The organism is Streptomyces diversicolor, assembly GCF_057537855.1.
Window position 1 is genome coordinate 1 of sequence record NZ_BAAJXA010000052.1, and the last position, 57497, is coordinate 57497.

The following is a 57497-nucleotide window of genomic DNA, read 5'->3' on the forward strand; positions in this document are numbered from 1 at the left end:
CTGAGCCCCGCCGCGGGCCGGCCGGTGCCCGCGGACCACTCCCCCAACCCCCGTGCGACACAGTGGTCGTGCGGGCGGGCCGGCACCCCCTCGCACCCAAGGGCACCCACCGTGACAGCACATCCTCCCGCCGCCGGGCGCGGCGGGCGCGAACGCTCGCGCCGAGTCGTCGCGCCGCTCGCCGCAGTCTCCGTCCTGGTCGTCGCGGCGGCGTTGACCGGCTGCGGACAGCAGCGCGACGCCCGCGTCTACACCGTGATGAACTCCTCGACCGACGAGTCGTACCACCGCTGGGACGCCGAGGCCATGGGCCGCTGCGGCAAGCAGCTGGGCGTCACCATCGAGCAGCAGAGCGTTCCGGCCGCGCAGGTGATGACGAAGGCGCTGCGCATGGCCTCCTCCAAGTCCCTGCCGGACATCGTGCAGTTCGACGCCTCCGAGATGCCGACCTTCGCCGAGGCCGGCGGTCTGGTCGACCTCAGAACGCTCGGGCTGAGCACCCGGGACATCCCGGAGGGCATCGTCAACTTCGGCTCCTACAAGGGCACGTACTACGGCGCGGCCCGGTCCGTGAACACCCTCGCGCTCTTCTACAACAAGGACGTCCTCGACGAGGCCGGGCTGCCGGTCCCCACCACCTGGGCCGAGCTGCGGGCGACCGCGCAGAAGCTCACCCAGGGCAAGCGCTACGGCGTGGCGCTCAGCGCGGGCGGCGCCGAGGACGGCGTCTTCCAGTTCACCCCGTTCATGTGGTCCAACGGCGGTGACGAGACCCGGCTGGACAGCCCGCAGGTGGTGGCCGCCCTCGACTACTGGAAGAGCCTGCTGAAGGACGGCTCGCTGTCGAAGTCGACGGTCAGCTGGACGCAGGCGGACGTCAACGACCAGTTCATGGCGGGCAACGCGGCCATGATGATCAACGGGCCGTGGCAGGTCGAGACCCTCAACACCAAGAAGTCCCTGCACTGGGGCATCGCCCAGATCCCGGTGCCCAAGGCCGGTGACGCGTCGGTCGGCCCGCTCGGCGGCGCCGTGCTCACCGTGCCCAACACCGGGGACCGGCAGCGGGAGCGGACGGCCGCCCGGATCGTCGCGTGTCTGTCCGGCGAGAAGGAGCAGCTGACGTACGCGCTCAACAGCTGGATGGTCCCGGCCAACGAGAAGGCGGCCGCCGTCTGGCGCAAGCGGGTGCCCGAACTGGACGCCCTCGCCGACCAGGTCGCCGCCGCACGGTCCCGTACGGCCAAACTCGGCGCCGGCTGGTCGAGCGTCTCGCTCGCCCTGCAGAGCGCCTTCCAGTCCGCCCTGACCGGCCAGTCAAGCCAGGCCGCCCTCACGCGGGCCCAGCAGCGGGCCACGAGCGGGAACTGAGGTACGCGCACATGACCACGTCCACCGTCACCGCTCCGGCCGCCGCCCGGGCCTCCCGCGCGGCCACCGCACCGAACCCGGCCCGGCAGCGGCGCCGGCGCCGGCTCGCCCAGTGGGGGTTCGTCGCCCCCGCGGTCGTCTTCATGCTCCTGTTCTTCGGCTACCCGCTCGTCCGGAACGTCGTGATGAGCTTCCAGCACTACACACCGAAGACGTTCTTCACCGGCGACGCCCCCTTCAACGGCGCCGACAACTGGTCCCATGTGTTCCAGGACGCCCTGTTCGGCAAGGCGCTGTGGCACACCCTTGTCTTCACCGCGGGCTCGCTGCTCGGACAGTTCTGCATCGGTCTCGCGCTCGCCGTGTTCTTCAACCGCCGCTTCCCGCTGAACGGGGTGCTGCGCTCGCTGATCCTGCTGCCCTGGCTGGTGCCGATGGTGGTGTCGGGCATCGTGTGGCGGCGCATCCTCGACCAGGACACCGGGGTGCTCAACTCCTTCCTCGACACCCTGGGCCTGGGCGGCCACACCCCCTGGCTGACCAGCCCGGGCATGGCGCTGCTGTCGGTGATCCTGGTCAACATCTGGATCGGCATCCCGTTCAACATGGTCATCCTGTACGGCGGTCTGCAGGAGATCCCCAGGGAGCTGTACGAGGCGGCCGCCCTGGACGGCGCCTCGGCCTGGCGTACGTTCCGCTCCATCACCCTGCCGATGCTGCGACCGGTGATCACGGTGGTCCTCGTGCTCGGCTTCATGTCGACCGTGAAGATCCTGGACCTGATCCTGGCGCTGACCGACGGCGGCCCCGCCGACGCCACCCAGACCCTGGGCACGCTCACCTACCAGAACTCGTTCGTCCAGCTGGACTTCGGGGCGGGCGCGGTCGTCGGCAACATACTCATCCTGATCTCCGCCGTGTTCGCGGTGTTCTATCTGCGGGCCAACCGCACCGAGGGGAAGTGATCCACGATGGCCGCTGACACTCCGGTCGCCGCCACGCCGCGGGGCCCCAGGCGGCGCCTGGGCTCCACCGTGGCGGGCGTGCTCATCCTGTGCGTGATGCTCTTCCCGCTGTACTGGATGCTGAACACCGCGCTCCAGCCCGAGTCCGGCCTGCTCCAGGTCGACCCGGTGCCGGGCAGCCTGGACCTGTCCGGCTTCTCCAAGGCCCTGACCGACCAGGGCGGGCACCTGCTGACCTCGCTGGTGGTCTCGCTCGGCGCCGTCGTCATCTGTCTGGCCGTCGCGGCACCGGCGGCGTACGGGCTGGCCCGGTTCGGCCTGCGCGGCTCGCGCACCATCGTGTTCGGCACGCTGATCACCCAGATGGTGCCGGGCATCGTCATCGCCAACGCGCTGTACAACTCGTACGTCGACCTGGGCCTGGTCAACTCCTACTTCGGCCTGATGCTCGCGGACGCCTCGCTGGGCATCCCCTTCTCGATCGTGCTGATGCGCTCCTTCATGGTGTCGATCCCGGGCGAGGTCATCGAGGCCGCCCAGGTCGACGGCGCGGGCCCGGTGCGCACCTTCGTGCGGGTCGTGCTGCCGATGAGCCGCAACTCCCTGATCACGTCGGGGCTGTTCGCGTTCCTGTTCTCCTGGAGCGACTTCATGTTCGCGCTCACCCTGAACACCACCGACGACGTCAAACCGGTGACGCTGGGCATCTACCAGTACATCGGCGCCCACGTCGGGGACTGGGGCTCGGTGATGGCCGCGTCCGTGCTGTCCGCGATCCCGGCGGCGATCCTGCTCGTCCTCGCCCAGAAGTACATCGCCGCCGGCATCACCGGCGGTTCCGTCAAGTGACCACCGTCCGCATCGAGATGGGCTTTCCCGTATGACTGACTTCCCCGCCTTCCCGCCCGGCTTCGTGTTCGGCGCCGCGACCGCCTCGTACCAGATCGAGGGCGCGGCCCGGGAGGACGGCCGCGGCCCGTCGATCTGGGACACCTACAGCCACACCCCCGGCCTGGTGGCGGACGGCGACACCGGAGACGTGGCCTGCGACCACTACCACCGCTATCCGCAGGACGTCGCCCTGCTGCGCGACCTGGGCGTCGGCTCGTACCGCTTCTCGATCGCCTGGCCGCGCATCGTGCCCGACGGCAGCGGCCCGGTGAACCCCAAGGGCCTGGACTTCTACTCCCGGCTTGTCGACGAACTGCTGGCGGCGGGCATCGAACCGGCCGCCACCCTCTACCACTGGGATCTGCCGCAGGCGCTGGAGGACCAGGCTGGCTGGCGGGTGCGCGCGACGGCGGAGCGGTTCGCCGAGTACACGGCCGCCGTCGCCGCGCACCTGGGCGACCGGGTGCCGCGCTGGATCACCCTCAACGAGCCGTGGTGCAGCGCGTTCCTCGGCTACTCCATCGGCCGGCACGCCCCCGGCGCCCGCGAGGGCCGCGGCGCCCTGGCCGCCGCCCACCATCTGCTGGTCGGCCACGGCCTGGCCGTGCGGGAGCTGCGGGCGGCGGGGGTGCGCGAGGTGGGCATCACCCTCAACCTCGACCGCAATCTGCCGGCCTCCGGCTCCGCCGCGGACCTGGCGGCGGTCGTCCGGGCCGACACCCAGCACAACCTCGTCTGGACCGAGCCGCTGCTGGTCGGCCGCTACCCGGACACGGAGGAGGACACCTGGGGCGAGCTGATCACCGGTCAGGACTTCAGGCAAGACGGCGACCTCGAACTGATCTCGCAGCCGCTGGACTTCCTCGGCGTCAACTACTACCGGCCCATCGTGGTCGCCGACGCCCCGCTGCGGCAGGCCGATCCCGCCGAGCGCACCGCAACGGACAACCGCTACGCGGAGGTGCGCCTGCCGGGCGTGCGGCACACGGCGATGGACTGGCCGGTCGCCCCGGACACCTTCACGGACCTGCTGGTGTCGTTGAAGCAGCGGTACGGCCGGGCGCTGCCGCCGATCCACATCACGGAGAACGGCTCCGCCGAGGACGACACGGTGGGCGCCGACGGCGGTGTGCACGACGGCGACCGGGTCGCCTATCTGCGCGACCATCTGTCCGCGCTGCGGGCGGCCATGGACGCCGGCGTCGACGTGCGCGGCTACTACGTGTGGTCCCTGCTCGACAACTTCGAGTGGGCCTTCGGCTACGCCAAGCGCTTCGGCATCGTCCGGGTCGACTACGACACCCAGCGGCGCACCCCGAAGGACAGTTACCACTGGTATCGGGCGATGATCGCCGCCCAGCCGGGCCGGAGCTGACGGCGCGGGGCCGCCGACCGGACCCGGCGGCCCCCTCCGCTCCCCCGCGGCCGGCCGCTTCCCGGTAGTCCCGCTGATCGGCTCAGTCCACGTCGCGCTCGGCGTACGCCACCGGATCGGCCAGCACCTCGCGTACGATCACGCCGGCCGCGCCGCGCGCCGCGTCGCCCAGCGGGGACGACGCCCGCAGCCGGGTACGGTCCTTGTGCCACAGGCCCGACACCACCCGGCGGGCGAGTTCCGCCTCCACGGACGACGCGAGCCAGTTCATCAGCTCCCGGTAGATGCCGCCGAGCATCACCGCGTCCGGGTCGAACAGGTTGACCGCGCCCGACACCACGACACCGAGCTGCCGTCCGGCCCGTTCGATCGCGGACAGCACGGCCGGATCCGCCCGCCCGGCCCGCCGCCGCAGCTCGGCCACGCCCAGCAGGCCCGCGTCGGTGCCGATGCCCGCGGCCTTCAGCAGCGCGGCCTGCCCGGCGTACTGCTCCAGGCAGCCCCGGGCCCCGCAGCGGCACAGCGGACCGTCCGGGTCGACCACCATGTGCCCGATCTCCCCGGCGAAGCCGTGCGCGCCGCGCAGCAGTTCGCCGCCGAGCACCAGCGCGCCGCCGATGCCGATCTCCCCGGTCAGATACAGGAAGCTGCGCACGCCCTCGGTGCCGGCGCCGTACCACAGCTCGGCGAGCGCGGCGGCGTTCGCCTCGTTGTCGGAGCTGACCGGCAGCGGGCGGTGGGCGGGCCGCAGCGCGAGCAGCGCCTGGGCGAACAGCCCCTCGATCGCGACCCGCGTCCAGCCCAGGTTGGGTGCCTGGCGCACGGTGCCGCCGGTCACCAGGCCCGGCACGGCGACATGCGCGCCGGCCGGGACGAGACCCTGCTCGGCGGCCGACCCGAGGGCCCGCGCGGCCAGCTGGGCGGCGCGGGCCAGCACCTCGGACGGCTCGACGAGGCGGTTGTCGACGTGTTCCACGAGCCGGACGCGGTCCGTGCCGGCGAGATCGACGACGCACACCGCGATGTAGTCGACGTTGATCTCCGCGCCAAGGCCCGCGGGGCCGGTCCTGGCCACCTTGAGCACGGTGCCGGGGCGCCCCACCTGGCCGCTGCTCGTCTTGCCCCACTCGGTGACGAAGCCGTACTCCAGCAGCTGCTCGACGAGCGAGGACACGGCGGCCCTGGTCAGGCCGACGCGCGTCGCGATCCCGGCCCGTGTCGCCTCGCCCGCGTCGTGCACGGCCCGCAGCACCAGGCTGAGGTTGTGCCGTCTGACCGTCGCCTTGTCGGCCTTCGGTCCCAGGGGGGTCAGATTGTTGTTCATCGTGCTGTCGAGCGTAGCGATGCCGCAGGTGAAGCCGCCCTCGCCCCGACGCGCCAAGCGCTCCGCTGGAAATGCCGCGCTATGCCGTCGATCGTCCACGGCGCCGTTGCGGCCGGTCGTGCCCGCGCGGCGGAGCCGCATATCGATACAGCCCCGCGCCCCTTCGGGGCGCTGTCGCACCGCAGCGGACTTCACCGGACCTGCTCAGGCGCCCGGCGGCCGGTCCGCGCGGCGGCGGCCGGCCGCTCTGTGCGCCCGCGCGCGGCGCGGTCACCGACCTAGCGTTTGTTTGGTCGGCGGCGCTAGGGTGGCGCCATGCCGCTCCAGTTGGACATGACGGACCGGGTCGTCCTGGTCACCGGAGGCACCAGGGGCGTCGGCGCCGGGATCGCGGCGGTGTTCCTGAGGGCGGGGGCCCGCGTCGAGATCTGCGGCCGCACCACGCCGCGGGTGCGCCCCGGGGCCGGCGGCGGGGCGGCCCGCTTCAGCCGGGTCGACGTCCGCGACCCGGACGCCGTGGCCCGCTGGGTGGCGGACGCCGCCGCGCGGCACGGCCGGATCGACGTCGCGGTGAACAACGCGGGCGGCGCGCCCTTCGCCGACTTCGCCACCGCCTCGCCCCGCTTCCACCGCGGGGTCACCGACCTCAACTTCCTCGCCCCGGTCTTCGTGTGCCGGGAGGTCTTCCCGGTCATGGACGGCCAGGACGACGGCGGCGTCGTCGTGAACATCACCTCCATCGGCGCCCGGCGGCCCAGTCCGGGAACGGCCGTCTACGGGGCGGCCAAGGCGGCCCTGGAGAGCCTGACCGCGAGCCTGGCCGTGGAGTGGGCGCCGCGGGTGCGGGTCAACGCGGTCAGCTGCGGTCTCGTGGCCACACCGGGGGCGGCCGGCCACTACGGCGACGCCGAGCAGACCGCCCGGGTGGCGGCCACGATCCCGCGCGGGGTCTTCGCCCGGCCCGAGGACATCGGAGCGGCCTGTGTGATGCTCGCCTCGCCGCTCGCCGCGCACATCACGGGTGCCGTCCTCAACGTCGACGGCGGCGGCGAGTGGCCTGCCTTCCTGCGGCACACACCCAACGCCGGGGCACGGGCCGCACGCACGCACGAGGGGTGAACGCGGGCCGGTGCGCGGTGGCCGGTGTGCCGGCGCGGCCGGCCGGAGCCGGTCAGGGCCCGCGGTGGCCCGTGCCCCCTGCGCGGGCGGGCCGGAGCCGGTCCGGGCCCGCGGTGGCCCCGGGGCCCTGTGGCACGATGGAGCGCACACTGGCCGGCCGGGGCCGAACCCGGCGGGAGGGACGACGACATGGCGGTACGGCGCCCGGCGCGCACGGCGGCCCGCAACGGCACGCGGGCGGGCAGCGGCGGTTCGGACCGCCGGGCGGAGCTGCTGCAGATCGCGGCCGGCCTGTTCGCCGGCCGCGGCTACGCACAGACCACCGTCCGGGACATCGCCGACGAGGCGGGCATCCTGTCGGGCAGTCTCTACCACCACTTCAGTTCCAAGGAGGAGATGCTGCACGAGATCCTGCACGACTTCCTCGGGCGGCTGCTGGAGCGCTTCACCGCGATCGAGCGGGAGGCGCAGGACCCCCGGCAGGTGCTGGACCAGCTCGTCCAGCACTCGTTCACGGTCATCCACGAGACACCGCAGGCCGTCGCCCTCTACCAGAACGAGTCGGGCGCGCTGAGCGGCCAGCCCGGATTCGAGTACGTCGACCAGATGGGCCGGAAGATCGAGAAGATCTGGCTGCGCGCCCTGACCGCCGGTCAGCGGTCGGGGGTGTTCCGCGCCGACGTCGACGCGAGCCTGACCTACCGGTTCATCCGGGACACCGTGTGGTGCGCCGTGCGCTGGTACCGGCCGCGCGGCAGGTTCCGGCACGAGGCCGTCGCCGAGCAGTACCTCCGCGTCCTGTACGGCGGGCTCACCGCCCCGTGACGCCGGGCCCGGCGTCCGGCACCTCCCGGTCGCGCAGCCCCTCCGGGTCGATCACCTCGCGGATGAGCCGCAGTTCCGCGGCGTCCGGCAGCCGGGTCTCGGTGGCACCGGCCGCGGCCAGGTCGAAGCCCGTGTGCCGGCGGACCTCCGCGACCGTGACGCCGGGGTGCACCGAGCGGATGCGCAGCCGTCCGTCGTCGCCGTAGTCGAGCACCGCCAGGTCGGTGATCACCACGCCGAGGTCGTGGAACCGGAGCCCGCCGACCGCCCTGGCGCGGTCGTTGCCCACCCCGCACACCACGTCGACCTTCTCCACGAACACCTTGGGCGAGTGCCGGGCCACCCAGTAGTCGGTGCGGTGGTTGACCGTGTTGCCGGGGGCGCCGCGCACCCCGATGAGCTGCCGGGTGGGGTGCCGCCAGTCACCGATGAGGGCGATGTTCTGGTTGCCGTACGCGTCGAGTTGCGCAGCGCCCATCATGCTGTGCCGCCGGCCGGCGGCGACGATGTCGAAGACGCGGCCGAACGGCACCCAGCCCTCGATGACACCGCCGTGCGCCGCGGTCCGGCCGAGCGGCGGCGGTTCGCTCATGCAGTACGCCTCGCCGTCGGTGAGGACCAGGTCCTGATTGGTCGTCAGCCGCGCGAGCCGCGCCCCGATGCCGGGCAGGACGCCGACCGCGTGGGCCAGCACCTCCCCGGCGTCCCGCCAGGCGTCGGCGCAGGCCGCGGCACACACCTCGGCCCGGGTGACCCCGGTCATCGCCGCCCCCTCGCCGTGCCGTCCGGTCCGCCGCGCTCGGCGTGGAAGCCGGCCACGGCCTTGTGGTAGTCCGCCTCGTCCCCGTCGAGGAACGTCCGCCTGAACAGCCGCCAAGTGGCGGGGTCCCGGGCGGCCGTGGCGTAGTACGCCTGGAACGCCTCGTCCCGCGGGTGGTCGGGCTCGCAGGAGGTGAAGTGGGCGCCGCCCGGCGTCTCGATCACCGCGGTCACGAAGATGCGGCTGATCAGCAGGGACTGCGCGGGACCCGCGGCCGGCAGCTCCCGCGGCGGCACGACCCGCTCGGCGCTCACATAGCAGCGGTCCGCGGCCATCGCGAAGAGGTCGTCGAAGTACGGGTCCGGGCCGAGGTACTGGGCGTTGCCCGCCGCGTCGGCCCGGTTGACGTGCACGAGGGCCGCGTCGAGCGGGAGCGCCTTCATCGCGACGTACTCCTCGCCGGTGTACGGGGAGGCGATCGTCACCAGGTCCGGGTTCATGGCCGGCACATCGGAGCCGAGTCCGGCACGGGTGGGCAGGAACGACAGCCGCCACGCGGCGGCCCGCAGGCCGGTGACGAGCATCCCCTCGTCGTACTCCGCTGTCTCGACGGCGCCCCGCTCCCGCACCGCCCGGAAGTGCGGGTCGAGCGCGATGCTGTCGAGCGAGACGAAGCCGTGGATGAGCCTGCGCACCTTGCCCGCGGCGCACAGCAGGCCGACGTCGGGGCCGCCGAACGAGACCACGGTCAGGTCGCGTACGTCGCTGCGCAGGAGCGCGCGCACCAGCGCCATGGGCTTGCGCCGGGACCCCCAGCCGCCGATCCCGACGGTCATGCCCGACTCGATCGTCGCCGCGAAGTCGTCCAGGGACATCGACTTGTCACCCATGACGTCCTCCTCTCGCACGGTACCGCGCCGGGATCCGGGGAGCCGGGCGCGCTACAACCTAGCGCTTGCTTGGCCATGTCACCAGACCCAACCGCCCTTGCGGCGCGGCAACTTCGGCCGACAGCACCGGCGGCAGAGGCATTGACCAAACAAATGCTTGGTGGGGTACGGTGGCCAGCGTGGACCCGAACTGGAGCGGAGGCGGGCCGTCCGTGCCGGACTATGTGCCCGGGCACGGCCTGCTCACGGGCAAGACCGTGGTGGTCACCGCCGCGGCGGGCGCGGGCATCGGATCCGCGATGGTGCGCCGCTGTCTGGAGGAGGACGCGGGCGCCGTCGTGCTGGGCGACGTGCACGAGCGCCGGCTCGCCGCGGCGCTGAGCACGCTGGGCGAGGAGTTCGGCAAGGACCGGGTGGCCGCGGTGGTCTGCGACGTCACCGACGAGCGCCAGGTCGGCAGTCTGCTGGACGCGGCGGACGCGTTCGGCGGGGTCGACGTCATGGTCAACAACGCCGGGCTGGGGGGCACCGCGAGCGTCCTCGACCTGAGCGACGCCGAGTGGTCACGGGTCCTGGACATCACCCTCACCGGCACCTTCCGGTGCGTCCGCGCGGCCGGCCACCGGATGGTCCGCGCCGGCCGGCGCGGTGTCATCGTCAACAACGCCTCGGTGGTGGGCTGGCGGGCCCAGGAGGGGCAGGCGCACTACGCGGCGGCCAAGGCCGGGGTGATGGCCCTCACCCGCTGCGCCGCGCTGGACCTGGCCGGGCACGGGATCCGGGTCAACGCGGTGTCCCCGAGCCTGGCCCTGCATCCGTTCCTGGCGAAGGTCACGACCGAGGAACTGCTCGACACGCTCACGGGCCGGGAGGCGTTCGGCCGGCCCGCCGAGCCCTGGGAGGTGGCCAACGTCATGGTGTTCCTGGCCAGCGACTACTCCTCGTACATGACCGGCGAGGTCGTGTCGGTCAGCAGCCGGCACCCCTGAACCGGCACACACGCACAAGGCACACACACTGGTACGCACCAACCGGCGCGCACGAGCGGCACACCCGAACCGGCACGTCCGAGAAGGAGGCAACCGTGGCCGACGCCTATGTGGTCGACGCCGTCCGCACTCCCGTGGGACGCCGCGGCGGTGCCCTCGCCGGGCTGCACTCGGCGGACCTCGCGGCCCATGTCATCGGCGCGCTGCTGCGCCGCACGGGCGTCGACCCCGGTGCCGTCGACGACGTGATCCTGGGCTGCTGCGACACCGTCGGTTCCCAGGCCGGCGACATCGCCCGTACGGCGTGGCTGGTGGCCGGGCTGCCCGAGCACGTCCCGGGTGTGACGGTCGACCGGCAGTGCGGCTCCGGCCAGCAGGCGGTGCACTTCGCGGCGCAGGCGGTGATGTCGCTGACCGCCGACCTGATCGTGGCGGGCGGAGTGCAGAACATGTCCGCCATCCCGATATCCGCCGCCATGACGCTGGGCCGGCGCTACGGCTTCAGCACCCCGTTCGCCGAGTCGCCCGGCTGGCGCGCCCGCTACGGCGACCAGGAGGTCTCGCAGTTCCGTGCCGCCGAGCTGATCGCCGCACGATGGCGGCTGAGCCGCGAGGACATGGAGCACTACGCCTGGCGCAGCCACCGGCGGGCGGTGCGCGCGATCGACACCGGCCGGTTCAAGGCCGAGATCGAGCCGGTCGGCGACTTCGACACCGACGCATGCCCGCGGCGCGACACCTCACCGGAGCTGATGGCCGCGCTGCCCCCGCTCGTCGAGGGCGGCCGGATCACCGCGGCGCTCGCCTCCCCGGTCTGCGACGCCGCCTCGGTCCTGCTCATCGCCTCCGAACGGGCCCTCGCCGAGCACGGGTTGACCCCACGGGCCCGGATACGGCACCTCTCGGTCCGCGGCGACGACCCGGTCCTGATGCTCACCGGCCCCATCCCGGCGACCCGGCACGCCCTGCGCAGGGCGGGGATGTCCATCGACGACATCGACCTGTTCGAGGTGAACGAGGCATTCGCCCCGGTCGTCGCGGCCTGGATCGCCGAGACCGGCGCCGACCCGGACAAGGTGAACGTCAACGGCGGCGGCATCGCCCTCGGCCACCCCATCGGCGCCACCGGCGCCCGGCTCATGACCACACTGCTGGGCGAACTGGAGCGCAGCGGCGGGCGCTACGGCCTGCAGACCATGTGTGAGGGCGGCGGCCAGGCCAACGTGACCATCCTCGAACGGCTGTGACGACAGGTGACAAGGAGCCCGGTATGACCGCCGCCGTCCATCCCGCCCTGCACACCGCGCTGTGCGACCTCGTCGGCGTCCGCCACCCCATCGTGCAGACCGGCATGGGACATGTCTCCGGTCCGGAGCTGACGGCCGCCACGGCGGCGGCGGGCGGCCTCGGCATCCTGGCCGGTGCGACGCTCACCCTGGAGGAGACCCGCGCCGCCGTGCGCGCCGTGCGCGAGCGCACCGACGCCCCGTTCGGCGTCAACCTCCGCGGTGACGCGCCCGACGTCCTCGAACGCGGCGAACTCCTCGTGCGCGAGGGCGTCAGGGTCGCCTCGTTCGCCCTCGCTCCCGACGAACGCGTCATCCACCGGCTCAAGGAGGCGGGGCTGGTGGTCATCCCGACGGTCGGCGCCCGCCGGCACGCCGAGAAGGTGCAGGCGTGGGGCGTGGACGCGGTGGTCGTCCAGGGCCACGAAGGAGGCGGCCACACCGGGGCGGTGCCCACGTCGATCCTGCTCCCGCAAGTGGTGGACGCCGTCGACATCCCGGTGATCGCCGCCGGCGGCTTCCGGGACGGCCGGGGCCTGGTCGCCGCGCTCGCCCAGGGCGCCGTCGGCATCGCGATGGGCACCCGCTTCCTGCTGACCAGCGACAGCACCGTCCCGGACACGGTGAAGGCCGAGTATCTGCGCCGCGGGGTCACCGACACCGTGGTCACCTCGGTGCTGGACGGCGTCCCGCAGCGCGTGCTGCGCACCGAACCGGTGGAGCGGCTGCTCGACGAGCGGGCGGTGTCCCGGCTGGCGCGGTCCGTGCGGCACGCCGTCGCCTTCCGCCGGATGTCCGGGCTGACCTGGACCGCCCTGGTGCGCGAGGGCCTGGCGATGCGGCGCCGCCACCACGACCTCGGCTGGTCGCAGGTCCTGATGGCGGCGAACACGCCCATGATGCTGCGCGCGAGCATGGTCGACGGACGGGCCGACGTCGGCACCCTCGCCTCGGGACAGGTCGTGGGCGTCATCGAGGACCTGCCGAGCTGTGCGGAGCTGATCGAAGGGATCGTCACCGAGGCGGACGCCGTCCTCACCCGGCTCACCGCCGCCCCGGCACGCCGGTGACCGGGCCCACCGGGCCGGCCCGGCCGACCGCCGTCACACCGGGAGGACGCATGGGTACGGACATCGTCAGGGCCGCCGTCGACGGCCGCGGCATCGCCGAGCTGGTCGTCGACCGGCCGCCGGTCAACGCCCTGCCGACGGCGGGCTGGTACCGGCTGGCCCGGGAGCTGGACCGGCTCGGCGACGACCCTGGGGTGCGGGTCGTGGTGCTGCGCGCCGAGGGCCGCGGCTTCAACGCCGGGGTCGACATCAGACAACTCCAGGCCGACCCGGGCGAGAGCGCGCTGATCGGGGTGAACCGGGGCTGCTTCGCCGCGTTCGCCGCGGTCTACGACTGCGCGGTCCCGGTCGTCGCGGCGGTACACGGCTTCTGCCTGGGCGGCGGCATCGGCCTGGTGGGCAACGCGGACGTCGTGGTGGCTGCGCAGGACGCCTACTTCGGGCTGCCCGAGGTGGACCGGGGAGCGCTCGGCGCCGCCACCCATCTGTCCCGGCTGGTGCCGGCGCACCGGGCCAGGGCCATGATGTACACCTGCGCCACCGCGACGGCCGCCGAACTGCACGCGTTCGGTTCGGTGCTGGACGTCGTACCGAAGACGCGGCTGCGGGAGCGGGCGCTTGAGGTCGCGGCCGAGATCGCCGCCAAGGACCCGGTGGTGATCCGCGCCGCCAAGGAGGCCCTGAACGGCATCGACCTGTGGGACGTCCGGCGCAGCTACCGCTATGAGCAGGGTTTCACCTTCGAGTTGGGGCTCAGCGGCGCCGCACGCCGGGTCCGGGACACCTTCGGCCGCGGCCGGGACGGGGAGGCGTGAGCATGGACCTGACCTGGAGTGCCGAGGAGGAGGCGTTCCGCGCCGAGGCGCGCGCCTGGCTCGCCGCTCACGTGCCGCGCGAGCCGCTGCCCTCCGGTGACACCCGCGAGGGGTTCGCCGCCCATCTGGAGTGGGAACGCGCGCTGTTCGAGGCCCGCTGGGCGGTGGTGTCCTGGCCCGCGCGGTACGGCGGCCGGGATGCCTCGGTGTGGCAGTGGCTGATCTTCGAGGAGGAGTACTACCGGGCCGGGGCGCCCTCCCGGGTCACCCAGAACGGCATCTTCCTGCTCGCCCCGGCCCTGTTCGAGTTCGGCACGCCCGAGCAGCGGCGGCGGATCCTGCCGCGGATGGCCGCCGCCCGTGACCTGTGGGCGCAGGGGTGGTCGGAGCCGGACGCCGGCAGCGATCTGGCCGGGCTGCGCAGCCGGGCGGTCCGCGACGCCGCGGCGGGCGGGTGGCGGCTCACGGGCCAGAAGACATGGACCACCCGAGGGGCGTTCTGCACCCATCTGTTCGGTCTGTTCCGCACCGATCCCCGGGCCGAGCGGCATCGTGGGCTGACCTACTTCCTCGTCCCTTTGGACGCGCCCGGTGTCACCGTACGGGGCTTCGAACGCCTCGACGGCGACGAGGGTTTCGCCGAGGTGTTCCTGGACGGCGTCTTCGTCCCCGACGCCGATGTGCTCGGCGGTGTCGGGCAGGGCTGGTCGGTCGCCATGGCCACCACCGGTGCGGAGCGCGGGCTGACGCTGCGCTCCCCCGGCCGCTATCTCGACGCGGCCCGGCGGCTGCTGGAGCTGGCCAGGGCCCGGCCCGGCGGCCCGGGCCCGCACCGGGACCGGGTGGCGCAGTCCTGGATGGAGGCGGAGGCGTACCGGCTGTTCACCCTGGAGCAGGTCACCTCGGCCGTCGAGGGGCGGCAGGCGGGCGCGGAGTCGAGCCTGAACAAGCTGTACTGGTCGGAACTGGACATCCGGCTGCACGAGACGGCCATGGACCTGCTGGGTCCCGAGGCCGAGGCGGACGGCCCCTGGAGCCGGGGCTTCCTGTTCTCGCTGGCCGGTCCGATCTACGCCGGGACCAACGAGATCCAGCGCACCATCGTCGCCGAGCGGCTGCTCGGACTGCCCAGGAGGTGACCGGAGCCGATGCGCTTCGCCGTGGCGGAACGGGACGCGGTACTGGCCGGGGCGGTCGGCGAGGTCCTGGCCAAGCGGTGCGGGCCCGAGCTGATCAGGGCCGGCTGGCCCGGTGGCCGCGTCGCACAGGTGGACGCCCTGTGGCGGACCCTCGCGGGGGTCGGCATGCCGGCCGCTCTGGTCCCCGAGCCGGCGGGCGGTCTCGGCCTCGACGAGAACGCGCTCGCGCCGCTGATGGAAACGCTCGGCCGGGCCGGGCCGCCGGTGCCCGCGGCCGAGACCGTGGCCGTCGGCGCCCCGCTGCTCGCCGCGGCCGACGCGCCGCAGCTCGCCGCCGTGCTGGCCGGATCGTCCCTGGTCGCCGTGGCCCGTCAGGAGGGCGCCCCGGTGCCGTTCGCCGCCCGCGCCGCGCTGGTCGTGGTGCCCGTGGGCGACGGGCTGCGGCTGTACGAGCGCGGCGAGGTGCGCGCCGAGCCGGTCGCCTCGGTGGACGGCTCGCGTGCGTCGGCCCGGGTGTCGGTGCCGGCCGGCGGCGGTCTGCTGCTGGCCGAGGGGCCGAAGGCGCGGGCCGCCGCGTTCCGGCGCGGGGCGCTGGCCACCTCCGCGCTGCTGGTCGGGCTCGGTGCGCGGATGCTCGAACTGACCGTGGCCCATGTCCGCGAGCGCCGTCAGTTCGGGGTGCCGGTGGGCTCGTTCCAGGCGGTCAAGCACGCGCTGGCGGACGTGGAGGTCGCGCTGCGCTTCGCCCGTCCCGCGGTGCTCGCGGCCGGCTGGGCGCAGGCGGCCGGCGACGCCGAGGCCGCGGTGCGCACCTCGATGGCCAAGGTCCTCGCCTCGGACGCGGCACGGCTCGCGGCCCGTACGGCGCTCCAGTGCCACGGGGCCATCGGCTACACCACGCAGTACCCGCTCCATCTGTACGCGAAGCGTGCCTGGGCGCTGGCCGCCGACTGGGGCGGCCCTGCGTACCACCGCGAACTCGTCGCCTGCCGACTGGAGTTGACCGCGCCGGGCGGGCACGGGAGCGGGACGGATCTCGGCGAAGGGATGCACGGGTGAGCGGAATCTGTCAGGACCGGGTGGTCGTCGTCACCGGAGCCGGCCGGGGTCTGGGCCGCGAGCACGCGCTGGCACTGGCCGCCGAGGGCGCCCGGGTCGTCGTCAACGACCTCGGCGAGGCGGCGCACGGGGTGGCCGAGGAGATCGTGGCGGGCGGCGGAACGGCCGTCGCCGACCTGGGCGACGTCAGCGACTGGGCGTACGCGAGGTCGCTGGTGGGGCGGGCCGTCGCCGCCTTCGGCACGCTGGACGCGCTGGTGAACAACGCGGGCGTCAACCGTGACCGGATGCTGGTGTCCATGTCCGAGGCGGACTGGGACGTGGTGCTGAAGGTGGACCTCAAGGGTCATGCGGCACCGCTGCGGCATGCGGTGGCGTACTGGCGCGAGCGGAGCAAGCAGGGCCGGCCGGTCGCCGCGCGGATCGTCAACACCTCGTCCGGCGCGGGTCTGATGGGCAGCGTCGGCCAGGGCAACTACGGCGCCGCGAAGGCGGGCATCGCCGCGCTCACCGTGATCGCGGCCGCCGAGACGGCCCGGTACGGGGTGACCGTCAACGCCATCGCGCCCTCGGCCCGTACCCCGATGACCGAGTCGGTCGCGGCCTTCGCGGACCGGATGCGCGCGCCGGACTCCGGCTTCGACGCCATGCACCCCGGCAATGTCTCCCCTCTTGTGGTGTGGCTGGCGTCGGCGGACTCGGGCGATGTGACGGGGCGTGTCTTCGAGGCCGAGGGCGGGACGATCGGGGTCGCCGACGGCTGGCGGCACGGCCCACGGGCGGTCCGCGACCGGCGGTGGCACCCGGCGGAGGTCGGTGCCGCGGTGCGCGGACTGCTCGCCGACGCGCCCGCTCCGGCCCCGGTCTACGGCACCTGAGCGCCGCCCGGCCCCACCCGGCGCACGGTCCGCGACCGGCATGAACGGCCCCGTTCCGGTACGAACGTGTCGCGAAGGCGACGCGGAGGGCACGCACGTTACATCCGGTGAACGGTTGGGGAAACGCTCGGTACTTGAGCCGCACAACACCTTGTTACCCGCTATCTACGCGCGTATCTTTCCAGCCGACGCACAAGCCTTCCGCCACCTCCCACGGTTCAGTCGCGTCGTCCCGACTCCCGCACGAAAGAGCCCACGTGTCTGCACACATACCGCTGAGCCTGCGCGGCAGAGGCGCCAAGGCCGGCCTCATCGCCCTTCCCCTCGGCATCGCCGGATCGCTGATCGCCCTTCCCCTGACCGCCCAGGCGGCCCCCTCGCCCGACGCCGTCATCTCCGAGGTCTACGGCGGCGGTGGCAACTCCGGGGCGTCCCTCACCAACGACTTCATCGAGCTGGGCAACGCCGGTGGCGCGCCGTTCGACCTGAGCGGCTGGTCCGTTCAGTACCTCAGCGGATCGCCCACCGCCAGCACCAAGTGGCAGGTCACGCCGCTGAACGGGGCCATCCCCGCGGGCGGCAACTACCTGGTCCAGGAGGCCAAGGGCTCGGCGGGCGACACCGCCCTGCCGACGCCGGACGCCACCGGGACCATCGCCATGTCGGCGACCAGCGGCACCGTCGCACTGGTCCACTCGACCACCGCGCTCACCTGCCTGACCGCCGCGGACTGCACGGCCGACGGCACCGTGAAGGACCTGGTCGGCTTCGGCACCGCCGTGGTCCGTGAGGGCAGCCCCGCCACCGGCGCGGGCAACACCACCTCCGTCGCGCGGGCCGCCTCGCTCGCCGACACGGACGACAACGCGGCCGACTTCACCGGCGGCACCCCGAGCCCCCGCAACGCGGCCGGCACCGGCGGCAGCGGCGACCCGTCGCCGACGCCCACCCCGACGCCCACGGACACCACCCCGGGCCCGCTGCGCATCCACGACATCCAGGGCACGACCCGGATCTCGCCGCACAACGGCAAGACCGTCACCAACGTGCCCGGCGTGGTGACCGGTGTGCGCAGCACCGGCTCGAAGGGCTACTGGATCCAGGACCCCGAGCCGGACCAGAACCCCGCCACCAGCGAGGGCATCTTCGTCTTCACGGGCTCGGCCACCCCGCTCGTCAAGGTCGGCGACTCGGTGCTGGTGTCCGGCAAGGTGAGCGAGTACTACCCCGGCGGCCAGAGCGGCGGCGCGCAGTCCGTCACCGAACTGACCGGCCCGACCGCGGCCGTGCTCTCCACCGGCAACAAGCTGCCGGCGGCCGAGGTCATCGACGCGCAGACGCTGCCCGACGCGTACGCGCCGCAGGCCGACGGCGGCCGCATCGACTCCCTGGAGCTGAAGCCCGGCACCTACGCGCTGGACTGGCTGGAGTCCCGCGAGGGCATGCTGGTGCAGATCGGCGACTCCCGGGTGGTGGGCGCCTCCAACGCGTACAACGAGACGTGGATCACCACCAAGCCCCGGCAGAACCCGACCCCGCGCGGCGGCACCATCTACAAGGGCTACGACAGCCCGAACTCGGGCCGTCTGCTGATCACCCCGCTGACCGGTGACAAGCTGCACGCGAACGTCGGCGACACGCTCACCGGCACCACCGCGGGCCCCGTGGACTACTCCAGCTACGGCGGCTACAACGTCCAGGCGACGCAGGTCGGCACGGTCACCTCCGGCGGCCTCACCCCGGACGTGGCGAAGAAGGGCAAGTCGAACGAGCTGTCCGTCGCCACGTACAACGTCGAGAACCTGGACCCGACGGACCCGCAGAGCAAGTTCGACCGGCTCGCCGAGGGCGTCGTCAAGAACCTGGCCTCCCCGGACATCGTGAGCCTGGAGGAGATCCAGGACAACAACGGTCCCAAGGACGACGGCACGGTCACGGCCGACAAGACGATGGCCCAGTTCATCGACGCCATCAAGGCGGCCGGCGGCCCGGCGTACGACTGGCGCTCCGTCGACCCCGTCAACGACCAGGACGGCGGCGAGCCGGGCGGCAACATCCGCAACGTGTTCCTGTTCAACCCGAAGCGGGTCACCTTCGTCGACCGGCCGGGCGGCGACTCCACCACCGCCGTCGAGGCGGTCGGCGACGGCAAGAAGGGCGTCAGGCTCTCCGCCTCGCCGGGCAGGATCAACCCCGCCTCCGGTGCCTGGAAGAGCAGCCGCAAGCCGCTGGTCGGCGAGTTCGTCTTCCGCGGTGAGCAGATCTTCGTGATCGGCAACCACTTCAACTCCAAGGGCGGCGACCAGCCGGTGCACGGTGCCGTCCAGCCGCCGGTGCTCGGCTCCGAGACCCAGCGCGTCGCCCAGGCGACGGAGGTCAACACCTTCGTGCGCGATCTGCTCGCCAAGGACAAGAAGGCGAAGATCGTCGTCCTCGGTGACATGAACGACTACCAGTTCTCCAAGCCGCTGGCCACGCTGACCGCCGGCGGGGTCCTGGAGGACCTGATCAACACGCTGCCGGTGAACGAGCGTTACAGCTACGTGTACGACGGCAACTCGCAGACCCTGGACCACATCCTGGTCTCGCCCGCCATCAAGAAGCCGGACTACGAGGTCGTCCACATCAACGCCGAGTTCTCCGACCAGACCAGCGACCACGACCCGCAGGTGGTCCGCATCAAGTAGCGGCCCCACCGCACTCCCCACAAGTGTGGCGCGCACCCCAACAGGTACGCGCCACACACGCGTTCCGGCCCCACCGGCGACGGACGCGCAGTTGTCGCGCGGTTCGGCCGCGCCCCGAAGGGGGCGCGGGGAACTGCGCGACCAGCCACCACGCGCCCGCAGACGAACGACGGCACACCACACCGGCGGGGCGGAGCCCGCCGGTGGTCGGCGGCCTGGTGAGACGCGGCCCGGTCGAGGGGACCGGCGCCGGTCACGGCCGCTGGCGCCGCTCCGGGGTGGGGGGGAGCGGCTTGGTGCGCCGCGGGCCCGCAGGCACCTGCTCGGCGTCGAGTATCTGGTCGCCGTACAGGTCCTGGAGCCAGTTGGTCTGGTAGATGGTGTCCAGGTAGCGCTCGCCGAGGTCCGGGGCGATGGCCACCGCGGTCAGGTCCGACGTGCCGTGCGCGTCCAGCCAGTCCGTCGCGCCGCTGACCACCGTGCCGGTGGAGCCGCCGAACAGGAACCCGCGTCTGGCCAGCCGGTGGCACATGCGGATGGTGTCCGCCTCCTCCACCCAGATGACCTCGTCCACAAGGGACTCGTCGAGCAGCGGCGGACGCATGCTCATGCCCAGGCCGGGGATCATCCGGCGGCCGGGCTTGCCGCCGAAGGCCACCGAGCCCGCGCTGTCCACCGCGACGATCCGCACCGGCCGGTGCCAGTGGCGGAAGTAGCGGGCGCAGCCCATCAGCGTTCCGGTGGTGCCGGCGCCGACGAACAGCACGTCAAGACGCGGGAACTGACGGGCTATCTCCGGCCCCGTGCGGTGGTAGTGCGCCCGCCAGTTGCCCGGGTTGGTGTACTGGCTGAGCCACACGTACCGCTCGTCGGAGGCGCACAGCGCCCGGACGTAGTCGATCCGGGCGCCGAGGAAGCCGCCGTTGGCGTCGGTGTCGGCGATGACGTGCACCTCGCTGCCCAGCGCCTCCATCAGGAGCCGGGTGGAGAGGTTGCAGCGGGAGTCCGTCACGCACAGGAACCGGTAACCCTTGCTGGCGGCGATGATGCTGAGCGCCACGCCGAGGTTTCCCGACGAGGACTCGACCAGGGTCGAGTCCGGCATCAGGACTCCGTCGCGCTCGGCGGCCTCCACCATCTCCACCGCGGCCTTCAACTTGATCGAGCCCGCGAAGTTGAAGCCCTCGCACTTCAGGTAGAGGGAACGCCCGAGTGTCGGCTGCAGATCGACGTAGAGCTGGCCTTCGTTGAAGGCGTGGGGAGCTGTTATGACGGGCACGGTGGGCCTCCTGGTGCCAGGGCTGAGGGACAGGGCGTCAGCCGTACCGGCGCAGGTCGTGGAAGAAGTCGTCGATGAGGCGGAGATCACCCGCCCGGGCTGCTTCGTCGTAGACGTACTTGCCGACGGCGAGGTCGAGGACGCCGAGTCCGAACGGCGAGAAGATCACCGTGCGGTCGGCCGGCGGGAGCACCCGCTTGCACATGACGTCGTCGAGGGTGCCGTTCAGGAAGTCACGGTTGCCGGTGAGCTGTTCGGCCAGGTGCGGGGAGGTGTCCGCCTTCAGGCAGTGCTCCACGTCGTCGACGAAGTTCGCGGCGCCGAGCAGGATCTCCGGGGCGAGGTCGCGCAGGGAGACATGCAGGACGAGCGGGTGGTGCGCGAACAGTCCCTGGTCGCTGACGTGCGGGGTGCCGGCCACGGTGGCGAAGACCACCAGGTCGCTGGAGCGGATCAGGTCCTCGGCACTGTCGTGCACGGTGACCTCGGCGGTCGCACCGGAGCTGCGCAGATAGCCGCAGAACCCGGCGGTGCTGTCGGCGGACACGTCGTGCACGCCGATCGTCTCGAACGTCCAGCCGGTGCCCGCGAGGAAGGTGTGGATGTAACGGGCGATCAGCCCGGTGCCGAAGAACCCGATGCGGGTGGGGCGGGGCCGGTTGCGGCTGAGCCAGTCGGCCGCCAGCGCGGCCGATGCCGCCGTCCTGGTCGCGCTGATGATGGAGCTCTCCAGGCAGGCGAACGGGTAGCCGGTGGCGTGGTCGTTGAGGATGAGGACCGCGGAGGCCCGGGGCAGCCCCGACGTCACGTTCTCCGGGAAGCTGGAGATCCACTTCAGGCCGTCGACCTGCGCGGGCCCGCCGACCGAGGCCGGCAGCGCGATGATGCGCGCCGAGGGGCGGTCCGGGAAGCGCAGGAAGTAGGACGGCGGGTTGACCGTGTTCCCGGCGCCGTGCAACCGGTAGGTGGCCTCGACCAGTTCCACGATCTCCCGCTCGCGCCCGGCGAGGGCCTGCTGCACCTGCGCTCCGGAGATCACCGCGAAGCTCGGCACCGGCGCCGCGTCGGCGGTGGCCGGCCGGGTGGCGGGGGACAGGACGTTCGTCATCGCGTGCTCGCCTCCGGGGTCGGGACGCAGTCGGCCAGCCGCCGGGGCTCGGCCATGGAGACCAGCACCTGGCGTTCGCCGGTGTACGGCTCCCTGCTGTGCGCGGTGCGTATGTTGTCGACGAGCAGTACGTCGCCGGCCTGCCAGGGCTCGCGCCGGGTGAGCCTTTCGTAGGCGGTGTTGAGCTGCTGGACGACGTCCTCGCCGATGGGGCTGCCGTCGCCGTAGCGGGTGTTGAACGGCAGTCCGTCGGCGCCGTACTCGTCCACCAGGTACTCGCGCACCTCGGGTGCGAGCGTCCACTCGTTGAGGAAGGCGATCTGGTTGAACCAGCAGCGCCGTCCGGTGACCGGGTGGCGGACCACGGCGCTGCGCAGCTGCCGGGTGTGCAGGGAGCCGTCGGGCTGCCAGGTGAAGTCGACGGCGTGGGCGCGGCAGTAGCGTTCGACGGCGGCGCGGTCCTCGGTGCCGAAGGACTCCGCGAGGGAGGCGCCGATCTCGTCGTTGTAGCTGCGGGTGAGCAGCCAGCCCTCGCGTTCGAAGCGTTCGCTGAGCGCCGTGGGCAGCGCCTGGAGCACCTGTTCCGCGTCGGCCACCGCGGTCGCCCCGCCGTCGGCCGGGGGTATCAGGCAGGCGAAGAGCATCAGGCCGGGGACCTCCAGCGTGTAGCTCAGCTCGTGGTGCATGCACATCGGCTGGTTGGCGGGCCAGGTGGACGAGGAGTACAGGCCCGGGCTGTATGTCTCCCGGGGGGCGAATGCCTCCCGCTCGGTCATGAGACCGCCGGCCAGGCCCGTGAAGACGGCGCCGACCTGCTCCGGTGTGCGCGGTCCGAGGCCGCGCACGAGCAGCGCGCCGTGCTCGGCGACCTGCGCGCGCAGCGCGTCGCGGTGCTCGGCCGCCCAACTCGGGGCGTCGCCGGCCGGGTCGACGTGCAGCAGCGGGGGACGGTCCGGCGCCAGCTCCACGTCGAGCGGTGGTGCCTGAGGGGAGGACGTCATCTCGGTTTCCTTTCGGTTGCCCAGGTGGGGGCGGTGGAGGGCTCAGGAAGAGGCCAGTGGTGCGGTGGCACCGAGCACGGCCCGGGCCGCTTCGGCCGGGCGGGTCCGCAGGAAGTAGTGGCCGCCGTCGGCGAGTTGGTGCGGCTCCACCCGTTCGGCGAGCTGCTGCCAGGCCCGGTGGCGGTCGGGGCCGCCGGCCGTGCTCGGGTCGTCGGCGGCCATGACCACGGTCACCGGCGCGGTCAGCTTCTCGGCGGGCGGCGCTTCGAGGGCGTCGGCGAGGTAGTGGTGCGCGCTCACGCAGTCGTGCCGGTAGGCGGCGCCGACGCGTTCGGCGTGCCGGGCGTTCAGCTCGGCGAGTTCGGGGTAGCCGCTGTCCTCGGCGAGCCGCGCGGCGATCTCGGCGTCGCTGCGTCCCGTCAGTTCGCGGGCGGCGGCGCGCCGTTCGGCGGGGGTGCCGGGCAGTTGCGCCGCGAGGAAGACCCGCGCGACCCGCACCCCTTGGTCCTCAAGCAGCCTGGCCGTGGCCAGGGCCGCCGCGGCGCCCGAGGAGTGGCCCCACAGCATGACCCGGTCCAGGCCGCGCGCGGTGATCTCGGCGGCCACCCGCTCGGCCACCCGGGCGAGCGGCGCGAACGGCTCGTCGGGGGCGGCGAGGTCGTGGCCGGGCAACTCCACGGCGTACACCGCGCATCCGGTGTCCGCGAGCGTGCTCGCCAGCGGCCGGTAGTTGACCGCGTTGCCGCCCGCGTACGGGAAGCAGATCAGGGCGCACGCCGCGGTGCCGCCCGGCTCCGTCAGCGGCTGGAGGAGTTCGGCGGACTGCCGGGCGCTGCCGTCGAGCAGCGCCGCGAGGTCCGCGAGCACCGGGTGCCGGGTGATGTCCTTCAGGGAGAGGGCGCGGTCCAGGGCGATGGTGAGTTTCACGGCCGTCAGGGAGGTGCCGCCTGAGTCGAAGAAGTGGTCCCGGCGGCCGATCTGCGACTCGGGTACGCCGAGCAGTTCCGCCCAGGCGCCCGCCAGTTTGCGCTCGGTCGGGGTGAGCGGGGCGCGGTCGCGCGGCGGTGCGGTGTCCTCCTCGGCGGGCGGCGCCGTCCGTTCGGCCAGCGCGGTCAGCGCCTTCCTGTCGATCTTGCCGTTGGCGGTCAGCGGGAGGGCGTCCTGCCAGTGGAAGGCCGAGGGGACCATGTAGGCAGGCAGGTGGGCGGCCAGCGCCTCGCGCAGTTCGTCCGTGGGCAGATGCCGGCCCGTGTAGAAGGCGATCAGATGCTTGCTGTGGCCGGCGCGTTCGGCGACGACGACCGCGCCGTCGCGCACCCCGTCGACCCGCAGCAGGGTGTTCTCGATCTCGCCGATCTCGATGCGGAAGCCGCGGATCTTGACCTGGCTGTCCCGGCGGCCCAGGAACTCCAGTTTTCCGCCGGGGTGCCAGCGGCCCCAGTCCCCGGCCAGGTAGAGCCGCTCGCCCGGCCGGTACGGGTCCTCGCGGTACGCCTCGGCGGTCCGCTCGGGGTCGTTGACGTAGCCGCGCCCCACGCAGACGCCGGAGAACGCGATCAGGCCCGGGGCGCCCAGCGGCACCAGGGACAGCTGCTCGTCGACGACGTAGACCCGCACGTTGTTGATCGCGCGGCCGAGCAGCACCCGCTCGGGCACCTTGCCCATGATCTCGTGGTTGGTGTCGTCGGAGGTCTCGGTGAGCCCGTAGGCGTTGACCAGCTTGATACGCGGCAGGCAGGCGAACCAGCGCTGGACCAGCTCCCGCTTCAGCGCCTCGCCGGTCACCGACACACAGCGCAGGTCCGGCAGTTCGCGGGGGTGCTGCTCCAGGTAGGAGACCACGACCTCCAGATAGGAGGGCACGACCTGCACCACGCCGACCCGGCCCGCGACGAGCGTGTCGAGGAACCGTTCCACGTCCACGACGACGTCCTGGCCCACCAGCAGCGTCCGGCCGCCGACCAGCAGCGCCGACACCAGTTGCCACAGCGAGATGTCGAAGCACTGGGGGGCGGTCTGGGCGACCACGCGTCCCTCGGTGATCCCCAGGTCGTCGATCTTGGCGTAGAGGTGGTTGAGCATGCCCGCGTGCTCGCACATCGCGCCCTTCGGCTCGCCGGTGGAGCCGGAGGTGAAGTAGATGTAGGCCAGTTGGCCGGGCGAGACGGGCACCCCGACGTCGCCGTCGGCGTGTCCCTCCTGGTACGCCGCCTCGATCAGCACCTTCTGCGTGTCCGGGAGGCCGGTGAGGGCCTGGTCCAGGGTGTCGGTGCTGCCGGACTCGGTCAGCACCAGCCGGCATCCGGCACGCGACAACGTTGCCAGGATGCGTCCCGCGGGGAAGTGCGGTTCGATCGGCAGATAGACGCCGCCGGCCTTGAACACCGCCAGCACCGAGGCCAGCCAGTCGAGGTTGCGCTCGGTGACCACGGCGACCACGCCCTCGCGGGTCAGCCCGCGGGCAAGCAGTGCCCGCGCCAACCGGTTCGCGCGGGCGTTCAGTTCGCCGTACGTCCAGGACCGGTCGCCGCACACCGCCGCGACCGCGTCCGGATGGGCTCGCGCGCGCCGCTCGAACAGTTCGTGCGCCCGCGCCTGCGGCAGCACCCGGTCGGGCCCGGCCAGTCCTTCGAGTTGCTGGTGCACCTCGTCGGCCGACACCAGGCTCTGCTCGGCGTGCCCGGCGTTCGCGTCGGCCACCATCAGGCGCAGCGCGGCCAGGTGGTAGCCGCCGATCCGGGACGCGTACCCGGCGTCGAGCGCCTGGGTGCGGTAGCGCAGCCGCAGTACCAGCCGGCCGCCCCGCTCGGACCAGCCGAGCCACAGCACGGCGTCGTCCACCAGGCCGCCGTCGGTCCCTGCCGGGTCGAACACGACCTCGTACGACGGCCCGGCCACCCGCATCTGTCGCCACAGCTCGTCGACCGGGAACTCCCGGTGGGTCAGCAGTTCGGACTCGGCGTGCTGCGCGGCGGCCACCAGGGCGCGCCACGAGGTGGGCGCGACGGTCAGCCGGCACGGCAGCGGCGCGGCCCGCGGACCGGCGACATAGCCGGTCACCACGTCCTGCTCGGCGGAGAGGGCGGCGAGCACCTTGGCGTGCGCGGCGAGCAGCACCGCGCTCAGCGGCACGTCCAGTTCGCGTGCCAGCGCGCGGACCTGCGCCGCCAGGTCGTCCGGTGCCGCCGTCTCGTACGCGGCCACTCCCGCCACGGGCTCGCCGACCCAGCGCGGCACGGCGGTGCAGCCGCCAGCGCTCAGCACACGGCTCCAGTACTCCCGGTCCGTTTCCACGTGCGCTCCCATCGAATGACCTTCCTCAACTCACCGTCGCGGTGGCGCCGTTGACCGGCGACATTGCCGTTGTCCGGGCCGCCGTCGGCGCGCCGGGGCCCAAGGGGGGCTCGGGGGCGACCGGCAGATCGGCGGCGGGGTTCCCGCCCCACTGCGCGTGGGCGGGGACTTCCTCGCCCTTCATGAGGAACGAGTCGGGCGCCAGGACCGCGCCGTCGCCCATGGTCACGCCGTAGTGCACATGGGCGGAGACGCCGAGCGTGCAGCCGTCGCCGAGCGTCGAGCGGTCGGACTTGAAGGTGCCGTCCTCCTGCGAGTGGCACTGGATCTTGGTCCCCGCGTTCAGGGTGCAGCCGTCGCCGATGGCGGCGAGCGTCCGCTCCGTGATGAAGCAGCCGTCGTCGAAGACCGCGCGGCCCACGCGGACGCCGAGCATCCGCCACACCAGGGTCTTGAAGGGCGTCCCGTTGAAGATTTCGAGGTACTGGTCCGGCACCTTCCACAGGCGTTCGTGCCACCAGAAGTACGGGTCGTAGATGGAGCACAGGCGCGGTTGCAGCGGGCGGAACCGGGTGATGACGCGCTCCGCGAGGACGTAGTGCAGCGTGGTGAGGGCGAGGCTGACGGCCAGGTATCCGGCGATCACCACGTGTCCGACCGCGCCGTACAGGTCGACGGCGGCAAGGCCGATGACCGTGAGCAGGTAGGCGTGCAGCCAGCGGACGCCCGTCATCAGTGCCATCGTGCCGAGGTTGTGGCGGTTCTTCGCGGCGAGCAGGCGCCGTTGGGTCTCGCCGGTCCTCAAGTGGTCGAACCGGGTGTCCCGTTCCACCGACCGGGGGATCTCGAAGCACGGGGAGCCGAGCAGGCCCACGCCCTCGCGTATCTCGCCGTCGAGGGGGACCATCACCTTCGTCGCGAGCAGGCAGTTCTCGCCCGTCCGGCCGCCGGCGGGGTAGGCGATGTTGTTGCCGAGGAAGTTGCGCGGCCCGATGGACGCCTTCGCCACTCGGAAGGAGGTGCTTGAGTATTCGGCGTTCAGCACGGACAGCCCGTCGGCCACCATCGTGCCGCTGCCGATGGAGACGAGGAACGGCGTCTCGTGCTGGAACTCGGAGCCGAAGTTCGAGCCGGTCTGCTCCACCCGGTTGAGGTTGTATCCGATCCCGCGCAGATAGTGCACGACGTAGGAGCTGTCGCCGAAGAGCCAGGCGAAGAACTTGACGTTCGTCATGCGGGCGATCGCCCGGTGCACCACGTAGTGGAATCCGTAGAGCGGGTAGACCCGGCCGGGCTCGATGAGCAGGTTCAGCAGCCGGGGCACGGCGTAGAGCACCACCAGGCCGACCGCCGTGAGGCCGAAGAACAGGACGAGGGACAGCACCAGCGCGTCGGTGAACAGGGCCGCCGAGGAGAGCCCGGTGGTGTCCGTCGTCAGCCGGTCGCCGATCGCCGGCACACCGGTGAACAGCAGGTAGGTGCCGCCCATGAACACCGGCAGGTAGAAGAAGTACAACTGGAGCAGGGCGCCGATGCCGAACCAGGCCCGGCGCAGTGCGCCGCACGGGGCCGGCGGGACGCGCAGGTAGTCGGTCTCGGTGGGCTGGGCCGGGGAGCCGTGCCAGCGTGCGCCGTCCGGGATGCGCTGGCCGCGGTAGAGGGCGGAGGCGTGACCGAGCTGCGCCCCGTCGCCCACCGAGGTGTCGATGTCCAGCACGGTCTTCTCGCCGACGAAGGCGTCACGGCCGAGGGTGACCCGGCCGGTCTGGATGCGTCCGGCGTGCGCCCGGTAGCACTGGAGGTAGGCGTCCTTGCGGATCACCGCGCCGTCGCCGATCGTCAGCAGATCGGTGCACACCGGGACGGAGTGCGAGAGGATCGTGACGCCCTTGCCGACGCGCGCGCCGAGCGCCCGCAGATAGAGCACGTACAGCGGGTTGCCGATGAACAGGACCATCGGGTTGGCGTGCAGCAGGACCTTGACGAGCCAGAGCCGCAGATAGGCAAGACCCCAGACGGGGAACTCCGCGGGCTTCCAGCGGCCGACGAGCAGCCATTTGGCGACGACCGGGAACACACACATTCCCGTGAAGCCGGCGCCGCCGAAGAGCAGCGACCGCAGATAGACGTCGGCGAGGCCGGAGCCGGCCGCGACCCACTCGAAGCCCCGGGCGGTGACGAGTCCGGCGACGAACGAGTAGCCGAGGAAGATGAGGAGTTGGGCGGTGCCGCACAGGACGTGTCGCGCCCTGGGGGGCGCGGCCGGAGCGACCGGCGGGTCCGCGGACGCCGTCGGTGCCGGGGCGGCCGGCCCGGATGCTCCGGCCGGGTCGGGCGCGGTCTGCGCCAGCGCCGCCGCGAGGCTCCGGATCGTCAGGCTGCGGTAAATGTCCTTCATGGACGGGGACGGCAGGTCCGTGCGCTTTCTGAGCCGTGCGCAGAACTGTGCCATGACCAGCGAGTTGGCGCCCAGGTCGGCGAAGAAGTGACCGTCGACTGCGACGCGTTCCGCTTTCAGTACGTCGGCGAGGACTTCGGCGAGTCCTCGCTCGGTTTCGGTACTCGCCGGGCTCGCGCCGGTGCCCCCGGCTGCGGGTGCTTCGTCCGGCCCGGATATGTAGACGTCGGCGGACTGCTCCACCATCGACCTCCTGGAGGACGTTTGCCTGCGCACTTTCCTGATCACGAACCGCTCTGCCAGTTTCGGTCGGCCACCGTCGGGCTGCCACTTAGCCCGCGGCCCACGACGGCCCGGCATCCCGCGCCAACCTTGTGTTTCCTGGCGACCCGGGCCGCGGGGGGCGGGGCGTAGATCACCCGGATGGCGGGCTGTTCACGCCCGGCCGGAACCGGCGATCAAGGGCCCGGCGCCTTTGCGAGCGGCAACGCAAACGGCGCCGGCCCGCCCCGTGGAGGGGCGGGCCGGCGCCGGCGGGCGGGTGTCACACCACGCCGCTCTCCCACCACCACGACCCCGAGCCGTACGAGGGGTACTGGACCCGGCTGTCGACGTGCTGCCAGGAGTGGGTGTACGCCTCCAGGCCGGAGAATCCGCAGGTCTCGGCGATCCGGTACACCTGGAGCGTGGTGTGGCCCGTGACGACGATGTCGGCGGCGACGCCGTACACGTGCATGCTGTTGGACGCGCCGCCCACGGAGGCGTTGTGCGCGACGCTGCGGAAGCCGGAGTTGATGGTGATGGCGCTGTTCCCGGCCTTCTTGCGCACCGCTTCCAGCTTGTACATCAGCCGCCGCACGTTCTCTTTGACCTGCGCGGCGCCCACCTTGCCGTTGTTGAAGCCGGCGCCGTCCTTGGACTGGAACTCGCTCCATTCGAAGTGGGCCGTGGAGCCGTCGGCGCTCTCCAGAGCGTTGAGCACGCTCTGGGTCTGCGGTCCGACGACGCCGTCGGCACTCAGGCCGTAGGCGGACTGGAAGCGTCTGACCGCGCCGTCGGTCGCGGAGCCGAACGCCCCGTCCCAGGCGATGTACGTCTGCTGGGCGCCGGTGGCGGCCCAGCCGCCGACGCGGATCTGCAGTTCCGTCACGTCGGCGCCGGACATGCCCTGTTGGAGGGTGCGGCTCCAGCCGTAGGCCGAGGCACGGGCCGCCGCGCCGAGGCCGGCGACCGTCGCGATGCCCGCCGCCGCGGTCATGCCCGCCGCGCCGCGCAGCAGGGCGCGCCGGTCGAGGGCCCGGCCGGGGGTTCGTCGCGTGTCCATGAAGATCTCCTCTGCTGGGTTCCGGGGAACGGGGAGCTTCGACTGCTGTGCTGGTAGGGCTGGTTGACGCGCGTAAACCGTAGGCGCTGTTTGACATGTCCGCAACCACCTCATCGGAGTGCGGTCGGCGGTGCGGGCGGGCCGGCGGCCGGGTCTGCCGGCGGCCTGGTGCGCCGGCGACCGGGTTCACACCTCCCGTTCCACCGGAAGCCACAACTCCGCGTCGGCCTCGGCCCCGTTGGCGGACAGGCGTGTGCGCAGGATCTCCGGCCCCGGGCGGCTGCGGTAAGGGTTCGCCGGGAACCATTGTGTGAACACGTCCCGCCACAGGTACTGCACGGCCTCGGGCGCCGGACCGGAGACGGTGAAGACCGCCCAGGTGCCGGCCGGCACCGGGAGGGCGGTCGCACCCTCCGGGACGGGGGTGGCCGAGGACGTCACCACCCCTTGGTAATAGTCGAGTTCGGTGCCCTCGGCGCGGCTCGGGTCGAGGCCGTCGCAGACGGCGACAATGCCCTGCGGCTCCTGGTCCGACAGCTTCTCCAGGCTCTCCAGTGTGCCCGGCGCGATGCCGCGGACGAAGTCGATGATCGCCCGGTTCGGCCCCGCGTGCACCAGCGGTACCCGGGCCTTGAGGCCGACGACGGTGAAGTCCGGCCGGTCCACGACGCGGTAGCGCATGCTCGTACTCCCTTCGACAGTGAGACGGAAGGCCAACCGGGGCTGGGAGACGAGCGCGGCACCGGTGCGTCGGGCCTCGCCCGGACCGATGCCGTGCATGGCACGGAACGCCCGGGCGAACGCCTCGCCCGAGCCATAGCCGTAGCGCACCGCGATCTCCAGGAGCGGCGCGCGCCCGGCAAGCACCTCGGCGCCCGCGACCGTCAGCCGCCGGCGCCGGACGTACTCCGACAACGGCATGCCCGCGAGCGCGGAGAACATCCGGCGCAGGTGGTACTCCGAGGTGGCCGCGATCCGCGCCAGCCGGGCCACGTCGACCGGCTGGTCGAGATGGCCCTCGATGTCGTCCATGGCCTCATTGAGCCGGTCCAGCACGCCCGATCACCTTCCTTGTCAGTGATCGCCACACTAGGCGGCAGGCGCCCGGCCCGACCCGACATCCTGTGCCCGATCCGGTCGGGTGGCGCGACCGGCCGCGCCGGGAACGGGCCATGGACGACGAACTCCCGTCATGGCGCGGCACGTTCGCCTGTGGTTCCGCCCCGCTCATGCCTCGCCCCGCGCCCCGCGCCCCCTCCACATCCGGGCGCAAGCGGCGGTCACGCCGGTGCGTACCGGGGCGAGGACCCGGGCAGGCGGGTCGGGGTCCGGCGCGGCATGGCCACGCACCGCCCTTGAACTCGCCTGTGCGGCAGGCCACTTCATCTGCGGCCGGTTCCCGGCCTGCGCGGCCGAACACGACGGCACGCGCCGTCCCGGTGGGAAACGACGAGTCGCGAAGGGGGCCGGGCAGACCGGCCGGACGGGTGCGGAACGCCCCGCCCCGGCCGGCCGGTCACTCAGCCGAAGACCTTGACGGCCTGGTAGTAGGTCCACGCCGTGCTGTCGCAGGCGGTCTTGGTCGCGCCGCCGTAGCCGGCGCAGACGCGCTTGAGATCCTCGTAGAAGGCGCTGTCCAGACGGGACTTGTTGGTGTCGAACGTGCCGGCCGCCTTGTAGTTGCGGTAGCCGAAGTCATGCCGGGCGCAGGACGTGGCGAAGGGGAAGCCGAAGGGGTTGTCCGGGGAGGACGAGCAGTAGTCGGTGGACCAGTCGAACCCGTACGCGGACCAGGCCGCCTGATTCGCACGGGCCGCAACCCACTGGTTGTAGCTCGACGCGCTGGTCTGCGTCCAGCTCGCGAGCACCTGGGGCTTGTCGGCGGGGGCCGCGTCGGCCGCACTGGCGGTGGCGGCGACGGTGATCAGGGCGAGCGCCGATGCGGCGAGGCCGGTGGCGAGTCTGCGGTGCATTCCACTCCTCCCAGAAGCTGTCACTCATGCCAGAGCGACAGGGTCATGACAATGATGATGGGAGCCGGCCAGCCGTCCTCCAAGCCCTTGGACCCTAATGAGCCGTGAACTCTTGGGTGTGCGAAGCGGTCTGAGCGCCCGCCAGGGCTACCGCCGCATTCCCGCGACGACCGGCCGACCTCGAAGCCGAACACCCTTTCCGCGACGCTTGACAAATCGGAACGTCGCTCCGTATTGTTTCTGGAACGAGGTTCCGATTCTGCCGTCGCTTCAGCCGCCGCCCTTGCACCGCTTCTGCTCATGGCGCCGGAGCACTGACCCACGGGGGAAGAGACTCAACGGAAGGCACGCCCATGTCCGACTCGAACACCGCGAACCCACAGCAGGGTGCGGACGCGCCCACCCTGGTGATGTCCGCGAAGCCGGTCGTCCTGCCCGCCCCGGGCCGCGGCACGGACCTCCAGGTCCGCGTGTCCGCCCCCGCGACCGGCGGCGATCGGCCCGTCATCGTCTTCTCGCACGGCTTCGGCTGGTCGATGGACGGCTACGCGCCGCTCACCGACTTCTGGGCCGCCCACGGCTTCGTGGTCGTGCAGCCCACCCACCTCGACTCCCGCACGCTCGGCATCCCCGCCGAGGACCCCCGCACACCGCGGATCTGGCGCATGCGTGTCGACGACCTCAAGCGCGTGCTGGACGGCCTCGACGTTCTGGACGCGTCCGTGCCGGGCCTCGACGGCCGTCTGGATCGCGCCCGTGTCGCCGTGGCCGGCCACTCCTGGGGAGCCCAGACGGCGAGCACGCTGCTGGGCGCGCGTGTCCTCGGCTCCGACGGCGTTCCCGGCGAGGACATGTCCGACGCCCGGGTCACGGCGGGTGTGCTGCTCGCCCCTCCCGGCCTGGGCGACGCCCTGACCCCGTTCGCCGCCGAGAACTTCCCCTTCATGAAGCCGTCCTTCGACACCATGACCGCCCCGGCCCTCATCGTCGCCGGGGACCACGACCAGTCACACCTGTCCACTCGCGGGCCGGACTGGTTCACCGACGCCTACACCCACAGCCCGGGCGGCAAGAGCCTGCTCACGTTGTTCGGCGCGGAGCACTCGCTCGGTGGCGTCCCGGGGTACGAGGTCGCCGAGACGACGGACGAGAACCCGGCGCGGGTCGCGCTGATCCAGCGGCTCAGCTGGGCCTTCCTGCGCAGCGCCCTCTACCCCGGGGACACCGCCTGGAAGGCGGCGGCCGGCGCACTGGAGGACGACCCGGCCCCGCTGGGGAAGCTACGGAGTAAGTAGGCGGCCGAAAGAGCCCTCGCCCTTCGGGGTGCCCAGCCCGGCGGGGCCTCCGCGGAACGTCACCGTGAACGGCCGCCGGATGAAACCCGGTTGCCGTGCCGGGTCGGGTACGGCACGGCCAGGACCCGGCTAGGACAGCCCCGCGTCCGAGGCGGAGCGGGGGATGTGCCGGGCGGCGGGGTTGTTCGCGTTCAGTCGGCACAAGAAGACGCCGTGCGCGGACAGATGGAGCCAGTGCGCGGTGAAACCGTGTCCGGCGCTGCCGTAGGTGCCGTGTTCCGTGCGTTCCTCGATCCGCAGGTCCGGCCAGGCGCACGGCACGGTGCGGTCGTGCCCGGTGACGACGAGACCGCCGTCGAAGACATGCAGCCGCGTGTCCCGGTGGGTGAGCCGGCCCTCGATCCGGATGGCGGCGACGGGCAGGACGATGCCCAGGACGACCAGGAGCGCGGCGACCACCTTCGTCGTCGCTCCGCCGGAGCCCGACAGCAGTCCGATGCCCGGCGGCAGCAGCACGAGCGCGACCATGGCCGACACACACCCCAGTCCGCGGATCCGGCTGCCCAGGTTCTGGGTGGTGACGTGCTCACCCAGACCATGCCGCTCGGCCGCCTCGAACGCCCGGTCCAGCGCCTGCCGGTCCGCCTCGTCCGCACGCATACCCCAGCCCATCGCGGCGCTCCTCCCCCAAGTCGTGCCCCCGCGGCCTCCCGTCGGCCGAACAGGGGCGCCCCGTGTTCGGACTCCTCTTTCCCCGCCGGGCCTCAGCCCAGTCCCGCCCGGCCGGCCCCCGCGGCCGGCTGCCCCGCGCGCCTGCGGCGACCGTCGGGGCCGCGGCAGGCACTTCGGGGCGGCCCGGACACCCAAGCCGGGCATCCGGGCCGGACACGCGGGCTGGGCACGAGGGCCGGGCACGCGGGCCGGACGCCCGGGCCAGGCACACGGGCCAGACACGCAGGCCGGACGCCCGGGCCAGGCACACGGGCCAGACACGCAGGCCCGACACCCAGACCAGGCACCCCAGCCCGACACCCAGGCCAGGCACACGGGCCGCACACGCGGGCCCGACACCCGGGCCGGGCGGCAGTGCCGTTCCGGCGTACCGGGCCGCCGCTTCGCGCGCGCCCGGCGGCCCAGGCGGCCTTCGCGTGCCACAGTCGGTGTCCATGCGTGCCGCCTACATCACCGGACTCGGCCCACCGGAGGCCATCCGCCACGGCGAACTGCCGTCGCCCGCACCCGGCCCCCACGACGTGCTCGTGGACGTCGAGGCCAGCGCGGTCAACCCCGTCGACGCCCTCGTCCGCTCGGGGGCGTACGCCACTGCCCTGCCCTTCCCGTTCGTCATCGGCCGTGACCTCGTGGGCACCGTGGCCGCCGCCGGGCCCGCGACACACGGCTTCCAGCCCGGGGACCGGGTCTGGTGCAACAGCCTCGGGCACGCGGGCCGGCAGGGCGCCGCCGCGGAGCGGGCGGTCGTGCCCGCCGACCGGCTCTACCGACTGCCGCGGGGCGCGGACCCGATCGAGGCCGTCGCGCTGGTCCACGCGGCGGCCACGGCGCACCTCGCCCTGTTCACCCACGGGCGGCTGCGGTGCGGCGAGACCGTCGCCGTGCTCGGCGCCGCGGGCAATGTGGGAAGCGCGCTCGTCACGATGGCCGCGCACGCGGGCGCCCGGGTCATCGGCGTCGCCGCCGACCGTGACGCGGCCTACGTCCGCTCCCTGGGTGCCGAGCAGGTGATCGACTACCACCGTGCGGACACCGGCGCCCTGATCCGCCAGGCCGCGCCCGAGGGTGTCGACGTCCATGTCGACACCTCCGGCCGGAACGACCTGGAGACCGCCGTGGGTCTGCTCGCCGACTGCGGACGGATCGTCGTCATGTCCGGCCTGCGGTCCCGGCCCGTCCTGCCGGTGCGGGACCTGTACGTCAGGGACCGCTCGCTGCACGGATTCGCCATCTCCCATGCCGACACCACGCAGCTCGCCGGGGCCGCGCACCACGTCAACATGCTCCTGAGCGCGGGCCGGCTGCGGCCCCGCGCCGTCGAGACGCTGCCGCTGAGCGCGGCGGCCGAGGCCCACCGCCGCATCGAGACACAGCGGGTGCGCGGCAAGCTCGTGCTGCGCGTCCGGGACTGACCCGCCCGGCCCGCACCGCCCCCGGGATCCATTTTCTGGACTTGCCAGTCCATTTTGCTGCGTGCACAGTGGGCCTCCTCATCCGCTGATCGAGAGGGAGAGGACCGGCATCATGGGTGCACGGCTACGGAACAGGACCGCGCTGGTGACGGGTTCCACCAGCAACATCGGGCAGGCCATCGCCGAGGCGTTCGCCGCCGAGGGGGCACATGTCGTCGTCTCCGGGCGCAGCCGGGAGCGGGGCGCGAAGGTCGTCGAGGGCATCCGCGCGGCCGGCGGCCGTGCCGACTTCGTGGCCGCCGACCTCGACGGCAGCCCGGCGGCGTCCCGGGCCCTGGCGGAGCGGTCCCGTCAGGTGCTGGGCGGCCGCATCGACATCCTGGTGAACAACGCGGGGATCTACCCGGGCGACGGGACCACCGCGACCGACGAGGAGACCTTCGACCGGGTCTACGCGGTGAACGTCAAGGCGCCGTTCTTCCTGACCGCCGACGTGGCCCCGCGGATGGCGGCCGACGGCGGCGGGACCATCGTCAACCTCGGCTCGTGGGTGGCCCGCCTCGGCGTTCCCGTGGGCGCCCTCTACAGTTCGACCAAGGGCGCCCTGGAGACCCTGACCCGCGCCTGGTCCGCGGAGTTCGGGCCGCGGGGTGTCCGCGTGAACGCGATCTCACCGGGCGTCGTCGGTATCGTCGCCCCCGAGGGCGCGGGGTCCCACCCGGCCGAGGTCATGATGCGGGGCACCCCGGCCGGCACGATCGGTTCCGCGCGGGACATCGCGCGGGCCGCCGTCTGGCTGGCCGCCGACGAGTCCGCGTTCGTGCACGGGACGGTGGTGGACGTCGACGGCGGCCGGACCGGCACGGCCGTGATCGCCGGGTAGCGCGGTGTCGCCCGCGGCCGGCGGCCCGGGCGACGCCGCCGGGCTCACGCGGCGCGCTTGGGCAGCCGCCAGTCGGGACGCGGGAAGTGGCAGGTGTAGCCGTTGGGGTAGCGCTGCAGATAGTCCTGGTGCTCCGGCTCGGCCTCCCAGAACGGACCGGCCTGCACCACCTCGGTCACCACCGGGCCGGGCCACAGACCGGACGCCTCGACGTCGGCGATGGTGTCCTCGGCGATCCGCCGCTGCTGCTCGTCCAGGTAGAAGATGGCGGAGCGGTAGCTGGCACCCACGTCGTTGCCCTGCCGGTCCTTCGTGGTCGGGTCGTGGATCTGGAAGAAGTACTCCAGGATGGTGCGGTAGTCGGTCACCGTGGGATCGAAGGTGATCTCGATCGACTCGGCGTGGTTTCCGTGGTTGCGGTACGTCGGATGGGACACCTCGCCGCCGCTGTAGCCCACCCGCGTCGTCAGGACTCCCGGCTGCCTGCGGATCAGTTCCTGCATGCCCCAGAAGCAGCCACCGGCCAGCACGGCCTTCTGCTCGTTGTCGCTCATCACACGTCACCCTTCTTCAGCGTCCGGGACTCCGGCGCACCGCTGCCCGCCCGCGCCTCGTGCCACGCGCGGGTCCCGGCCGTCCGCCGTGGTCGCCCGTGCGAACCACCGGTGTCTCGCAGGATATTCCCTCCGGACGCAGGCCGGCCGCGTCGACCTGGCCGCGCTCAGGTGCGCGGGTCACACCCCCGCCCGGGCCACGCGCACGTGGTTGGCCCCGCGCCCGGCCGGGGCGGGTGACAACGGCCCGCCGCACCGATGCGCGCGGGCCTGGCCGCCGGCCGCGCCCGCCATGGCCGACGGCCCTGCGCGACAGCGGGGCCGCCGCGCGCCGGCGAGGCGGCCCGGCCCGCGCCGCGGCGGCCGATTCGGGCCCGCGCCCCTGGCCCGCGGGACAGCGGCACCGGGCGGGCCGGGAGGGCGGCGCCCGCGCGCACGGGGCTGCTACACTCGGCCGGACCTTTGACCGTTTCGGAGGGAACCAGACATGGCAGGTGACGACGACATCTCCGGGTGATACCCGGAGCTGATCGGCCACCGGCCGGCGCCGCGGAGCGCCGCCGTCGTGGCCCGGTCGTCGTCCCCTTCTTCCCCTGTCTGCCCGGGCAGTGCCATGCCCCTGCCCTGTTCTTCTCCGAGGTTCCCTCATGTCCGACGCCCGCGTCGTCTGCTCCGAGCTGTCCTTCTCCTGGCCCGACGACACCCCGGTCTTCAGTGGCCTGTCCTTCACCGTGGAGTCCGGCCGCACCGGTCTGGTCGCGCCCAACGGCTCGGGAAAGACCACCCTGCTCCGCCTGATCGCCGGTGAACTGCGTCCCGATTCCGGGTCCTTGACCGTCTCCGGCACACTCGGCCACCTCCCGCAGAGCCTTCCGCTGACCACCGGTACGACGGTCGCCGAGGTGCTGGGCGTCGCCGACGTGATCCGCGCCCTGGACGCCGTCGAGTCCGGGGACGTGAGCGAGGAACACTTCACGGTCATCGGCGACGACTGGGACATCGAGGAACGCACCCGGGCCCAGCTGGACCGGCTCGGCCTCACCGGGCTCGCCCTGGACCGCGGCCTCGGCACGCTCAGCGGCGGCCAGGTCGTCTCGCTGGGTCTCGCTGCCCAGCTGCTCAGGCGCCCCGACGTGCTGCTGCTCGACGAGCCCACCAACAACCTGGACCTCGACGCCCGGCACCGGCTCTACGACGTGCTCGACGACTTCACCGGCTGTCTGCTCGTGGTCAGCCACGACCGCGCGCTGCTCGACCGGATGCAGCGCATCGCCGAACTCGACCGTGGTGAACTGCGGCTGTACGGCGGTGACTTCACCGCGTACGAGGAGGCCGTACGGGCCGAACGTGAGGTCGCCGAGAAACACGTCCGCAATGCCGAAGGGGAACTGAAGCGGGAGAAACGGGAGATGCAGCAGGCCCGCGAGCGCGCCGAGCGGCGCGCGAGCAACGCCGCGCGCAACCTGGGCAGCGCGGGACTGCCCCGCATCTTCGCCGGAAACATGAAGCGCGGCGCGCAGGAGTCCGCGGGCCGCGCGGGCCGGCAGCACGCCGCCCGGGTCAGCGCGGCCAGGGCCCGGCTGGACGAGGCGGAGCGGGCCGTGCGGGACGAGCAGCGCATCAGCCTGGACCTGCCCGACACGGTCGTCCCCGCGGGCCGCACCGTCTTCGAGGGCGAGCACCTCCAGGTCCGGCACGGCGGGCGGGACCTGTTCGCCGGCGACGGCATCGACCTGACGGTCCGCGGTCCCGAACGGATCGCGCTGACCGGGCCCAACGGCGCGGGCAAGTCCACCCTGCTGCGGCTGATCAACGGCGATCTGGAGACGGCCACCGGGCGGATCCGACGGGCCGACGGCCGGATCGCCCATCTCTCGCAGCGCCTGGACCTGCTCGACCTCGACCGGACCGTCGCCGAGAACTTCGCCGCGTGGGCGCCGCACCGCACGGACGCGGAGCGGATGAACCTGCTCGCGCGCTTCCTGTTCCGCGGTGCCCGTGTCCATCTGCCGACCGCGGTGCTGTCCGGCGGGGAGCGGCTGCGGGCCACCCTGGCCTGCGTGCTGTGCGCCGAACCGGCCCCGCACCTGCTGCTCCTGGACGAGCCGACCAACAATCTGGACCTGGTCAGCACCGGCCAGTTGGAGAGCGCGCTCGCCTCCTACCGGGGCGCGTTCGTGGTCGTCAGCCACGACGAGCGGTTCCTGCGCGAGATCGGGGTGCGGCGCAGGCTGCGGCTGGAACGGGGTGCGCTGGCGGAGACGGCGGCGCCCGAGGTGTGACCCGCCGACGTGCCGACCACGCCCGCGCCCGAGGCGGCAGCCCGGCGGGCCCAGCACCCCTCACGTTCGGTGGAGCCCCATGTCCGCTCAGTCCGCTCAGCCCGCCCAGCCCGCCCTGCTCGCCCGTGACCTCGTGCGCACCCTCGGCACCCGCCGTGTGCTCGACGGGGTCTCCCTCACCGCGTCCCCCGGCCGGCGCATCGGCCTGATCGGGGAGAACGGCGTCGGCAAGTCGACCCTGCTCGGCCTGCTCGCCGGAACCGACCAACCCGACTCCGGCAGCGTCGTACGCCCCGCCGACCTGGGACATCTGCCCCAGGAGATGCCCTACGACGCCACGTCCACGATCGCCGACGTGCTCGACGACGCGCTGCGCGAGGCCCGTGCCGACCTCGCCCGGCTCGAACACCTCACCGGGCGGCTCGCCGACACCGCGCCGTCCCACCCCGGCCACGCCGACCTGCTCCAGGAGTACGGCCGATGCCTCGAACAGGCACAGCGGCGAGAGGCGTGGGACGCGGACCGGCGTGCCGCGATCATGCTCACCGGGCTCGGTCTGGGTGGGGTCCCGCACGAGCGCACGCTCGGCTCGCTCTCCGGCGGGCAGCGCGCCCGGCTGGCCCTGGCCGCGCTGCTGGTCCGGCGGCCCGCCGCGCTGCTGCTGGACGAGCCGACCAACCATCTCGACGACCGGGCCGCCGCCTTCCTTGAGGAACAGGTGCGCGATCTGCCCGGGGTGGTCGTGCTGGCCAGCCACGACCGGGCGTTCCTCGACGCCGTGTGCACGGACCTGATCGACCTCGATCCCGCGGTGGACGGCCCGGTCCGCTACGGCGGCGACTACACCGCCTATCTCGCCGAGAAACATGCCGAGCGGGACCGCTGGGAGCGCCGGTACGCCGAGGAACAGGAGGAGTTGGCGGCGCTGCGCCGGTCGGCCGGGGTCACCGCGCGCCGCGTCGCACCGGACCGGGGACGCAGCGACAACGAGAAGATGGGCTACGGCCACCGGGGCGGCCGGGTGCAGAGCCAGATCTCACGCCGGGTCCGCAACGCCGCCCGGCGGCTGGAGGAACGGGAACGCGCCCAGGTCGCGCAGCCGCCCCGGCCGCTGCGGTTCGGGCCCCAGGCGCTTGCCGGCGAGTCGGCGCGGGGCACCGTCGTGTCGTTGCGCGACGTGCGGGTGGCGGGCCGGCTCGCCGTGCGCCGGCTCGATGTGCTCGCGACCGACCGGCTGTTGGTCACCGGCGACAACGGGACCGGCAAGTCGACCCTGCTGGCGGTGCTCGCCGGACGGCTCGAAGCGCGGGGCACGGTACGGCGGCGGCCCGGTCTCAGCGTGGCGCTGCTGGAACAGGACACCGTCTTCGACCGGCCCGACCGCACCGTACGGGACACCTACGAGGCGTCGCTCGGCGCCGAGCGGGCGGCAGCAATCCCGCTGTCCTCGCTGGAGTTGCTGCACGAGGCGGACCTGGACAAGCCGGTGGGACACCTCTCCGTCGGTCAGCGGCGCCGGCTCGCACTGGCTCTTGTGGTGGCCCGCCCACCGCAGTTGCTGCTGCTCGACGAGCCCACCAACCATCTGTCGCCGCGGCTGTGCGACGAGTTGGAGGAAGCGCTGGGCTCCGGTCCCGGCGCGATCGTCCTGGCCAGCCATGACCGCTGGCTGCGCCGCCGCTGGCCGGGCCGCGAACTCCGGCTGGCCGCCGAGGGCCGGGGAAGCGGCCTGTGAGGTGCCTCGCCGGTCCGTGACACCGGCGACGGCCCTGCCGCCGCGGAAAGAACACCTGCGGCGGCGGGCCGCTGACGTGTCCTCGGGCGGCCACCCGCAGACGGCCTCCTACTCGAAGTCGCACCCGGGGTTCGGGGCGTCCTCGGAGAGCGGGGCCCCGTGGGGCAGGACGTACAGCACGTCCAGGACGACCGGGGTCGTACCGAGGTTGCGTCCGATGTGGACGTGGTCCTCGCCGGGCGGTTCGGTGAGGTGGCTGCCGGCCCGGTAGACGCCGTCGGAGGCGCAACGGGCGTCAAAATGACTGAGCGTGCCCTGCCGCACAGAGGCGTACAGCGGCCCGTCGTGGTAGTGCCAGCCGGTGCTCTGGCCCGGCGGCACGGTGATCTGCCGGAGTATGTAGTCCGTCCCGCCCTTCGTGGTCCGCGCGATGACGGTGCCCGTGACACCCGGGCCGGGCGGGGTGGCGAAGGCGGTGCCGGTGCCGAGTGACAGACCGACGGCGGCGGCCACGGCCACGGCGAGCCGTGACAGGTTTCTGCGCATGTGGAACACCTTTCCCCTGGGAGGTGACCTGCGGTGCCACGCACGGCAGTTCGGCACCCGCGCGGCCCGCTCACACCCTAGTCGGCGGGGGGCGTCACCGGGTACGGTACGCCGCAACCCGCGACCTGCGGCACATGCCTCGCGCAGGCCGGGCGTCGCTCGAACGAGTGCGATGTACGTGTGTTTCCGCCCCGGCTCCCTCACACCTCGCCATACCGGGTCGGTGGGTCGGTACCATCGCACCACCATCCATCGTCTTCAAGGAGTGAATGATTGTGTCCGACCAGTCGACCGATGCCTCGATCCGATCCCGCTATCTGGAGCAGGCCGCCTCGGATCTGGAGGAGAACCGGCGCCGGCAGCAGGAACTCACCGAGCGTGTCAGCACGTTGAAGCAGGAGGAGGCGCTGCTGCTGGACATCCTGAACATCGCCGAGCGTTTTGACACCCCGGCGGACGGCGTGGTGCCCGAAGCGGCGCCGCTGCCGCAGCAGGCGCAGGACGAGCCCGTCCTGGTTCCCGCCGCCACGGCCGCCACCACCGACACGGACGCCGGTACCGACACCGGCACCCAGGCTGCGACGCCGGCTGCCCCGCGGCGCCGTGCGCGTGCGGCACGTGCGGTGGCGGGCCCCAAGTCCGGTGCCAAGGCCGCCGACAAGGCCGGTGCCAAGAGCGCTGAAAAGACCGCCGAGAAGAGCGCCGACAAGTCCGGTGCCAAGTCGGGTGCCACGTCCGGCAAGAAGAAGGCCGAGCGCGTCTCCGCGCAGGCCAAGTCGCGTCAGCCCCTGCTCGGTGACGTGTTCCTCGATCTGCTCCGCGCCCACGACGAGCCCCGTCTGGCCAAGGAGTTGCGCGAGGAACTGGTGCGGGAACACCCCGAGCGGACCCCCACCCCGCAGGTCGTGCGCAACACCCTGGAGGCGCTGGTCGCCAAGGGCCGCATCCAGCGGCACAAGCAGCAGCGGTCGGTGCTGTACTCGATCGCCGAGCCGACGTCCGCCGAGCCGGCCAAGACCGAGGGCGACGCGTCGGACGACGCCTGACACATTCCGGTGTCCGCGGCGGCCACGACAGCCGCACGGCTGGAAGCGACGCAACGGACCGAAGCGGAGTTCGCCGCCCTCACCTCCGTACGGCCGCACGACACATGTCCGCGGCCGGGGGCGGCTGTGCGACCGGGCGGTCGACGGACGGCCAGGTGTTCTCGCCGAGGTGTTCCCGTCCCTGGCGCGGGCGACGCCTGTGCGTCCGCCGGACGGCCTGCCCTGTCCGGAGCACACCGAGCGGTGACCGCACCGGGGCCGGGTGCGCCGGCCGTGCTCCATTCGGGTCGGAGCACGCCTCGGCTCCGCCGGGTGAGGGTCGGCAGCGATCACTCTGGGACGGCGTCCGCAAGGGCGCGCCCACGCCCGTGATCAAGGAGAAGTGGATGCCGATCGACACCCTGGAGCGCTTCCTGGCCGCGCTGAGCCCGCACGACCGGGAACGGGTCCAACAGCAGCCGCACGACGAACAGGAACGGCTCGCGGCCGCCTGGGAAGAGGAGCTGCGCGTGGACACGGACCTCGACACACTGAGCGAACTGTCCCCGGCCGCGGCCGAGAGCGAGGCGGCCAAGCGGGTCGTCGAGGGGCGGTTCGAATAGGCCAGGGTCAGGTGGGGGTCGTCCAGCGGGGAGCCGTGCGGGCCCAGGCGGTGTCCCAGGCGGCGAGGTTGCGCCGGTGCAGCGCGCGCTCGGCGATGCCGTACGCCGCGGCTCCCGCGAGGGCGACCGCCAGGGCGGCGATGATCGCCCAGCCCATGCAGCGGCTGCGGATCTCCGCGGCGGTCATCGGCGGATCCGTGATCCCGCCCTCCGGGCCGGTCCATACCGGGACGGTGCTGCCCGCGGACAGTCCGGGGCGGACGTCGACGCGCCCGGTGTGGGAGTGGCCGAGCCGGTCGGTGAAGCGGACCTCGACCCGGTAACGGGTCCGCTTCTCCTCGTCCGAGCCCGGCTCGGGGTGTCTCGGGGAGTCGTGCAGGAGCACCGCGGTGCTCTGGTGCCGGGTCGCGGCCTGGTGGCGGGCCGTGTGCGCGTAGTGGCGGAAGGCGGTGTCGCCGATCAGGAACATGGCGCCCGGCATTCCCGCGAGCACGGCCAGCAGCAGGCCGATCCCGATCCACGCCTGGGCCACGTCGGTGGCACGCCGCAAGGGGTTGCGGCGAAAGCGCCAGAGCGGGTGGCGTGGCAGGTCGTCGGGGGGCGGCTGTGCCCGCGGGATGCCGCCGGGCATGGGGGTACTCCTTTCTGCGGCCGGGACAGCGGGGGCCGGTCGGCCCGGTGAGCGCGAGGGGAAGCGGGGGGTGGCGGTACGAAGGACGGGACCGTGGGGAAGGGGGGTGGGGGTTTCTTGGACGGGACCGTGGGGACGGGGGCCGTGGACGACGTGGCGCATTGGGCGAGCCACGGGAAGCGGGTGTGCGGACGGGCCGGGACGGGTTGCCCGGCGGCGGGACTCAACCGGCCGTGCGCGGCCCGGCAGATAGGGCGCGGACGGGTGTGCGACGAGGCTGTACGAACACGGGGTTGACGCTCGGGTGGGACCCGACCGGGCGGACCGGGCCGGGACAGGTTGCTCGTTGGCGGGACCCGACCGGTCGTGCACGGCCCGGCCGACGGAGCCGGAACACAGGTTGCCCGGCGGCGGAACTCGAACGGTCATGTGCGGCCCGGCGGACAGGGACGGGACGGGGTGCTCCACGGACGGACGCGATGGGTGCGGGTGGGGACGGGGTGCTCGGGGCGGGACTCGGGTGGTCATGCGCGGGCGGGGACGGGACAGGGTGCTCCGCGGACCCAACCAGTCTTGCGCGGCCCGGCGGACAGGGACGGGATGGGTTGCTCGGGGCGGGACTCGGGTGGTCACGCGCGGCCCGGGACGGGACAGGTTGCTCCGCGGACGGACGCGACCGGTCGTACGCGGGCGGGGACGGGACGGGGTTCTCGGGGTGGGAGTCGGGTGGTCATGCGGGGTCCGGGGGGTGGGGTGGGGGTGCTCCGATGACGGCGGGGTGACCGTGGGCCGCCTTCAGGAGTCTGGCGGCGCCGCGTACCGCCGCGGTGTGCGGTGCCGGTACCGGCCGCAGCGGCGCGTGCAGCCGGTCGCCGAGGCGGTGGGTGATCTCCGGCCACAGTGCGCCGCCGCCCGCCACCAGCACCCCCCTGTCCAGGGCGTCGCGCGTCAGTGACGTGCGGTCCTGCCGGACCATCGCCGTCACCATCGCGACCACCGCCTCGGCTATCTCCGCGGGCGCCGCCGAGTCGAGGTCACCGGTGCCCAGTGACGTCCGGCGGGCGTCCATGACCGCGCCGTCGGACAGCAGCACCACCTCGGTCAGATGCGCGCCGATGTCCGCCACGAGCAGCGGACGGGTCAGGTCGGCTTCGGCGCCCAGCGCGATGGCGCGGGCGCCGGGCACGGTCAGCACGCTCCGGGGCCGCAGCACCGCCACGGCGGCCCGTGCCGCGGCACGGTAGGCGATCCCGTCGAGTACGGGCGTCGTCACCACGACCAGGGGACGCACCAGGCGGGGCAGCCGATGGCCGAGCAGGCGGTCGAGCATCCGGGCCGTGCCGGCGGTGTCGACGATGGCCCCGCGCCGTATGGGGTACTCGGCGCCGCTGCCCGGAAACGTGACCGTGGGCACGTCGACGATCGTCCTCCGGCCGGCCAGCCACACCCGGGTACGGGCGCTGCCCATGTCGAGGGCGACACCCCAGCACTGCCGGCAGGCCGGCCAGGACCGGTGCCGGGGCACCGCGAGCGAACTGTGCGCGGGGTTCATCGTGCGGCTTCCCTCACCTGCTGGCAGCGCGCGCAGTAGCGGGCCTGCGGCACGATCATCAGCCGTTCCCTGGCGATCGGACGCAGGCACAGGTGGCAGTCGCCGTAGCGCCGCTCGTCCATGCGGCGCAGGGCCGCCTCGACGTCGGCGAGCACCATGCGGGCGGAGGTGGCGAGTTTCACCCGGACCTCCGCCTGCGCGGCCGCCGGCAGCCCGCTCACCTCGTCGGCGCCGGGCACGGCGGCCGCCGCGATCTGCTGCAACTGCTCCCTGCGGAACAGGCGTTGCTCGGTCAGGTTCTCGCGGAGCGCGGCAAGGTCCTCGGGTGTGAGACATGTGTCGCGGTCTGTGATGGTCTGCTGGTTCGGGTTCACCGGTTCACCCCTTGTACAGGGCCGTGGGACGAGGGGCCGCCAGGACGGCTCAGGCGGTGGCGCGGCGGCAGGCGACGCAGTGACGGGTGTAGGGAAGGATCTCCAGGCGCTCCGGGGGCACGGGCTGGGCACAGCCGAGGCAGACGCCGTAACTGCCGTCCTCGATGCGGGCGAACGCGGCCTCGATCTCCGCGAGCACGCCCTGGATGGCGGTCCGCTGCGCGGACATGAGGTGGTCGTCCGCCGTCTGACCGGTCTCGTCCAGGGCCTCCAGCTGGGTCAGCCGGGTGGCGCGCGCGTGTTCGAGCCGGCGGCGTGCCTCGTCCGGGCTCAGGCGGGCGGAACGGGACGCGGTGCGCGAGGTGTCGAGGGGCACGCGCGGGGTGTCGAGGGACATGGTGGGGCCCTTTCTCGGCCGGTGCGGATGGTGGGCGGCGGCGGACGGCGCCGGGCGGCGGGCGGTCCGACGGCCACACCGTCCGTGCACGCAGCGGTTCGGTCATGCCTCAAGCCTGCTGGCCGCGGCGGCCCGGTCCCATCGGGCGCAGGCCCCATTTCCCCGAGGTCGGAGCATCCATCCGGGGTCCGCATGGGTACGTCGAGCCATCCGAAATGGGCGTCAGGTCCCATCGACCGGCGGCCGGGCGGCGGTCATGCTGGGGCGGGCGCGCGTCGGGACCCGGGGGCCGCGGGCCGGTGCCGGGGTGCGATGGACGACAGTAGAGGCAGGCCGCGTCACACGAGGAGGAGTACGCACCGGTGTCCCTGTTCTGGCGGATCTTTGCGCTCAACGCCGCGGTGCTGGGTACGGCCACGGCGCTGCTGCTGTGGGCTCCCGTCACCGTTTCCGTGCCGGTCGTGCTGACCGAGGCGATCATCCTGCTGGGCGGGCTCGCCGTGCTGCTGACCGCCAACGCCGCCCTGCTGCGCTGGGGCCTGGCCCCCCTGGACCGGCTCACCCGGCTGATGACCACCGTCGATCTGCTGCGGCCCGGCCAGCGGCTGCCCGCCCGGGGCGGCGCGGAGGTCGCCGACCTGATCCGCACCTTCAACGCGATGCTGGAGCGCCTTGAGCAGGAACGGGCCACGAGCAGTGCCCGGGTGCTGCTCGCGCAGGAGGCGGAGCGCCGCCGTATCGCTCAGGAGCTGCACGACGAGGTCGGGCAGAGCCTGACCGCCGTGCTGCTCGCGCTGAAGCGGGCCGCGGACGAGGCGGAGGAGCCGTTGCGCGGGGAGCTGCGCCAGGTACAGGAGATCACCCGGGAGAGCCTGGACGAGGTACGCCGCCTGGTGCGCCGGCTGCGCCCGGGCGTGCTGGACGACCTGGGTCTGGTGAGCGCGCTGACCTCGCTCACCCATGACTTCGCCACCCACACCGGGCTGCGGGTGCAGCGCCGCTTCGCGGCCGACCTGCCCGCGCTGGAGCCGGAGACCGAGCTGGTGCTCTACCGGGTCGCCCAGGAGAGCCTGACCAACGCCGCCCGCCACGCGGACGCCGAGCGGGTCGTGGTGGCGTTGCAGCACACCGATGACGCGGTGGTCCTCGCCGTCACCGACGACGGCCGGGGAATGAAGGCGGCACGCGAGGGCGCGGGCATCCGCGGCATGCGGGAGCGGGCCCTGCTCATCGGTGCCGCCCTTGACATCTCCCCCGTCTGCGCACCCCGTACCGGCACCCAGATCCGGCTCGCCGCGCCCGTCCCGAGAAAGCAGTCCTGACCATGCCCGACCCAGCCAAGATCCGCATTCTGCTCGCCGACGACCACGCATTGGTACGGCGCGGTGTGCGGCTCATCCTCGACCGGGAGCCCGACCTGGAGGTGGTCGCCGAGGCGGGTGACGGGGCGGAGGCCATCGAGATGGCCCGCAGCCACGAGGTCGACCTCGCGGTCCTGGACATCGCCATGCCCCGGCTGACCGGGTTGCAGGCCACCCGGGAGCTCGCCGGGCTGAAGCCGGGGCTGCGGATCCTGATGCTCACGATGCACGACAACGAGCAGTACTTCTTCCAGGCGTTGAAGGCGGGCGCCTGCGGCTATGTGCTGAAGTCGGTCGCCGACCGGGATCTGGTGGCGGCCTGCCGGGCCGCGATGCGCGACGAGCCCTTCCTCTACCCGGGCGCGGTCACCGCCCTGATCCGCAACTACCTGGAGCGGGTGCGGCACGGCGAGGAGACGCCGGACCAGATCCTCACGCCCCGCGAGGAGGAGGTGCTGAAGCTGGTGGCCGAGGGGCGGTCGTCCAAGGAGATCGCCGAACTGCTCTTCATCAGCGTCAAGACGGTCCAGCGGCACCGGGCCAACCTGCTGCAGAAGCTCGGTCTGCGCGACCGGCTCGACCTCACCCGGTACGCGATCCGGGCCGGGCTCGTCGAGCCCTGATCCTCCGCTTCGGCGGGCCCCGGGCCCGCCTGCCGCTGCACGACCGCCACCAGGAACGCCACCAGGAAAGGGGACGGCGCATGTCCGTGCGTCCGCACGCCGTCCCCCTGGCGCCGGCCGGCCGGCCCATGGCCCTCCCCCGGGCCGTGGCCGAGGGGCCGGCCCGCCGGCTCGCCGTGCTGACGGCCGTCCTGCTGGCCCTGCTGACGACGGCCTTCACCCCGACGGATCCCCGCCCAGCTCCGGCCCCCGCGACACCGGCCCCCGCGTCGGCGCCCGCGAACGGCCACCAGGCCGATGCCGCCCGCCGCGCCGTCGGCGCCGCCGCGGCCGATGCCGCCCACCACACCGACGGCACCGCCCCGGACAACGCGGTCCATCAAGGCAACGGCGTCCACCGAGGCGACGCCACTCACCGGCCCCACGCCGACGCGGACCACCACGCCGACGACACCGGCCAGGCCGCCACACACCACGAGCACCACGCCCAACACCCCCGCCCACCCGACCACCACACGACCCCACACAGCCACCGCGACACCCCCACCCACCAGACCCACCCCCACGCCGACGCGGACCACCACGCCGACGGCGCCAGCCGGGCCGGCACACACCGCGAGCACCACGTCGAACGCCCCGGCCTACCCGGCCGGCAGGCGACCCCACACGGTCACCACGGGGAGCCCATCCACCGGGCCAACCCCCACTCCCGTGCCGACGTCGAGCACGATGCCCGCGGTGCAAGTCGGGCCGGTATGCGCCACGAGCAGCACGCCGAGCGGCCGGGGCCGACCGGGCAGCACGTGGCTGCCGTGGCCGTCGGCGCGTCCCTCCCCGTTCCCGGTGCCGCGCGGGCGCCGTGGGGTGCGGACGTTCCCGGGCCCTCGGGGTCCGGCGCGCCCCCGGAGCGCGGACGGGCGCCTCCCCTGTCCTCCGGCTCCTGATCTTTCCGTCCTGACCGTCCGCCGCGACCGCGCCGGCCGCAGCCGCGGCATGCCCGCCGGAGGCACCGTTGACCCGTTCCCGCTACCGTCCCCCCGCCCGCTCGCGTTCCCGCTCGCCGCGCGGCCGCGCGCTGCTCGCCCTCGCCGTGATCGCCGTATCGCTGTACATCGCCCTGACCGTGCCGGTCCGCCTCGGGCTCGATCTGCGCGGCGGCACCCAGATCGTGCTGGAGACCCGCTCGACCGAGACCGTGGACGCCGACCGCGCGGCCACCGACCGCACCCTGGAGGTGCTGCGGGGCCGCGTCGACGCGCTCGGCGTCGCCGAACCCACCCTCGTCCGTTCCGGCAGCAACCGGATCATCGTGGAGCTGCCGGGCGTGCAGGACCCGAAGAAGGCCGCCGCCGTGCTCGGCCGTACCGCGCAGCTCACCGTCCACCCGGTGCTCGGCACCGCCGCCGAGGCGCCCCGGTCGCAGTCCGGGACGTCCGGGGAGCGGACCCTGCCCGACGAGTCGGGACAGTTGCTGCGGCTCGGGGCGGCGGCCCTGACCGGACAGCACGTCAAGGGCGCCGCCGCGCGCTTCGACCAGGAGTCCGGTGCCGGCTGGGGCGTCACCGTGGACTTCAACCGCTCGGGCCGCGACCGGTGGACCGGGCTGACCGGCGAGGCGGCCTGCCGTCCCGTCGGCGATCCCACGCGCCGCGTGGCGATCGTCCTCGACGACAAGATCATCTCCGCGCCGCAGGTCGACCCGTCGGTCTCCTGCGGTACGGGCATCCCCGGCGGCTCGACCGTGATCACCGGGGCGTTCGACGACGCCGGCTCCCGTGAACTGGCGCTGCTCATCAGCGGCGGCGCCCTGCCGGTGCCGGTCGAGACCGTCGAGCAGCACACCGTCGGCCCCAGCCTGGGCGCCCGGGCCATCACCGCGAGCGCCTGGGCCGCGGCCCTCGGCACCGCACTCACGTCGCTGTTCATCATCGGCGTGTACCGGCTGATGGGCGTCCTCGCGACCGTGGCACTGCTCTGCTACGGCCTGATCTCCTATGCCGCCCTTGCCGCCTTGGGCGCCACCCTGACGCTGCCGGGCCTCGCCGGTTTCGTCCTGGCGATCGGCATGGCCGTCGACGCCAACGTGCTCGTCTTCGAACGCGCCCGGGAGGAGAGCGCGGCCCGGCTCAGGTCCGGTCCGCGGTCGGCGCTCGCCGCCGGTTTCCGCAACGCCTTCAGCGCGATCGCCGACTCCAACATCACCACGCTGATCGCGGCGGCCCTGCTGTTCTTCCTCGCCTCAGGGCCGGTGCGCGGCTTCGGCGTCACCCTCGGCATCGGCGTGATCGCGTCGATGGTCAGCGCCCTGGTCATCACGCGGGTGCTCGCCGAGTACGCGGCCGGCCGGCCCTGGGTGCGGCGCCGCCCCCGGCTGACCGGCATCGCCACCACCGGCGCGGTCCGTGACCGGCTGGTGCGGCGCGACCCGCGGCTGATGCGTCATCCGCGGCGCTGGCTGGCGGTCTCCGGCGTGGCCCTCGTCCTCGCCGGGTCGGGCATCGCGTTCCGCGGCCTCGACCTCGGCATCGAGTTCACCGGGGGGCGGCTCATCGAGTACGCCACCAGTACCCCGGTCGACCCGGAACGGGCCCGTGCCGCGCTGGCCGACGCCGGTTTCCCGCAGGCCGTCGTGCAGTCCTCCGGCGATGCCCGGCTCACGGTGCGCACCGGTGAGCTGACCGACGCGCAGGCGGCCGAGGTCACCGAGGCCGTCGGTGGCCTCGGCGGCACGGCACAGCGGGTCCGTGACGAATTGGTGGGCCCCAGCCTGGGTGACGAGCTGCGCCGTAACGCCCTGATCGCGCTGGCCGTGGCCCTCGGTGCCCAACTTCTGTATCTCGCCGCCCGCTTCCGCTGGCTGCTCGGCACCGCGGCGGTGGCCGCGCTGGCCCACGACGTGCTCATCCTGGTGGGTGTCTTCGCCTGGCTGGGCAAGCCCGTCGACGGCGTGTTCCTCGCCGCGCTGCTCACCGTCATCGGCTATTCGGTCAACGACTCGGTCGTCGTGTTCGACCGGGTCAGGGAGTTGCTGCGCCGCGACCGGGCGGCGCTGGCGGACATCGCCGACCGGGCGATCGTGCAGACCCTGCCGCGCACGGTGAACACGGGGATGGGCGCCGCGCTGATCCTGACCGCGCTGGCGGTGCTCGGCGGCGACTCGCTCACCGATTTCGCTCTGGCGCTGCTGATCGGTCTTGCGGTCGGCACGTATTCCTCGGTGTTCACCGCCACGCCCCTGGCCGTCGAGTTGGACGGCCGCCGCGGCCGGTCTGTCGCGGACCGCCGAACGGCCCGGCCGGCCGCCGCGCGCAACCGGAGCAAGCGGGAACCGGCGGGCTGACCGGGGCCTGCGGAGATTCAGTCGGTGCGGCGCACGCGCCACACGTGGTCGTCGCGGAAACCCTCCGTGCCCTCGGGTGACGTGCTGGTGCGCCGCACCGACTCCAGTGTCTCGACGGTCCAGTGCTCCTCGGGCAGCGCGAGTTCGTCGAGGACGCCGCGCAGCGTGGGGAACGCGTGAGGGAAGGGGGGTTCGGTCTGCCAGGACGGCCAGCCGGCGTGCAGGACGACGAGGAGCGTGCCGCCGGCGGCGACCGCGTCGACGGCACGGCGCAGTACCTCGCGCTGGTCCAGTTCCACCGGGGACTGCAGATACTGGACATTCACCAGGTCGAACCGGCCCCGGGGGAAGCTCGGGCCCAGTTCGTGGCGCTCCCAGGAGACGCGGTCGGCGACTCCCGCCTCGGCGGCGTGCGCGGCGGCGCGGTCGAGGGCCGTGGCCGAGATGTCGACGCCGGTGACCCGCCAGCCCTGTGTGGCCAGCCACACGGCGTCGGCGCCCTCGCCGCAGCCGAGGTCGAGGGCGGTGCCGGGGCGCAGCCCGGCGGTCTCGCGGACGAGCAGCGCGTTGGGCCGGCCGCTCCAGACCCGGTCGGCGGTGCGGTATCTGGTCTCCCAGAACTCCTCGGGTCGCATGGTGGGCATCTCGGTCATGGGGCCTCCCTTGGGTTCGGCGCGGTCCGGGCTCCCGGTGCCACGCGGGGAGAGCCTGCGCCGATCCGGCCGCAGGCGGCAATGTTCTTTGCGGTTTCCGCAAAGCGTGCCCTGCGGCCGGGGAGGGTACGGCGTCCCGTCCACCGGGTTCGGACGGGACGCCGGGGCCGCCCGGCGGGCGGGATGGTGCGCGCCGGGCGGCCGGGTGTCAGGCGCAGCCCGCGGGGGTCGCCCGGGACGCGTCGCCGATCAGTGCCTCGTGGGCGGCCTTGAGCCGCCGCACGTCCGGCTTGACGACCTTGCGGTCGTAGGTGATCAGCCCGTTCAGCTCGCCCTCGACGTCCGTGATCTGGGTGTACACGGCGCCGTTGCCGCCCCGGCAGGCCAGGGCGTGCACCTCGGCGAGCTTGGTGAGGTAGTCGTCGGTGTAGGTGGCCGGATCGACGTCGACGTACGACTGCTGCACCGACCAGGCGTGCCCGGGTACGGCGAGGCCGAGACCGCCGTACTCGCCGCTGACCAGGGCCCGTTCGCCGTCCGAATGCGGGGGCAGCGCGGGGCTCGGGTAGCCGTGCTCGTCCATGATGTCGCCGGTGCCGCCGTCCGCGCCGAGGTTGAGGCCCGACATGCTGTTGACCAGCCGGGTGGGGTCCCACGCCTTGGCCTGGTCGGCGATGCGGGCCATGTCGTACTGGCCCCAGCCCTCGTTGAAGGTGACCCACATGACGATCGACGGGCTGCTGATGTGCTCGTCGATCATCTGCTTCATCTCGCGCTCGTACCGGGCGCGCGAGGCGCTGTCCGGGTTGCGGCCCGCGGTCATCGCCGGCATGTCCTGCCACACCATCAGGCCCAGCTTGTCGGCCCAGTAGAACCAGCGGTCCGGCTCGACCTTGATGTGTTTGCGGACGGCGTTGAAGCCCATCTTCTTGTGCATCTTCAGGTCGTAGGCGAGCGCTTCGTCACTCGGCGCGGTGTGCAGGCCGTCCGGCCAGAAGCCCTGGTCCAGGGTGGCCATCATGAACACCGGTTCGCCGTTGAGGACGGTGCGCGGGGTGCCGTCGATCTTCTCGACCTCGATGGACCGCATGCCGAAGTAGCTGCCGACGCGGTCGGCGCCGACGCTCACCTTCAGGTCGTACAGATACGGATCGTCCGGCGACCAGAGCCGGGGGTTTCGGATCTTCAGGGTGAGCGGGGTGCCGCTGCGTCCGGTGGCGGTGGCGACCGGACGGTTGCCCGCGTACGCCGTCGCCGTGACCGCGAGTCCGTCGCGCACGCCCTTCGGCTCGACGGTCAGGGTGCCCGCGTCGACGTCGGGGGTGAGCTTGAGGGAGTCGACGTGGTCGGCGGCGACGGGTTCCAGCCACACGGTCTGCCAGATGCCGGAGCTGGGCGTGTACCAGATGCCGCTGGGGTCGAGCCGCTGCTTGCCGAGCGGCGGGTTCTCGCCGTTCGCGGAGTCGGTCGGGTCGTAGACGCCGACGATCAGTTCCTGGGTGCGGCCGGGCCTGAGGGCGTCGGTGATGTCGACGCCGAACTTGTCGTAGCCGCCCTCGTGTTCGGTCACCTTGGTGCCGTTGACATACACCTCGGTACGCCAGTCGACCGCGCCGAAGTTGAGTTGCAGGCGCTTGCCGGAGCCGATCTTCCAGCCGGCCGGGACGGTGAAGGTGCGCCGGTACCACATCCGGTCCTCGTGCCGTTCGAGGCCGGAGAGCTGGGACTCGACGGGGAAGGGGACGAGGATGCGCTCGGCGAGGTCGCGGCCGACCGGCGGCTGCTCGCCGGCCTTGGCGGCGGCGAACTGCCAGCTGCCGTTGAGGTTCTGCCAGTCGCCGCGGGTCAACTGGGGCCTCGGGTACTCGCGGTGGGCGTTGGCCGGGGTGACGTCCTCGGCCCAGGGGGTGCGCAGCTCGTACGTGGAGTGGTTGGCGCCGCTGCTCCAGAACGGGCTGACAACGTTGCCGTCCGCGCCGGTCAGGCCGCCCGCCCCGTCGTAGCGCACGTCGGCGGTGCCGCGCGCGGTGCCGGTCTTGTTGCCGACGACGGGCTCCTTGAGCGGGACCAGCAGCGACTTGTGGTCGGCCGGGTCGAGGCGGGCCCGGCCGATCGGCCAGGCGGCGCCGCCGATCACGGCGTTCAGGTGGTCGGTGAGCTTGGCCGGGGGCTTGGCGAGGGCCTGGGCGAAGTCGAGGCGCAAGGTGCGGCCGTCCTTCAGGACCGTGGTGCCGATGGCGCCGTCGTAGGCGTAGCCCTCGGGCAGCCGGAACGCCGACTGCGGGATCGCCGTCTTGGCGGCGCCCGGCGGGGTCCAGCGGACGTGCAGGTTGGAGCCCCCGTAGTGCTCGAAGTACTCGACCTTGAAGTCGTAGGACTGCCCGGCCGTCAACTCCACGGGCTGCGCGGTCTGTTCGCGGTCCCAGTCGTCGACCCAGTGGTCGATGACGAGCCGGCCGCCGACCCAGAGGCGGAAGCCGTTGTCACCGATGATCGAGAAGGTGGTGGGGCCGGTCTTCTCCGGCACGATCCGGCCGGTCCAGCGGACGCTGACGTCGTCCGACTGCCCGGTGGCCGAACTCAGCCGGGACTCCAGCGAGTCGAAGTCCAGTTGCGGGTCGAATCCGGTGGCCTTGAGTTCGTGGAAGTCGAAGGCGCCGGGCGCGGACTGGGTGTAGTACTCGCCCTTGAGGCCGTGGACCTCGACGGGGTCCTCCGCGGCCGTCGCGGCGGGTGCGGCGGCGAGTCCCGCGGCGCCCAGCACTGCCGCGAGGAGCAGGACGAGTCGGTCTCTGATCGGTCTGATGCGCACGAATCCTCCTTGACTGAGGAAGGGTGGCGGCTCGGTGCTTCAGTCTGTACAACGTTGGAAGCAGAGGCAGTTGGCATGAGAGCACGGGCTCTCATCCGCTGTCCAGATCCATGACAAAAGCTCCGTCCCGGAGCACCCGTCGATGCCGAGGAGATCCCTTGCGGGTCAGCCTGAAGGACGTGGCCGAACGTGCCGGCGTCTCGATCAAGACCGTGTCCAACGTCGTCAACAACTATCCGCACGTCACACCGGCCATGCGGGCCAGGGTGCAGCAGGCCATCGACGAGCTGGGTTACCGGCCGAACCTCACCGCGCGCCATCTGCGCAAGGGCCGTACCGGCATCATCGCGCTGGCCGTCCCGGAACTCGGCAACCCGTACTTCGCCGAGCTGGCGGGCGCCGTGATCGACGCCGCGGCCGAGCACGAGTTCACGGTGCTGCTCGACCACACGCGCGGTGAACGCGAACGGGAGCTGCTGGTCAGCCAGGGGTTCCGGGCCCGGGTGATCGACGGGCTGATCCTCAGCCCGCTGGAGCTGGAGGCCGAGGACCTGCGCGGCCGGGCCGACGACGTGCCGCTGGTGCTGCTCGGCGAGCGGGAGTACGACCTGCCGTTCGACCACATCGCGATCGACAACGTGGCCGCCGCACGCACCGCGGTGCGCCATCTCCTCGGCCGCGGCCGGACCCGGATCGCCTATCTCGGCGTCCGCACGGATTCCGCCAACCGCCCCGCCCATCTGCGCCTTGACGGCTGGCGGGCCGAACTGGCGGCGGCCGGGGTCCCGGCCCCGGACGACCTGGTCGTGCCGGTCGGCGGCTGGGACCGGGACGACGGCGCGCGGGCCATGGCGCAGCTGCTGGACGCGGGCGTGCGGCCCGACGCGGTCTTCGCGTTCAACGATCTCATCGCGATTGGTGCCATGCGGGTGCTGCACGAGCGTGGGCTCAGGGTGCCGTGGGACGTCGCCGTGGTGGGCTTCGACGACATCGCCGAGAGCCGCTTCGGGGCCGTCTCGCTGACCACGATCTCGCCCGACAAGCAGGCGATCGCCCGGCTCGCGGTGGCCTCGCTGCTGCGCAGCCTGTCCGGCCGGCAGGACCCCGGTGGACGTGAACTCACCGCGGAATTCCGGCTGGTGGAGCGGGAGAGCACGCTGGGCCGGCGCTGACCGCCGGCCCGGTCGGGCGGGCCGGGATTTCGGACGGAAGGGTTTACAGCGCCCTTCCAACGATGTAAAAACCTCCCCTGAACGACGTGCACGCCGTGTTGACCGCAAGTGCCACCTCCCCGTGAGCGCTCTCAGCGCCGGGGCCGCGCCGTTTGGGGACTGTCATGAAGCCCACGTCACTGCGTTCCCGTGCCTGTGCACGGGCCCTTCTCGCCACCGGTCTCGTCACGGGCCTGGCCCTGATCACCGGCTGCGCCAAGTCCGAGGACTCCGCCGCCACGACCGACAAGTCGTCCGCCCAGCAGGCCGATTCGGGCCAGGTGGTCGCCTCGCCCAGCGCCTCGGGACCCACCTGTGCCATCGACGCGTACGGCGGCGACAAGATCGACCTGAAGTCCGCCACCGTCGGCTTCTCCCAGTCCGAGAAGGAGGCCAATCCGTTCCGGATCGCGGAGACCGCCTCGATCAAGGAGGAGGCGGCCAAGCGCGGCGTCAAGCTCCTCACCGCCAACGCACAGTCCCAGTTCTCCAAGCAGATCAGCGACGTCCAGGACCTCATCGCCAAGGGCGCCGACCTGTTGGTGATCGCACCGCTCAACTCGGACGGCTGGGAACCCGTGCTGCGCACCGCCGCGGCCAAGCACATCCCGATCGTCACCGTCGACCGCAAGATCAACGCGACCGCCTGCAAGGACTATGTGAGCTTCATCGGCTCCGACTTCGTGGAACAGGGCCGGCGGGCCGCGGACCGGATGATCGAGGCGACCGGCGGCAAGGGCGAGATCGCCATCCTGCTGGGCGCGGCCGGAAACAACGTGACCACGGAACGCACCAAGGGCTTCGAGGACCGGCTCAAGGAGAAGGCGCCCGGCCTGAAGGTGGTGTTCCGGCAGACCGGCGAGTTCGCCCGTGAGAAGGGCCAGTCGGTCACCGAGAACCTGATCCAGTCCAAGCCCGGGATCAAGGGCATCTACGCCGAGAACGACGAGATGGGACTGGGCGCGGTGAACGCCCTCAAGGGCGCCGGGAAGAAGCCGGGCGACGTGAAGATCGTGACGATCGACGGCACGCGCAACGCCGTGCAGGGCATCGTGGACGGCTGGATCGACGGTGTCATCGAGTCCAACCCGCGTTTCGGGCCGCTCGCCTTCCAGACCCTCGACGCCTTCACCCAGGGCGGTGCCGTCGCCCAGGACATCGTCATCGAGGACAGCGCGTACACCTCGGCCAACGCCGAGTCGGACCTCGGCAAGGCGTACTGACGTGCTCTCGGTGACCGGCGTGTGCAAGGTCTTCCCCGGCGTGCGGGCCCTGTCCGACGTGGACTTCACCGCCCGCGCCGGGCAGGTGCACGCCCTCGTCGGCGAGAACGGCGCGGGCAAGTCGACCCTCATCAAGGTGCTCACCGGCGTCCATCCGCCGGACGCGGGCGAGATCCGCTACGACGGCAGACCCGTCCGCTTCACCACCCCGCTCGGGGCCCAGCAGGCGGGCATCTCCACCATCTACCAGGAGGTCAACCTGGTCCCGCTGATGAGCGTGGCCCGCAACCTGTTCCTGGGCCGCGAACCCAGGGGCCGGTTCGGCCTGATCGACTTCCGGCGGATGCGCCGGGAGGCGGACGAGGCGCTGCGCGCCCTCGGCATCCGGGTCGACGTGCGCCGTCCGCTGCGTG

General features: G+C 72.8%; 48 protein-coding genes (1 of these 48 running past the window's edge). 28 read left to right on the forward strand and 20 right to left on the reverse strand.

Annotated elements, in window-relative coordinates; genetic code table 11:
* Positions 1-111 precede the first annotated feature (111 nt).
* Genes AC27LF_RS39220 through AC27LF_RS39235 form a run of 4 tightly spaced genes read left to right on the forward strand, consistent with a single transcriptional unit; the run spans position 112 to position 4602 of the window.
* On the forward strand, positions 112-1371 hold the full coding sequence (locus tag AC27LF_RS39220) for an ABC transporter substrate-binding protein (protein WP_479661095.1): 1260 nt from the start codon (positions 112-114) through the stop codon (positions 1369-1371).
* 11 nt (positions 1372-1382) lie between these two features.
* Positions 1383-2336 (forward strand): carbohydrate ABC transporter permease, encoded by a 954-nt coding sequence (locus tag AC27LF_RS39225; RefSeq protein ID WP_479661096.1) that lies wholly within the window; start codon positions 1383-1385, stop codon positions 2334-2336.
* 6 nt (positions 2337-2342) lie between these two features.
* Positions 2343-3185, forward strand: a complete 843-nt coding sequence (locus AC27LF_RS39230) for a carbohydrate ABC transporter permease (protein WP_479661097.1) — start codon at positions 2343-2345, stop codon at positions 3183-3185.
* 31 nt (positions 3186-3216) lie between these two features.
* Entirely contained in the window at positions 3217-4602 is a 1386-nt protein-coding gene (locus AC27LF_RS39235; RefSeq protein ID WP_479661098.1) for a GH1 family beta-glucosidase, read from the forward strand.
* Positions 4603-4684: 82 nt separating this feature from the next.
* On the opposite strand, the gene AC27LF_RS39240 is transcribed toward AC27LF_RS39235, so the two are convergent.
* The gene (locus tag AC27LF_RS39240; RefSeq protein ID WP_479661099.1) at positions 4685-5926 is read right to left on the reverse strand and encodes an ROK family protein; all 1242 of its coding nucleotides are present in this window, start codon (positions 5924-5926) and stop codon (positions 4685-4687) included.
* 315 nt (positions 5927-6241) lie between these two features.
* Here AC27LF_RS39240 and AC27LF_RS39245 point away from each other — a divergent pair, with 315 nt between their 5' ends.
* Both AC27LF_RS39245 and AC27LF_RS39250 read left to right on the forward strand, forming a co-directional pair.
* Positions 6242-7045, forward strand: a complete 804-nt coding sequence (locus AC27LF_RS39245; protein ID WP_479661100.1) for an SDR family oxidoreductase — start codon at positions 6242-6244, stop codon at positions 7043-7045.
* Positions 7046-7234: 189 nt separating this feature from the next.
* Positions 7235-7870, forward strand: a complete 636-nt coding sequence (locus AC27LF_RS39250) for a TetR/AcrR family transcriptional regulator (protein WP_479661101.1) — start codon at positions 7235-7237, stop codon at positions 7868-7870.
* On the opposite strand, the gene AC27LF_RS39255 is transcribed toward AC27LF_RS39250, so the two are convergent.
* Positions 7857-8633, reverse strand: a complete 777-nt coding sequence (locus AC27LF_RS39255) for a CoA-transferase subunit beta (RefSeq protein WP_479661102.1) — start codon at positions 8631-8633, stop codon at positions 7857-7859. The two genes, AC27LF_RS39250 and AC27LF_RS39255, sit on opposite strands and share 14 nt — an antisense overlap.
* Positions 8630-9520: a CoA transferase subunit A gene (locus AC27LF_RS39260; RefSeq protein WP_479661103.1), complete on the reverse strand. Its 891-nt coding sequence runs from the start codon at positions 9518-9520 to the stop codon at positions 8630-8632. The genes AC27LF_RS39255 and AC27LF_RS39260 overlap by 4 nt, the downstream gene beginning before the upstream one ends.
* A gap of 179 nt (positions 9521-9699) precedes the next feature.
* Between AC27LF_RS39260 and AC27LF_RS39265 the strand changes: the two genes are divergently transcribed.
* From AC27LF_RS39265 to AC27LF_RS39300, 8 genes are all read left to right on the forward strand, one after another.
* Positions 9700-10509, forward strand: a complete 810-nt coding sequence (locus AC27LF_RS39265; protein ID WP_479661104.1) for an SDR family oxidoreductase — start codon at positions 9700-9702, stop codon at positions 10507-10509.
* Between the two features lie 95 nt (positions 10510-10604).
* Positions 10605-11756, forward strand: a complete 1152-nt coding sequence (locus AC27LF_RS39270) for an acetyl-CoA C-acetyltransferase (protein WP_479661105.1) — start codon at positions 10605-10607, stop codon at positions 11754-11756.
* 23 nt (positions 11757-11779) lie between these two features.
* On the forward strand, positions 11780-12865 hold the full coding sequence (locus AC27LF_RS39275) for an NAD(P)H-dependent flavin oxidoreductase (protein WP_479661106.1): 1086 nt from the start codon (positions 11780-11782) through the stop codon (positions 12863-12865).
* Between the two features lie 50 nt (positions 12866-12915).
* On the forward strand, positions 12916-13680 hold the full coding sequence (locus AC27LF_RS39280; protein ID WP_479661107.1) for an enoyl-CoA hydratase family protein: 765 nt from the start codon (positions 12916-12918) through the stop codon (positions 13678-13680).
* 2 nt (positions 13681-13682) lie between these two features.
* On the forward strand, positions 13683-14819 hold the full coding sequence (locus AC27LF_RS39285; protein ID WP_479661108.1) for an acyl-CoA dehydrogenase family protein: 1137 nt from the start codon (positions 13683-13685) through the stop codon (positions 14817-14819).
* Positions 14820-14828: 9 nt separating this feature from the next.
* Complete coding sequence (locus tag AC27LF_RS39290) at positions 14829-15878, forward strand: acyl-CoA dehydrogenase family protein (RefSeq protein ID WP_479661109.1); 1050 nt, start codon at positions 14829-14831, stop codon at positions 15876-15878.
* On the forward strand, positions 15875-16756 hold the full coding sequence (locus AC27LF_RS39295) for an SDR family oxidoreductase (protein WP_479661110.1): 882 nt from the start codon (positions 15875-15877) through the stop codon (positions 16754-16756). The genes AC27LF_RS39290 and AC27LF_RS39295 overlap by 4 nt, the downstream gene beginning before the upstream one ends.
* Before the next feature lie 257 nt (positions 16757-17013).
* Positions 17014-19443: a lamin tail domain-containing protein gene (locus AC27LF_RS39300; RefSeq protein ID WP_479661111.1), complete on the forward strand. Its 2430-nt coding sequence runs from the start codon at positions 17014-17016 to the stop codon at positions 19441-19443.
* Positions 19444-19696: 253 nt separating this feature from the next.
* Here the strand turns inward: AC27LF_RS39300 and sbnA are convergent, their stop codons facing one another.
* The 8 genes from sbnA to AC27LF_RS39340 all read right to left on the reverse strand — a co-directional run bounded on the left by sbnA (position 19697) and on the right by AC27LF_RS39340 (position 31820).
* Positions 19697-20722 (reverse strand): 2,3-diaminopropionate biosynthesis protein SbnA, encoded by a 1026-nt coding sequence (sbnA, locus tag AC27LF_RS39305; protein ID WP_479661112.1) that lies wholly within the window; start codon positions 20720-20722, stop codon positions 19697-19699.
* A gap of 37 nt (positions 20723-20759) precedes the next feature.
* Positions 20760-21830, reverse strand: coding sequence for a 2,3-diaminopropionate biosynthesis protein SbnB (gene sbnB, locus AC27LF_RS39310; RefSeq protein ID WP_479661113.1), 1071 nt, complete (start codon positions 21828-21830; stop codon positions 20760-20762).
* Positions 21827-22831, reverse strand: a complete 1005-nt coding sequence (locus AC27LF_RS39315) for a TauD/TfdA family dioxygenase (protein WP_479661114.1) — start codon at positions 22829-22831, stop codon at positions 21827-21829. Before AC27LF_RS39315 ends, sbnB begins: the two co-directional genes overlap by 4 nt.
* Before the next feature lie 42 nt (positions 22832-22873).
* Positions 22874-26137 carry a non-ribosomal peptide synthetase gene (locus AC27LF_RS39320; RefSeq protein WP_479661115.1) on the reverse strand — a complete coding sequence of 1088 codons (3264 nt, stop codon included), beginning with the start codon at positions 26135-26137 and terminating at the stop codon, positions 22874-22876.
* Between the two features lie 13 nt (positions 26138-26150).
* On the reverse strand, positions 26151-28769 hold the full coding sequence (locus AC27LF_RS39325) for a Pls/PosA family non-ribosomal peptide synthetase (RefSeq protein WP_479661116.1): 2619 nt from the start codon (positions 28767-28769) through the stop codon (positions 26151-26153).
* Positions 28770-29067: 298 nt separating this feature from the next.
* Positions 29068-29847 carry a D-Ala-D-Ala carboxypeptidase family metallohydrolase gene (locus tag AC27LF_RS39330; RefSeq protein WP_479661117.1) on the reverse strand — a complete coding sequence of 260 codons (780 nt, stop codon included), beginning with the start codon at positions 29845-29847 and terminating at the stop codon, positions 29068-29070.
* A 186-nt stretch (positions 29848-30033) separates the two neighbouring features.
* Positions 30034-30903, reverse strand: coding sequence for an AraC family transcriptional regulator (locus tag AC27LF_RS39335; RefSeq protein ID WP_479661118.1), 870 nt, complete (start codon positions 30901-30903; stop codon positions 30034-30036).
* Positions 30904-31367: 464 nt separating this feature from the next.
* The gene (locus AC27LF_RS39340; protein WP_479661119.1) at positions 31368-31820 is read right to left on the reverse strand and encodes a phospholipase; all 453 of its coding nucleotides are present in this window, start codon (positions 31818-31820) and stop codon (positions 31368-31370) included.
* Between the two features lie 353 nt (positions 31821-32173).
* Between AC27LF_RS39340 and AC27LF_RS39345 the strand changes: the two genes are divergently transcribed.
* Complete coding sequence (locus AC27LF_RS39345) at positions 32174-33115, forward strand: alpha/beta hydrolase family protein (protein ID WP_479661120.1); 942 nt, start codon at positions 32174-32176, stop codon at positions 33113-33115.
* 129 nt (positions 33116-33244) lie between these two features.
* Here AC27LF_RS39345 and AC27LF_RS39350 read toward each other — a convergent pair whose 3' ends face one another.
* Positions 33245-33787 carry a hypothetical protein gene (locus AC27LF_RS39350; protein WP_479661121.1) on the reverse strand — a complete coding sequence of 181 codons (543 nt, stop codon included), beginning with the start codon at positions 33785-33787 and terminating at the stop codon, positions 33245-33247.
* Positions 33788-34281: 494 nt separating this feature from the next.
* Here AC27LF_RS39350 and AC27LF_RS39355 point away from each other — a divergent pair, with 494 nt between their 5' ends.
* Entirely contained in the window at positions 34282-35259 is a 978-nt protein-coding gene (locus AC27LF_RS39355) for an NADPH:quinone reductase (protein WP_479661122.1), read from the forward strand.
* 112 nt (positions 35260-35371) lie between these two features.
* On the forward strand, positions 35372-36142 hold the full coding sequence (locus tag AC27LF_RS39360) for an SDR family NAD(P)-dependent oxidoreductase (RefSeq protein WP_479661123.1): 771 nt from the start codon (positions 35372-35374) through the stop codon (positions 36140-36142).
* 44 nt (positions 36143-36186) lie between these two features.
* Here AC27LF_RS39360 and msrA read toward each other — a convergent pair whose 3' ends face one another.
* Positions 36187-36696 (reverse strand): peptide-methionine (S)-S-oxide reductase MsrA, encoded by a 510-nt coding sequence (msrA, locus tag AC27LF_RS39365; RefSeq protein WP_479661124.1) that lies wholly within the window; start codon positions 36694-36696, stop codon positions 36187-36189.
* 647 nt (positions 36697-37343) lie between these two features.
* Here msrA and AC27LF_RS39370 point away from each other — a divergent pair.
* Together AC27LF_RS39370 and AC27LF_RS39375 are read left to right on the forward strand one after the other, a co-directional pair.
* Positions 37344-38978, forward strand: coding sequence for an ABC-F family ATP-binding cassette domain-containing protein (locus AC27LF_RS39370; RefSeq protein ID WP_479661125.1), 1635 nt, complete (start codon positions 37344-37346; stop codon positions 38976-38978).
* A gap of 79 nt (positions 38979-39057) precedes the next feature.
* Positions 39058-40713, forward strand: a complete 1656-nt coding sequence (locus tag AC27LF_RS39375) for an ABC-F family ATP-binding cassette domain-containing protein (protein ID WP_479661126.1) — start codon at positions 39058-39060, stop codon at positions 40711-40713.
* Between the two features lie 108 nt (positions 40714-40821).
* Here AC27LF_RS39375 and AC27LF_RS39380 read toward each other — a convergent pair whose 3' ends face one another.
* The gene (locus AC27LF_RS39380) at positions 40822-41259 is read right to left on the reverse strand and encodes a cupin domain-containing protein (RefSeq protein WP_479661127.1); all 438 of its coding nucleotides are present in this window, start codon (positions 41257-41259) and stop codon (positions 40822-40824) included.
* 275 nt (positions 41260-41534) lie between these two features.
* Between AC27LF_RS39380 and AC27LF_RS39385 the strand changes: the two genes are divergently transcribed.
* Positions 41535-42305, forward strand: coding sequence for a hypothetical protein (locus tag AC27LF_RS39385; RefSeq protein WP_479664737.1), 771 nt, complete (start codon positions 41535-41537; stop codon positions 42303-42305).
* Between the two features lie 386 nt (positions 42306-42691).
* Positions 42692-42907: a hypothetical protein gene (locus AC27LF_RS39390; protein ID WP_404031068.1), complete on the forward strand. Its 216-nt coding sequence runs from the start codon at positions 42692-42694 to the stop codon at positions 42905-42907.
* Between the two features lie 7 nt (positions 42908-42914).
* Here AC27LF_RS39390 and AC27LF_RS39395 read toward each other — a convergent pair whose 3' ends face one another.
* The 4 genes from AC27LF_RS39395 to AC27LF_RS39410 form a co-directional block, all read right to left on the reverse strand.
* Entirely contained in the window at positions 42915-43538 is a 624-nt protein-coding gene (locus tag AC27LF_RS39395) for an Rv1733c family protein (protein ID WP_479661129.1), read from the reverse strand.
* A gap of 730 nt (positions 43539-44268) precedes the next feature.
* Positions 44269-45090, reverse strand: coding sequence for a rod shape-determining protein (locus AC27LF_RS39400; protein ID WP_479661130.1), 822 nt, complete (start codon positions 45088-45090; stop codon positions 44269-44271).
* Complete coding sequence (locus AC27LF_RS39405; RefSeq protein ID WP_479661131.1) at positions 45087-45464, reverse strand: TraR/DksA family transcriptional regulator; 378 nt, start codon at positions 45462-45464, stop codon at positions 45087-45089. The genes AC27LF_RS39400 and AC27LF_RS39405 overlap by 4 nt, the downstream gene beginning before the upstream one ends.
* Positions 45465-45513: 49 nt before the next feature.
* Positions 45514-45840 carry a TraR/DksA family transcriptional regulator gene (locus AC27LF_RS39410; protein WP_479661149.1) on the reverse strand — a complete coding sequence of 109 codons (327 nt, stop codon included), beginning with the start codon at positions 45838-45840 and terminating at the stop codon, positions 45514-45516.
* A 383-nt stretch (positions 45841-46223) separates the two neighbouring features.
* Here AC27LF_RS39410 and AC27LF_RS39415 point away from each other — a divergent pair, with 383 nt between their 5' ends.
* From AC27LF_RS39415 to secD, 4 genes are all read left to right on the forward strand, one after another.
* Positions 46224-47183, forward strand: a complete 960-nt coding sequence (locus tag AC27LF_RS39415; RefSeq protein ID WP_479661132.1) for a HAMP domain-containing sensor histidine kinase — start codon at positions 46224-46226, stop codon at positions 47181-47183.
* A gap of 2 nt (positions 47184-47185) precedes the next feature.
* Positions 47186-47845, forward strand: a complete 660-nt coding sequence (locus AC27LF_RS39420; RefSeq protein WP_404031086.1) for a response regulator — start codon at positions 47186-47188, stop codon at positions 47843-47845.
* Between the two features lie 80 nt (positions 47846-47925).
* Complete coding sequence (locus tag AC27LF_RS39425; protein WP_479664736.1) at positions 47926-48789, forward strand: hypothetical protein; 864 nt, start codon at positions 47926-47928, stop codon at positions 48787-48789.
* A 68-nt stretch (positions 48790-48857) separates the two neighbouring features.
* Positions 48858-51185, forward strand: a complete 2328-nt coding sequence (gene secD / locus AC27LF_RS39430) for a protein translocase subunit SecD (protein ID WP_479661134.1) — start codon at positions 48858-48860, stop codon at positions 51183-51185.
* Between the two features lie 17 nt (positions 51186-51202).
* Here secD and AC27LF_RS39435 read toward each other — a convergent pair whose 3' ends face one another.
* Both AC27LF_RS39435 and AC27LF_RS39440 read right to left on the reverse strand, forming a co-directional pair.
* Positions 51203-51838, reverse strand: coding sequence for a class I SAM-dependent methyltransferase (locus AC27LF_RS39435; RefSeq protein ID WP_479661135.1), 636 nt, complete (start codon positions 51836-51838; stop codon positions 51203-51205).
* A gap of 208 nt (positions 51839-52046) precedes the next feature.
* The gene (locus tag AC27LF_RS39440; protein ID WP_479661136.1) at positions 52047-54650 is read right to left on the reverse strand and encodes a PA14 domain-containing protein; all 2604 of its coding nucleotides are present in this window, start codon (positions 54648-54650) and stop codon (positions 52047-52049) included.
* Between the two features lie 158 nt (positions 54651-54808).
* On the opposite strand from AC27LF_RS39440, the gene AC27LF_RS39445 reads away from it, so the two are divergent.
* The 3 genes from AC27LF_RS39445 to AC27LF_RS39455 all read left to right on the forward strand — a co-directional run.
* Positions 54809-55822: a LacI family DNA-binding transcriptional regulator gene (locus AC27LF_RS39445; protein WP_479661137.1), complete on the forward strand. Its 1014-nt coding sequence runs from the start codon at positions 54809-54811 to the stop codon at positions 55820-55822.
* A 164-nt stretch (positions 55823-55986) separates the two neighbouring features.
* The gene (locus tag AC27LF_RS39450) at positions 55987-57084 is read left to right on the forward strand and encodes an ABC transporter substrate-binding protein (RefSeq protein ID WP_479661138.1); all 1098 of its coding nucleotides are present in this window, start codon (positions 55987-55989) and stop codon (positions 57082-57084) included.
* Between the two features lies 1 nt (position 57085).
* Positions 57086-57497 carry the start of a sugar ABC transporter ATP-binding protein gene (locus AC27LF_RS39455; RefSeq protein WP_479661139.1) on the forward strand. Its footprint extends 1106 nt past the window's final position, so 412 of the gene's 1518 nt are visible here — the first part of the coding sequence; the start codon lies at positions 57086-57088; its stop codon lies off the right edge, out of view.

What these genes read in the sequence shown, in the direction of transcription:
- AC27LF_RS39350 (WP_479661121.1), bottom strand. Translation starts at nt 33,787, where the DNA reads ATGGGCTGGGGTATGCGTGCGGACGAGGCGGACCGGCAGGCGCTGGAC.
- AC27LF_RS39260 (WP_479661103.1), bottom strand. Translation starts at nt 9,520, where the DNA reads ATGGGTGACAAGTCGATGTCCCTGGACGACTTCGCGGCGACGATCGAG.
- AC27LF_RS39360 (WP_479661123.1), top strand. Translation starts at nt 35,372, where the DNA reads ATGGGTGCACGGCTACGGAACAGGACCGCGCTGGTGACGGGTTCCACC.
- AC27LF_RS39320 (WP_479661115.1), bottom strand. Translation starts at nt 26,137, where the DNA reads ATGGGAGCGCACGTGGAAACGGACCGGGAGTACTGGAGCCGTGTGCTG.
- AC27LF_RS39420 (WP_404031086.1), top strand. Translation starts at nt 47,186, where the DNA reads ATGCCCGACCCAGCCAAGATCCGCATTCTGCTCGCCGACGACCACGCA.
- AC27LF_RS39345 (WP_479661120.1), top strand. Translation starts at nt 32,174, where the DNA reads ATGTCCGACTCGAACACCGCGAACCCACAGCAGGGTGCGGACGCGCCC.
- sbnB (WP_479661113.1), bottom strand. Translation starts at nt 21,830, where the DNA reads ATGACGAACGTCCTGTCCCCCGCCACCCGGCCGGCCACCGCCGACGCG.
- AC27LF_RS39380 (WP_479661127.1), bottom strand. Translation starts at nt 41,259, where the DNA reads ATGCGCAGAAACCTGTCACGGCTCGCCGTGGCCGTGGCCGCCGCCGTC.
- AC27LF_RS39395 (WP_479661129.1), bottom strand. Translation starts at nt 43,538, where the DNA reads ATGCCCGGCGGCATCCCGCGGGCACAGCCGCCCCCCGACGACCTGCCA.
- AC27LF_RS39340 (WP_479661119.1), bottom strand. Translation starts at nt 31,820, where the DNA reads ATGCACCGCAGACTCGCCACCGGCCTCGCCGCATCGGCGCTCGCCCTG.
- AC27LF_RS39325 (WP_479661116.1), bottom strand. Translation starts at nt 28,769, where the DNA reads ATGGTGGAGCAGTCCGCCGACGTCTACATATCCGGGCCGGACGAAGCA.
- AC27LF_RS39330 (WP_479661117.1), bottom strand. Translation starts at nt 29,847, where the DNA reads ATGGACACGCGACGAACCCCCGGCCGGGCCCTCGACCGGCGCGCCCTG.
- AC27LF_RS39235 (WP_479661098.1), top strand. Translation starts at nt 3,217, where the DNA reads ATGACTGACTTCCCCGCCTTCCCGCCCGGCTTCGTGTTCGGCGCCGCG.
- AC27LF_RS39315 (WP_479661114.1), bottom strand. Translation starts at nt 22,831, where the DNA reads ATGACGTCCTCCCCTCAGGCACCACCGCTCGACGTGGAGCTGGCGCCG.
- msrA (WP_479661124.1), bottom strand. Translation starts at nt 36,696, where the DNA reads ATGAGCGACAACGAGCAGAAGGCCGTGCTGGCCGGTGGCTGCTTCTGG.
- AC27LF_RS39225 (WP_479661096.1), top strand. Translation starts at nt 1,383, where the DNA reads ATGACCACGTCCACCGTCACCGCTCCGGCCGCCGCCCGGGCCTCCCGC.
- AC27LF_RS39230 (WP_479661097.1), top strand. Translation starts at nt 2,343, where the DNA reads ATGGCCGCTGACACTCCGGTCGCCGCCACGCCGCGGGGCCCCAGGCGG.
- AC27LF_RS39390 (WP_404031068.1), top strand. Translation starts at nt 42,692, where the DNA reads ATGCCGATCGACACCCTGGAGCGCTTCCTGGCCGCGCTGAGCCCGCAC.
- AC27LF_RS39280 (WP_479661107.1), top strand. Translation starts at nt 12,916, where the DNA reads ATGGGTACGGACATCGTCAGGGCCGCCGTCGACGGCCGCGGCATCGCC.
- AC27LF_RS39285 (WP_479661108.1), top strand. Translation starts at nt 13,683, where the DNA reads ATGGACCTGACCTGGAGTGCCGAGGAGGAGGCGTTCCGCGCCGAGGCG.
- AC27LF_RS39275 (WP_479661106.1), top strand. Translation starts at nt 11,780, where the DNA reads ATGACCGCCGCCGTCCATCCCGCCCTGCACACCGCGCTGTGCGACCTC.
- AC27LF_RS39240 (WP_479661099.1), bottom strand. Translation starts at nt 5,926, where the DNA reads ATGAACAACAATCTGACCCCCCTGGGACCGAAGGCCGACAAGGCGACG.
- AC27LF_RS39400 (WP_479661130.1), bottom strand. Translation starts at nt 45,090, where the DNA reads ATGAACCCCGCGCACAGTTCGCTCGCGGTGCCCCGGCACCGGTCCTGG.
- AC27LF_RS39375 (WP_479661126.1), top strand. Translation starts at nt 39,058, where the DNA reads ATGTCCGCTCAGTCCGCTCAGCCCGCCCAGCCCGCCCTGCTCGCCCGT.
- AC27LF_RS39355 (WP_479661122.1), top strand. Translation starts at nt 34,282, where the DNA reads ATGCGTGCCGCCTACATCACCGGACTCGGCCCACCGGAGGCCATCCGC.
- AC27LF_RS39425 (WP_479664736.1), top strand. Translation starts at nt 47,926, where the DNA reads ATGTCCGTGCGTCCGCACGCCGTCCCCCTGGCGCCGGCCGGCCGGCCC.
- AC27LF_RS39245 (WP_479661100.1), top strand. Translation starts at nt 6,242, where the DNA reads ATGCCGCTCCAGTTGGACATGACGGACCGGGTCGTCCTGGTCACCGGA.
- AC27LF_RS39370 (WP_479661125.1), top strand. Translation starts at nt 37,344, where the DNA reads ATGTCCGACGCCCGCGTCGTCTGCTCCGAGCTGTCCTTCTCCTGGCCC.
- AC27LF_RS39255 (WP_479661102.1), bottom strand. Translation starts at nt 8,633, where the DNA reads ATGACCGGGGTCACCCGGGCCGAGGTGTGTGCCGCGGCCTGCGCCGAC.
- AC27LF_RS39435 (WP_479661135.1), bottom strand. Translation starts at nt 51,838, where the DNA reads ATGACCGAGATGCCCACCATGCGACCCGAGGAGTTCTGGGAGACCAGA.
- AC27LF_RS39450 (WP_479661138.1), top strand. Translation starts at nt 55,987, where the DNA reads ATGAAGCCCACGTCACTGCGTTCCCGTGCCTGTGCACGGGCCCTTCTC.
- AC27LF_RS39250 (WP_479661101.1), top strand. Translation starts at nt 7,235, where the DNA reads ATGGCGGTACGGCGCCCGGCGCGCACGGCGGCCCGCAACGGCACGCGG.
- AC27LF_RS39290 (WP_479661109.1), top strand. Translation starts at nt 14,829, where the DNA reads ATGCGCTTCGCCGTGGCGGAACGGGACGCGGTACTGGCCGGGGCGGTC.